The following is a 56035-nucleotide window of genomic DNA, read 5'->3' on the forward strand; positions in this document are numbered from 1 at the left end:
GAGGTAGTTGGTCGGGAATTCGAAATTGAATAGCGTGAACTCGGTCTTCTCGTATTGCGAGGAAGCCGGCAGCACGTAATGCGCCAGCCGCGCTGTCTCGGTCATCGCGACGTCGACCACGACGCAGAGATCGAGCGCGGACAAGGCCCTCTCCACTTCTGCTGTGTTGGCTACGGTGTTGGCTGGGTTGGAGCTGTCGACCCAGAGGCAGCGCAGCCGTTCCGGGTGATCGCTCAGGATTGCCTGCGGCAGCAGGTTCGGCGGCAACAGCCCGGCAATGATCTCGGTGTCGGCCGGCGCATAGCGTTGGTTGGGCGAATTGCTCCAGAGCGGCTGCAGCCACGAATGCAACTGGTTGGTGCCCTTCCGGCCGAAACTGCCGGTCAGCATGATCAGAAGCTTCTCCAGATAGGAGTTGAGCGTCGAGTTGACGCCTTGCTGGATGCCGAGCTCGACGCGAACGGTCATCGCCTTCGCCGCCACGATCATGTCGACGCAGCGCTCGATCTGCTCGAGCGGAATCTCGGCGGCTGCGGCCCATTCGGCGATCGGAATGCGTGCCAGCGCGGCCTTCACCTCGGTAAAGCCTGTCGTGTGATGCTGCAGGAAGTCGTGGTCGAGCGCATCGCGGCGGACGAGCGTGCCCAGGATCGCGCCGAGCAGGAACGCGTCCGCACCTGGGCGCAGTGCGAGATGCAGATCGGCCATCTCGGCGGTCTCGGTGCGGCGCGGATCGATCACGATCAGCTTGCGATTCGGGTCCTTGCGGATCTGGTTCAGATGGTCGCGCGCGTTGGGGAAGCCGTGGGCGACCCACGGATTGGCGCCGATCACGAACAGAAGATCGCAATGATGCACGTCCTCCGCGGTGTGGCAGATCTGGCTGCCGAACATGTGGCCGTTGACCCAGAAGTCCCCGGTCTTCTCCTGTGACAGCGCGTTGAACACCGAGCGCGATCCCAGCGTCCGCAGCACCGCGTTGGCGTAGGCGCCGCCGGCGTGGTTGCCCTGGCCACCGCCGCCATAGAGCGCGATGCTCTTGCCGCCGTGCCGGTCCACGATTTCGCGCAGGCGCGCCGCGATCTCGGTGATTGCCGTGTCCCAGTCGATCGCGTCGAACCCGCCGTCCGCACGCCGCCGGAGCGGGGAAGTCAGCCGGTCCTTGTGATGCGCATAATAGGGAATGCGCGCCGCCTTGTTACAGATGTATCCCTGCGATTTCGGGTTCTCGCGATCGCCACGCACCTTGGCGATGCGGCCGTCCTCGACCAGCATTTCGACGCCGCAATTGACGTAGCAGATATTGCAGGCGGATTTTTGCCATTGGGGCTTGGACATCGCGCTCCTCCACCGCTGTTTTCCATGCGGACGCGGATCATTTTACATGATGATTGTCATATCAACAAGCCGCCTCCGACGGCCATCGAGCATTTGATCGGGGATTTGCGGGAGGCCGAGGTTCTGTGATCGCGTTTCTCCGGCCACTGCCCGTCGTGCCAATCTGCCGCACGCGCGTCCGCTTGTGTCGTCGGGCAAATCAAGTTCACATTCTCCCGCGTCCCGCCTCACAAGAGGGGCGTACGCGTCGTCACGAACGTCGAGTGCGGGATGCGATGGACGTGGCATCGTCGGGCGCTATGAAGCGCAAGACGACTGGCGGTGCGGCGGACGGTCAAGTCGTATGGTCCTGGCATCCCGACGCTGATGCCCCGCGCAACGCGTCTTACGCGTTGTCGCGGACGCGACGAAGCTTCGCTTCGCGCGGAAATGGTGGCCAAAAAGCCCGGCGCACCAGGGAGAGTACGAAGCAGCCGTTAAAACCATTGCGCAGGGAAGGCCGGGATGTCCTCAGCCGAACCTGTGGTGACTGCCGCCTGCATTTCTTTCTGCAGGCGGGCCATGGGGGCGGCGAGCTCCCGGCCTTCCCTGTGCCCTCTGCTTATGAAGAGGGTGACCTGATCAGTAAAGCTCGGACGCGATGCGCCGCGAGAATGCGAGTGCATGTTCGTCGGAAAGTACAATGAAGCCGACCTGTGCTCTTTCGTCATGCCCCGCGAAGGCAACGCATCCAGTGACGCCGAGCTTCTCGGTCGATAACTGCGCTCTTTCGAATACTGAATCTCCCGGTCAAGCCGGACGACGACGGCTCGGCGAAGACCGCGAGCTAATTCAACACTCGCTTGCCGTAGGGACTGTCGAGGGAGAAAGCCGGCACTTCGATCTCGAAGCGCTCGCCGCTTTCGCTCTCCATCTCGTAGTGACCTGCCATGAAGCCCGAAGCCGTGGTGAGCGGTACGCCGGAGGTGTACTCGAAATGCTCGCCGGGCGCGAGCACGGGCTGCTCGCCGACCACGCCCTCGCCACGAACCTCCTGCCGCCGCCCGGAGCCATCGGTGATGATCCAGTGCCGGCCGCGCAGCTGGACCGTCTCCTCGCCGGTATTGGTGATCACGACGGTATAGGACCAGAAATAGCGGCCATCATCGGCCGACGACTTTTCCGGCAAGAAGTTCGGTTCGACGGTCACTTCGATCTGGCGAGTCACAGCGCGGTACATGCAAATCAGTTTAGCGGAAAGTTGGGCGGGAACCAAACACCGTGCGAACGCGCGTTGACCACAGTTCCGGATCATGAGACCTATGGTGTAGAAACCGTAGCAGCCTTAGGGCGAGCCCGGGCCGCCACGGTGGCACCAGGGCGCCACACGCGGCGAGGGCTGACGGCGACGGTATCCCCCTGGTGTTGCGTGACGGGATCGCAACAATCCCGTGGCGACTGCACCGCAGCCGGGTGCGTCGCCGCCCAATAAGCCCTTCATCGCTTGCGCAAAAATTGCGCAAGCCTACATTCCCGCTGCCGGAGCACGAGTTGACGCGGTGCCTGATGACGTCGATTGCTGATCGCCTTGCCGGACCTACGGTTCCCGAAGCGGCTGCAGCGCCCGCGCTGGCGCCGGCGATGCCGGCCGCCTCGTCGGCGCCCGCGATCACCTTTCCCCCGGCCGGCGAGCGCGAGCTCAGGTTGGATCTGTTTCGTGGACTCGCACTGTGGTTGATCTTCATCGATCACCTGCCGCCCAATCTTCTGACTTGGTTCACGATCCGGAACTACGGCTTTTCCGACGCCACCGAGATCTTCATCTTCATCTCCGGATATACCGCCGCTTTCGTCTACGGGCGGGCGATGCAGGAGTCCGGCGTCGTGGTCGCGACTGCACGCATCCTGCGCCGCGTCTGGCAGATCTACGTCGCGCATGTCTTCCTGTTCACGATCTTTCTGGCCGAAATCTCCTACGTCGCGACCAGCTTCGAGAACCCGCTCTACACCGAAGAGATGGGGATCATGGATTTCTTGAAGCAGCCCGATGTGACGATCGTGCAGGCGCTGATCTTGCGCTTTCGTCCCGTCAACATGGACGTGCTGCCGCTCTATATCGTGCTGATGCTGTTCCTGCCGCTGATCCTGTCGCTGATGCGCTGGAAGCCGGACCTGACGCTAGGTCTATCGGCCGTGCTCTATGCCGTGACCTGGGAATTCGACCTGTATCTGTCGGCCTATCCGAACGGCTTCTGGGCGTTCAACCCGTTGGCTTGGCAGTTGCTGTTCGTGTTCGGGGCCTGGTGCGCGCTCGGCGGCGCCAGACGCATGACCCGCATTCTGAATTCGCCCATTACACTTTGGATCTGCGCTGCCTATCTATTGGCGGCGTTCTTCGTGACGCTCACTTGGTACATCCCGCAGTTCGGCCATCTATTGCCGCGCCGGCTCGAGCAGTGGATGTATCCGATCGACAAGACAGACCTCGACGTGCTGCGCTTTGCGCATTTCCTGGCGCTCGCCGCACTCACCGTGCACTACTTGCCGAGGGACTGGCCTGGCCTGAAGTCGCGGTGGTTGAAGCCTCTGATCGTGTGCGGCCAGCATTCGCTGGAGATCTTCTGCCTCGGCGTGTTCCTTGCATTCGCAGGGCACTTCATTCTTGCCGAAGTGTCCGGGGGCCCGCTCATGCACGCGCTGATTAGTCTCAGCGGGATCCTCATCATGTGGGGGGTTGCCTCGCTGATTTCATGGTACAAAAACGTTGCGGACAAGAGCGCACCGCGAAAGGCTGCGCTTGCGAATGCCGATATGGCGGGAGGGGGCTGATGCAGTCCGTCTCGTGGTTAAGGCGACCAATGGACGGGCTCGCGAGGCTCGTGCTCCTGATGCTGGCGATGATGCTGGCGACGGCGGCGCGCGCCGAGGAAAACGCCGCCCCGAACTGCGAGGTACCGCCCTATCTGCTCGCCACCGAAAGCCGGCTGACGAAGGTTGCCGATGCGGTGAAGAACGGCCAGCCGCTCGATATCCTGGTGCTCGGCAGCCGCTCCTCGGCGATCGTGAGCACATCGGACAACAACGCCTATCCCTTTCGGCTGCAGGCTGCCCTGAAGGAAAAACTTCCTTTGGTCACCGTTAATCTTGCCGTCGAATTGCAGCCGAAGAGGACGGCCGAGGAGATGGCCGGCAGCTTCGTTAAGGTGCTGGAAGGAAAAAAGCCTAATCTGGTGATCTGGCAGACGGGGACGGTCGATGCCATGCGAGCCATCGATCCGGATGACTTTCGCGCGGCGGTCAACAAGGGCGTGACGGAGCTGCAGAACGCGGGGGCGGACGTGGTCTTGATGAATTTGCAATATAGTCCGCGCACCGAAACCATGATTTCCGTGCCGCCTTACATCGACAACATGCGCGTCGTCGCGCAGGAGCGCGACGTGCCGCTGTTCGATCGGTTCGCGATCATGCGGCAGTGGAACGAGCAGGGCAATTTCGACCTGTTCAATCCGACGCACGGGATCGAGCTTGCCAAACAGGTTCACGATTGCATCGGCCGGGCGCTCTCGAAATTCATCATCGATGCGGCCCAACTGGGACCGGCGCAGCAGAATTAGGATCTCTGGGGTTTATGACGTTAATGAGTTGTCAACGCGTAGTTCGAGGGTTGACCTCGTCGACTCTCATGGCGATCGCTCTCGCCATTTCGACACCATCGCTCCATGCGCAGACTGTGAACCAGGCTGCGGCCCAGACCGCGCCAGCGCCGTCTGGTGAGGCGCAAGTGTCGCCGACGCCGGAGCTGAAGCCGACCATTGGGCACCTCGCAACGGGCGCGGCTCAGAAGCCGTCTCCGGCGCAGGTTGCGGTCATGCATCAGGGGCCGGCCGTCCAAGCTCCGAACCCGCAGCCGGCGACCTCGCCTGGCACGTCCGGCTTGGTCCCTCAGTCATCCTCAGCTGCCAATCCGGCCGCGCCGAAGAGCTTCACCGAAAGGGCCATCGACAGGGTCAAGCAGGTTGCCAAATCCGCCAGCGATATCCTGAACCGCGTGCCCTGCCTGCCGCCGAAGGGCGGGCCGAAGTCGTTTGGCTCGCTGCCCCATGTGGCAAACAAGCTCGCCTCCGGCCTGCCGGTCGTCATCGTCGCCTTCGGCTCCTCGTCCACGCAGGGTTACGGATCGAGCGGGCCGGAATACACCTATCCGAACCGCTTGGCCGCGCAGTTGCGCCGGCAATACCCGATGGCAGACATCAGCGTCATCAATGCCGGCATCGGTGGCGAGGATGCCCCTGAGATGATGAAGCGGCTGCAGGACTCGGTTATCGACCGGCATCCGGATCTCGTGATCTGGCAGGTCGGCACCAACGCGGTGCTGCGCGATCTCGATCCCGCCGATACGGCCAAGCTCGTCGACGACGGTGTGGCGAAGATCCAGGCCGCGAGCGCCGACATCGTGCTGGTCGACCTGCAATATTCGCCGCGCGTGATCGAACGTCCCGAGCGGGCCAACAAGATGATCAAGCTGCTCAGCCATGTCGCCGAGCTGCATCACGTCGGCATCTTTCCCCGTTTCGAGGTGATGCGCGATTGGCACGAGCAGCAATCGATCCCGATCAACGATTTCGTCATCGCCGACGGCCTGCATATGAACGATTGGGGCTATGCCTGTTTCGCGCAGTTGCTCGGCGACGACATCATCAAGTCGGTCGGACAGGTCAAGCTCGGCGTTAACCTGCCGGCGGACGTCCTGACCTATCGGCCGATGTGACGCCGTCAGGCGTCATCCCGGGGCGCACGTCCGCGCGCGGGCCCGGGATCTCGATCGACAGGGCAAGCAGCGAATAGGGGTTTCTTACTACTCCCTACTCGCCCTTCGCGATCACGCTTTCGCCAGCGCCGCATCCAGATCGGCGATCAGGTCGTCGACATGTTCGAGCCCGGTGGAGAAGCGGATGAAGCCTTCGCTGATGCCGAGCTCGGCGCGGGCCTCCGGCGTCAGCCGCTGATGGGTGGTGGTGGCGGGATGGGTGACCAGCGTCTTGGCATCGCCGAGATTGTTGGAGATCTTGGCGAGCTTGAGCGCGTTGAGCACGCGGAAGGCCGCGGCCTTGCCGCCCTTGACCTCGAAGCCCACCAGCGTGGAGCCGGCGCGCATCTGCTTCTTCACGGTGGCGGCCTGCGGATGATCGTCGCGGCCGGGATAGACCAGCCGCGAGATCTTCGGGTGGCTCGCAAGGACATCGGCGATCTTCGCCGCAGTCTCGGTCTGGGCGCGGACGCGCACCGCGAGCGTCTCCAGGCCCTTCAGCAGCACCCAGGCGTTGAACGGCGATATCGACGGGCCGGTCTGGCGCATGAAATTGTGGATGTGCTCGGCGATGAAGGCCTCCGACGACAGGATGACGCCGCCGAGACAGCGGCCCTGGCCGTCGATGTGCTTGGTTGCGGAATAGACCACGACGTCGGCGCCGAGCGCCAGCGGGCTCTGCCAGATCGGCGTGGCGAATACGTTGTCGACGATCAGCCGCGCGCCATGAGCATGCGCGATCTCGGCGATTGCACCGATGTCGAGCACGTCGAGCGTCGGGTTGGTCGGGCTTTCCAGGAAGAAGCTCTTGGTATTCGGCCTGACCGCGCGCTGCCACTGGTCGAGATCGAGGCCGTCGACCAGGGTGGATTCGATGCCGTAGCGCGGCAGCAGGTCCTCGACCACGTAACGGCAGGAGCCGAACATCGCCTTCGAGGCGACGACATGGTCGCCGGCGCGCAACGGCGCCAGGATCGCGGTGGTCACCGCCGCCATGCCCGTGGCCGCGGAGCGGGCGGTCTCGGCGCCCTCGAGTTCGGCCATGCGGCGCTCGAACATTGCCGTGGTCGGGTTGGAGAAGCGCGAATAGATGAAGCCGGGATCCTCGCCCTTGAACCGGGCCTCGCATTCCTCCGCGCTGGCGTAAACGAAGCCCTGGGTGAGGAACAGCGCCTCGGCAGTCTCGCCGAATTCCGACCGCAGCGTGCCGGAATGCACCAGTCGGGTCTCGGGGCGGTATTGGGTCAACGAGGGGGTGGCGGCAGATTTGGACATATGACCTCCATCATGACCATCAGGAAAATGGTCACAAAAAACCGGCCTGGGAGAGCTCTCCTCACGGCCGGGATCACATGGGTCCCCGGCCTGTTTAGCGACTTGTTTAACGTGGCTGCAAGCCGGCCGGCTCAAATCACCACGGGATAAGTCGTGCTCTTAGTCGCCTCCAGCCTTTTCGTCAAGCCGGCCATCGGATAACGCGTAAGAACCCCTATGTTTTAGGGGCAGGGCTGATATTCCAGCCAGTCACGAGGGACCAGGTTTTGCCGCTTTCGCTCGCCGCCGATGCCAATGGCATCCTGCCCGATCGCTTGATCGCGCAGATGGCGGACGCCGGCCTGATCATCCCCGAATATGATTTCGTCGAGAGCCAGATCCAGCCGGCCAGCCTCGATTTGAGGTTGGGCGACATCGCTTACCGCGTCCGCGCGAGCTTCCTGCCCGGGCCCGGCGCGACCGTGGCAGAACGGATCGACGAACTGAAGCTGCACGAATTCTCGCTTGCCGATGGCGCGGTGCTCGAGACCAATTGCGTCTACATCGTGCCGCTGTTGGAAAGCCTCGCGCTGCCCAAGGACATCGTCGCCGCGGCCAATCCGAAGAGTTCTACCGGCCGTCTCGATGTGTTCACGCGCGTGATCGCCGACGGCACCCGCCGCTTCGACATGATCGGCGCCGGCTATCACGGACCGCTTTATGCGGAGATCAGTCCGAAGACATTTCCGGTTCTGTTGCGCGAAGGTTCGCGGCTGTCGCAGGTCCGCTTCCGCTATCGTGACGCGGTGCTGTCAGCCGATGAGCTGAATGCGCTGCATCAGGCCGAGCGGCTGGTCGATCGCGATGATGCCGATCTGGCCGGCGGCGTGGCGCTGTCGGTCGATCTGTCCGGCGAGAACGCGGGCGGTTTTGTCGGCTATCGTGCCAAGCGCCACACGGGCGTCGTCGATGTCGATCGCCGCGGCGGTTATGCGGTGGAGGAATTCTGGGAGCCGATCAAGGCGCGCCCCGACGGCAGCCTCATTCTCGATCCCGGCGAATTCTACATTCTCGCTTCGAAAGAAGCTGTCCAGGTCCCGCCGGACTATGCCGCGGAGATGGTGCCGTTCGATCCGCTGGTCGGCGAATTCCGTGTCCACTATGCCGGTTTCTTCGATCCGGGCTTCGGCTATGCCGGTGCTGGCGGGCAGGGCTCCCGCGCGGTGCTGGAAGTGCGTTCGCGCGAGGTGCCGTTCATCCTCGAGCATGGCCAGATCGTCGGGCGCCTGGTCTATGAAAGGATGCTGGCGCGGCCCGATGCGCTGTATGGCCAGCGCATCGGCTCCAACTACCAGGCACAGGGCCTGAAGCTGTCGAAGCATTTCCGGCCGTAGGCGACGTCGGGCGCGCGCTCACGTTCGGCTGCGGCGGATGGCCCTGAACTCGGTGACGAGACGCCAGTTCGTTCCCCCGTCAGTGGAGCTGTCGCCACGCCAGAGAAACGAATGATCCGTGATGTCGCGAAAGCTCCAGCGGATCATCCGGCCGTTCTCGTCGGTGCCGAGCTGCACGATATCGTCGCCTTCGGCACGGCCGATCATCTGCAGAAAGATCTGGCCGACCGGCTCGGACCATTGGATGCGCCAGGCGTCAAGCCTGGTGTCGTAGATCCGCAGCGTCGTGCCGTAAGGGCCCGGCCCATCGCCGCGGTCCCGCTGCCCGCGCTGTGGCACGATCCAGACATCCTGAACGGCACGGCCTTCGAGCACCCAGCCGAAATGCCACTCGCCATTGCGCCGCCGCATCGGTGCATTCTCGGGGAAATGCACGACGTCGAGATCCCATGAGCCGATGAAGCGGCCATAAAGGCCCATTTTGTCGGCACGATCGGCAGACGGACCGTCAGCGCCGAGCGCGTCGAGAAATGCCGATGTGGTCATGAGCTGCCTCCCAGCGCCTTCTGCATGGCTGCCGCACCGAGCTCCATCTGCCCATCGATATAGGGGGCGATCTCATGCGGCAGCACGTCGGTGATCCAGATCATCCGGCAGCGGGTTTCGCCATCGGGGACGATCTGGACCGAGGCGCTGTGTTGGGTGATGCGCTCGTGGGCCACGGAGTAGACGAGGCGTCGTCGCGCGTCGTCGCAGTCGACCAGCCTCTCGCGTGCCACGCTCCCATTGGCGAATGTCAGGATACGCACATCATCGTCGAGTTTGGCGTCGAGCACGAAACCTGGAGCAAGCCGTATATGCACCGCCGCGAAATCGCGCACCGCGTCCCATGCCGCAGCAGCCGGCGCGTCAATCGGAATATCCTTGTGAATGGATGCCATAATGCGTCCTCCCGCTCAAACGCAGACCGCTTCGATGTTGTTGCCGTCGAGATCGATCAGGAAGGCGGCGTAATAGGTCGGGCTGTAATCGGGACGCGGTCCGGCCGTGCCATTGTCGGCTCCGCCGGCCTTGAGCCCTTCGCTGTGGAATTTACTCACCGCTGCATGATCAGGCGCGCGGAAGGCGACATGTGCGCCGCCATGCCGTTCGGCTCTGGTGAGGTGCAACCACAGCGCCGGAGCGCCTTTCGGGCCGAAGCCCGCCGAAGTCTCATCCTTTGAGCACAGCACATGGCCAAGCGGCGCCAACACGGACGTGTAGAACCGCACGCTTGCCTCAAGGTCGTTCACCCGCAAACCGACATGATCGTACATCAATGATCTCCATGTTGCGCGCAACGGTCGCGCGCCATGGCGATCACCTAGTCAATGGCGGCTCAGGCGTTCTTGGAAAATCTTGCGCATGCCCCTTGATGCTTGGCGGAACTTCAATGGCGAAACGCCGGCTGCGCGGGTGAATGTGCGGGTGAAGTTAGAGAGATCGGCAAAGCCGACATCGTAGGCGATGTCGGTCACGGGCGCCTCGTCCTCGCTGAGCCTCTGCGCGGCATGGCGCAGCCGAGAGCGCAACAGGTATTGATGCGGGGTGACGCCGAGTGCGGCCGCAAACAGCCTGAGGAAATGGAATGGGCTGACCCCAGCCTGGTACGCGGCGCTTTCGAGGTCGACGGCACGATGCGAATTGGCATCGATCCACAGCGCGGTCTCAACCGCACGGCGGCGGTCACGCGCGGTCGCCGCCGCTGGTTTCGCCGGCTTGCCGGAGATGCTTGCAACGAACCGGCTGGCGAACACGTGGCCGATCTCGTCGAGGCCGAGGTCGCTGTTCCCCGCGGCCGCGGCCTGGGCGAGTTCGCCGATCACCATCAGCTCGGGCAGCGGAGGTGCGGCGCCGGCCTGCCAGACGTCCTTGCTGCCGCCGATCTCCTGCACCAGCTCGGGTGCGAGAAAGAACGACAGGCATTCGTCGCCACAGACGTGGTCATGCGTACACATGAACTCGTCGCCGGGATGTCCGATGAGGACCGAGCCTGCGACCAGCTCAAAGAACCGGCCGCGGTGGTGGCAACCGAAGCTGCCTTTGCGCACGTAGGAGACGGAATGGCTTTCGAACTGCTCGACATAGGGCCGCTCGCCCGGAGCCGCGGTGCAGCGGAACGCGGAAACCGTAACCGAACGGCCAGTGAGCAGGATGGAAGTTGCCATCCCCCGAACCTAGTGAGCGGCGCGCGAGTGATCAACCTTGAGCAGGGCGTCGAACAAAGTGAGGCCGGTCTGCGGCGCTGCGCCTTCAAGCGACAGCAGCCGACGCTGGGAGATCGCGCCCCAGTTGGGCGAGATCCTGTCGATCCCTCCTCCGGCGAGCACGCGATGGCAAGGCACGATCAGCGGAAATGGATTCCTCGTCAGCGCCTGTGCGACCGAATACAGCGCGCCCGTGACATGCAGGCTGGCTGCGATCTCGTCCGGCTTGCGCGTTTCGCCGCGCGGGATGCGGCGGAGATAATCGTAGACGCGCTGGTTGAACGGCGTGATGCCGGTCATGTCGAGGCTGACATCGGCGAACTCGGCCTGCTGGCCGCGCAGCATGAGGACGATGCCCTCGATGGCAAGTTCGGCATTTTCGGGCGGACGAAGCTCGCGCGCTTCGGGAAATTGCTTGAATAGCCGCCGGCGTGTCTCGATCTCGCGTGCCTCCGGCAATTGCACTCCGACGACACCGGCATCACTCCAGGCAATGCCGCAGCGGCCGATCGCCGTATCGAAGATCGTATACCCACGCCCCATGACGCCACCCCACCCTGGAACGGATCATATCTTCGTCACGATTGGCCGCATCGGGTTTGTACGAGTTGTAAACATGATGCGCCGCGACAGGGCGCGGCTCAATCGGGGGCGACCGCTAAACCGCACCGGCGTGGTGTCAATCTGGATGTGATGTCCCGGCCTCAGCGGCGCGAGCCGCCCGCGCGTCCTCCGCAAAGTCCGGGTCGTGGGCCAGCCAGAGCTCCAGGAGAGTCAGGAAGGTCACGATCAGGCCGATCGAGATGCTGACATGCATCGCGGAGCTATGGACGAAGCCGAGCAGCCAAGGCGCGGCGATGAGCCAGAGACCGAGCGCCAGCTTCAGCCACTCCTCCCAATCTGCGAAGGCGAGGACGCCGGCGGCGGATAGCGCGATCAGGGCGTAGCCACCGATTTCGGCATCCAGCCGCCCGGACGCCCGGGTGAAGCCGAACAGCCACGGGGAGGCCGCCAGGAAGATGCCGCAGAGCAAAGTGTAGAGGTCGAGCGCCGATGGGCTCCACAGCGTGGCCCGGGTCTTGCGGGCGATGAGGGGGCTGATCATGGATATGGCTCCGTGCCCGGCCGATCGCGGCAATGACACAGAGCCGCTTACGACCTCACGCTACACAAGCGCCGCGTCCCACTTTGGTTCCAGCGCCTCGTAATGTGGCGGATCAAGATCAGGCGATCGGCGGGGCGTCTGTCCCGCCGCCGGGTGTTCGAAAGGGCAGAAGTTCGCGCCGCCAACAAGCCGCTTGGCGGAGAGCGCGGTCTCGGCTAATCATGGGCCTGCGCGGGCGTAGTTCAATGGTAGAACGGCAGCTTCCCAAGCTGCATACGAGGGTTCGATTCCCTTCGCCCGCTCCAATTTGCCCCGGATGGCCCTGACCGGCCTAGCCTTTGGGCCCGGACAGTGGCTTGTCCGCTCCCGGCCGTTTGGCGTACATGGCGTCGATCTCCTTGGCGAAGTGGCGCTCCAGCGCCGGGCGCTTGTTCTTGAGCGTCGGGGTGATCAGTCCGGCATGGATGGTCCAGGGCTCGAGTGTCCACCACACCGCTTTCGGCGTCGCATAGGCCGGATAGCTTTTCACGGTGCGGGCGATGTGCCGAAGCAGCGACGCCGCCTCGACCTCCGGGCCTCGCAGGCCATGCACGGCGAGCTTCTTCTGCTGCTCGGCCCAGCCCTTTGGGTTAAGCACGACGAGAGCGGCCAGGAATGGGCGATTTTCCCCGATGACGAGCGCCTGATCGAACAGTGGGTCGGTCAGAATCGCGGTTTCGAGATCTGCAGGGGCGATCTTCTCTCCGGTCGAGGTGACCAGGATGTCCTTGATCCGGCCAGTGATGGTGATGCGCCCGCTCTCGATGCGGGCCTGATCGCCGGTATGCAGCCAGCCGTCGGCCTCTTTGACCCGGGTGGTTTCCTCCGGCTTGCGCCAATAGCCGAGCATCACGCTGGGGCCGCGGACCAGGAGCTCGTCATTTTGGCCGAGCTTGACCTCGATGCCCGGCAGTGCGCGTCCCACCGTGCGTGGATCATTGTCGTCCGGCGTGTTGACGGCGACAACGGGCGATGTCTCGGTCATCCCATAGCCCTGCAGCACGTCCAGCCCAAGCGCGAGGAAAAGCCGCACCACGGGTTCGGCGATCGGTGCGCCGCCGCTGACGGCCACGCGCAGGCGTCCGCCGAATTGCTTGAGCACGGTGGTGGCGACGAGCCGGTTCAGGAGCGGCCACGCCAAACGGTCCAACAATGACGCGGCCTTGCCCCCGGACTGGCGCGCATCGAAGCGCCGGCCGCCGATCGAGAGCGTCAGATCGAGCAAGGCGCGCTCGACCGGCCCGGCGCTCGCGCGATGATGCAGCACCAGCGAATAGATGCGCTCATAGATTCGCGGCACCGAGATCAGAAGCGTCGGCCGCACCGCGATCAGGTCTTCGGGAAGCTGCTTCACAGAACGCGCATAGGCGACGCAGGCGCCGAGCGCGATCGGATAATAATAGCCGCAGGTGCGCTCGAAAGTATGCGACAGCGGCAGGAACGAGAGGAAGACATCGTCCTGCTCGGCTGAGAGCAGCTGGTGGATGGCCTTGAGATTCGCCACGACGTTATGGTGCGAGAGCGTGACGCCCTTCGGCCGCCCGGTCGTGCCCGAGGTGTAGACGATGGCGGCAAGATCGCTGGGCTGCGCCGCAACCTCTTGAGGCTGCAAGGCGGTCGGCGCTGCGGCGGCAAGCCAAGCGTCCAAGCTGATGACGCGCGGGTCGGTCTTCGCAAGCTCCGGCGTGGACTCGAGAGTCGCGCACACGACTCGCCTGAGAGTCGGAAGCGCATCGCCGACCGCTACGATCTCGTTCCAGCGCGCGCCGGAATCCACGAACAGTAATTGTGCGCCCGAGTCTGCGAGGATGTAGGCGATGCTGTCCGGGTTATCGATCGCGTGCATCGGCACTGGGACCAGGCCGCGCGACAGCGCCGCTTGATCCATCGCGACATGTGCGATCCCGTTCGGCATCAGGATCGCAAGGCGTTCACCTTTGCCGAGGCCTTCGGCGGCGAGCGCGCGCCTGAAGCGATCGAACTCGCGGTCGATCTCGCGCCAGGAGAAGCTCATCCACCGGCCCTGGTCCGGATCGAACTGCCGATAGGCTTCCTTGTCCGGCGTCAGGCGCACGCGCCAGTGCAGCAATTCGGGCAGCGTCCTGACACCGGAAAATCCGTCGATATCGTCAGCCGGTTCGGATGAATGGGCGATCGGTTTTGTCTCGACTTGCACGCTTGCCTCGAAATGATGCGGCGCTCGGCTTGAAGCTCAAGTTCTTGCAGGGCCGTGGCCTTGATGTTGACCTAGCGCAAGCGGGAGCGGTCCGGCCATTCATCTCCGACATGGGAGCCAAGCACTTGCATAAGAGGAGCGGTATTGGAGGCACCGTGCTGTCACGCTCTGCGCAAAGCCTTGCGGCCGCCCCCGGGGTCCAGGTAGCGGCCGCAGTCCATCACGATCGGTCCAATAATGGGTGGACCTCAGACGCCGTCGGGCACCTGATCGAGGAAGCCGGTGATACGGCGGATACGACCGTCCTTGAGTTCGGCGAAATCGGTGCCTTTGATCGGACAATCGGCGCCATCCGGGCCCAAGCCCCAGCAGAAGCGCAGGTTGTCGCCAAAGCCGTTGGCTTGACCGATCAGACGGAATCGGAAATCAGGAAAGCGCGTCTGGATGCCTGCGATCAGTGCATCGACGCCGTCGTGGCCGTCGCCGCGCATCAAGGGGTCGACATAGACGGCATCCTCGGTCCAGTTGGAGGTAAGCAGGTCGCGCCGCCTCTGTGGCGCGCGCTCGTTCCAGAGCGTGATGTAGGCGTTTGCGATCGCAGCGGTATCGGTCATCGGTGCTCTCCATCTTGTGAAGCGAGAATGGTGTGATCATCGCGCTTCCCGCACACATATGCGATTACGTCGCAGGTCATCGCGGCCGCGATAACGAAACTGTAAGTTGCCGCTCCATAATACGGAGACTATTTGATGCGCGCGCATGTAAATCGTGCCGTGATGCTTGGCCGCAAAGGACGACGACTGATGAGACCCGACACATGGAGATGGATCGCTGTCGGACTTTGTCTTGCGCTGTTTGCGGCCGACACCGTGTTGAAGTCGCCGGAAAAGCCCAATCATATGGTGTTTTTCGAACTGCGTCGGGGCGATAGCCCGACCATGATCGGCATGATGCGCGATGATCTTTTCAGACTGCCGGGCTTCCGTGCCAGCCGCCTTCAGCAGGCGCTGGCGCAAGGACAGCCGTTAACGGTTTGGCAATACGCGTTAAGAAAGAGTGACGACGGCAGCTATCAGGCGCTGCCGGACAAGCAGATTCAGCTGACCTCGGACGACGCGTCGCGAATCACGTTTGGTGCGAGCATCCGGCTGCCGGATAACTAGCCTTGCTCGATCGAGCGCCCGCATCTGGGCGCGGATCGTTTCGCTGCGATCTTCGGACCAAGCGTCGGTCCGATGAGGCGGACGAGCGCACCAACGTGCTTCGTGACGAAGAGCGTGTGGAGCCCGACAGCAGGATCATCATCCACGAGCGCGATTGCGACTAAAGGGTCGCGCCGGCCACGGCGGCAAGGGCGCGGAACGGATTGTCGACCAAAGCAAGCCCCGGGAGAACCCGGGGCTTTTTTGCGACCGCGACATGGCTATCTGCCGTCGAAGTAGGCCAGCCTTCTTGGGACGCTCAGACCCTGCGATCGCCGACACTGGGGAACCCGACCGCGAGCCCGTCAGGCCACGACAAGCTCAAGGTGCAGCGAGGCTGCAACACTTGAGCTGAATTTACTGTGAGCCACAGAGCTGTCCTGGACAAAACCATGATCTCGAAACACGCTGCACGTGCGATCGGGATTTGGCTTCGTGCACCGCTCTGGGGAGCGGCAAGCGAATTTAAGTCCGTTGCGGTCCACGCAGCACAAGAAGCGCATCACAGTCGGTCAGATCGGTTTCGACGGGATTGAACTGGGGCTCGACATGAAATTTTTGACGGGGTTGCTTGCGGTTGTCCTCTTGCTGGCGGGGATGAGCGCCAGTCAAGCCGTGGTCCGCATTGCCGATGACCGTGGCGGCCGGATTGGAACCTACGTCGACAAATACCAGGGCCTGCGGTCTTCGGGGGAATACGTCATCATTGATGGGCTCTGCGCGTCGGCCTGCACGATCGTTCTCGGTGCGATCCCCCATGACAGGATTTGCGTCACCTCCCATGCCAGCCTCGGCTTCCATGCTGCCTGGGATTTCGGTTCCAATGGCCGGGCCGTCACCAACCCGGAAGCCACCCAGATGCTCTATTCCATGTATCCGTCACCGATCCGGCGCTGGATCTCCCAGCGCGGCGGCCTCACCCCACGGATGATCTTCCTGCGGGGGAGGGAGCTGCAGACGATGTATCGGCCCTGCTACATGGACGCCCAGGCCTCATCGCGCGCGCCCCAGGGCACCGCGCCCAACGTGCCGGCGCTCTCGCCGGCGGCGGCCAAGGCGTCGGCATCCCACTAATCGGGCTCGTTCAGCACGACGTGATCCGTGACGCTTGCCCCGGGAGCTTGGCGGGCCTATCTCGGGGGCAGCGGCCGATGATCTCAGGCATCGGTCTTGCGAGCACGCCATGATCCAGCCCGTTTCATCGCCACAACAGATGCCGTCGACACTCCCTGGCGCGCGGCGCGGAGCGCAAGCGGCCGGGCTTGCCGCCGGCATCGTAGCCGTCGGTCTGGTCGCGGGCGCAGTGGTGCTGTGGGCCCGGTATGGAACCGCTGTGTTCTTCGAGACGATCGTCTCCGGCCTTGAGGCCTGTTTCTGAGTCGGAGGTGAAGCCGTCATGAGCATCGAGCGTAACGCGGCCCGTCCGCTGGTGATCGTCGGCGCCTTCGCTGCCAGCCTGCTGGTCGGGTTCGCGTTGCTGTTTCTGGTCATGGGCGGAGGTCGGAACATCGCCGCACCGGCCGCGATCGGCGGTCCGTTCCAGCTGACCGACCAGAACGGGCAGACGGTCACTGAAAAGAGCCTGCAGGGGCGCCCGACGCTGATCTTTTTCGGCTTTACGCACTGCCCGGACGTCTGTCCGACCTCGCTGTTCGAGATATCCGAAGTGCTGCGGGCGATGGGCCAGGATGCCGACCGGGTGAATGCCTATTTCATCTCGGTCGATCCCGAGCGCGACACGCCGTCGGCAATGAAGGATTATCTCTCGAGCTTCGATCCACACCTGAGGGGCCTGACCGGAGACCCCGAAGTGATGGCCAAGGTCATCTCGGAATACCGGGTCTACGCCAAGAAGGTGCCGCTGAAGGACGGCGATTACACGATGGATCATACCGCCCTGGTCTATCTGATGGACCACGACGGCCGGTTCGTCGCCCCCTTCAACCTGAAGCGGACCCCGGACGAAGCCGCATCCGAGCTCAAGAAATACCTTTAGGTCCGGTTAACGCCGCACGAGCCCGATTCCGGCCGCGCAATCAGCCCTCGAAAATGCGACAAGATGGTCTATAAGGCCGGTGATCCCCGATATCGCCGATGCTGACGACCTTGTTCCAACGCGCATACCATTCTCTGTCGAGCTGCGCCCTTATGGCGGTCGTGGTCGTCTGCGTCGTGCTGGCGTCCGGCAGCCGGCAGGCCTGCGCCCAGACCTTGCCCAAGCCACCGGTGGAGGCCGCGCCGCAGGCGGTGCCCGGCTTCTGGGACCCCAGGCGACGGCCAGAACGGCCGGATCTGTCGCGCCTGACTGTGATCCGCTTCCTGACCGAAACCGACTATCCGCCGTTCAACTTTACCGGCCCTGACGGTAACCCGGCCGGCTTCAACGTCGATCTGGCGCGGGCGATCTGCGACGAGATCAAGGTGACCTGCACCATTCAGATGCGCCGGTTCGACACCCTGCTCGATGCGCTCGCCTCCAACAAGGGCGACGCGATCATCGCCTCCATCGCGGTGACGCCCCAGATGCGCGCCAGGGTGGATTTTTCCGATCCGTATTACCGCGCGCCGGCGCGGTTCGTGTCGCGTAAGGACGCGGTGATGACGGATATCAGGCCGGAATATCTCGAAGGCAAGAAGGTCGGTGCCGTCGCCGGTTCGGCGCATGAGGCCTATCTGAAGGCGATGTTCACCGACGCCGAGATCAAGTCCTATCCGAATGACGAAGCCCTGCGCCAGGCGCTACGCCGCGGCGAGGTCGATCTCATCTTCGGCGATGGCATATCGCTGGCGTTCTGGATCAACGGCACCGATTCGGCCGATTGCTGCGCCTTCTCGGGTGGTCCCTTTGTCGAAAGCCGCTATTTCGGCGAGGGCGTCGGGATCGCGGTCCGCAAGGGCAACGATCTGTTGCGGCAGGCGCTGAACTGGGCCTTGTTCCGGGTCTGGGAAAAGGGCCGCTATACTGATCTGTGGCTGCGCTATTTCTCGATCAGTCCGTTCTGATCACGGACGTCATTCGGGGGCACGCGAAGCTCGCGCCGCCCAGGAATGACGGCCAAGAATGTCGCTGCGCTCCCCCGTCATTGCGAGGAGCGGAGCGACGAAGCCATCCAGATGCCCTTCGAGGCTGGATGGCTTCGCTTCGCTCGCGATGACGCTTGTGTTAATTTTCTGCTCTTTTGGAAGCCGGTACTTCAGATGTCCACGATCGACCTCGTCACCATGAGCCCGAGCGACCTGCGTGCGCTCGCAGAACAATCCAACGCCTGGCCGTTCGAGCAGGCGAAAGCGATCGTGGCGCGGCTGAAGAAGCACCCGAAAGACGAGGTCCTGTTCGAGACCGGCTACGGTCCCTCGGGCTTGCCGCATATCGGCACCTTCGGCGAGGTCGCGCGCACGACCATGGTGCGCCATGCCTTCCGCGTGCTGACCGAAGACAAGATCAAGACCCGCCTGCTCGCCTTCTCCGACGACATGGATGGCCTGCGCAAGGTGCCGGACAATGTGCCGAACCAGGAGCTGCTCGCGCAGCATCTCGGCAAGCCCTTGACCAAGGTGCCCGATCCGTTCGGCACGCATGACAGCTTCGGCGCGCACAACAACGCGCGGCTGCGCGCCTTCCTCGACCGGTTCGGCTTCGATTACGAGTTCGCCTCATCGACCGAGTACTACATGTCGGGCCGTTTCGACGCCGCGCTTTTGCGCATGCTGGAACGGTTGGAGAAAGTGATGGCGATCATGCTGCCGTCCCTGCGCGAGGAGCGGGCAGCGAGCTATTCGCCGTTCCTCCCCGTCTGCCCGCGCACCGGGCTCGTGCTCTACGTGCCGATCGTCGAGCATGACGTGAAGGCGGGCACGATCTCCTACGACGACCCGGAGACAAAGGAGCGTGTCACGTTGCCGGTGACGGGCGGACACTGCAAGCTGCAGTGGAAGCCGGATTGGGCAATGCGCTGGCATGCGCTCGGCGTCGACTATGAGATGGCCGGCAAGGACCTGATCGACTCGGTGAAGCTGTCGGGCAAGATCTGCGCGGCGCTCGGCGGCACGCCGCCGGAGGGCTTCAACTACGAACTGTTCCTCGACGAGAAGGGGCAGAAGATCTCGAAGTCCAAGGGCAACGGGCTCACCATCGACGAATGGCTGCGCTACGCCTCGCCGGAATCGCTGTCGCTGTTCATGTATCGCGAGCCGAAGGCGGCGAAGCGGCTCTATTTCGACGTGATTCCGCGCAATGTCGACGAGTATCAGCAGTTCCTGGAGGGCTTTCCGCGCCAGGATGCCAAGCAGCGGCTCGGCAATCCGGTCTGGCACATCCATTCCGGCCATCCGCCGAAGGCTGATATGCCCGTCACCTTCCAGCTGCTGTTGACGCTGGTGTCGTCGTCGAATGCGGAGAATGCCGAGACCTTGTGGGGCTTCATCGGCCGCTACCGCCCCGGCGTGACGCCTCAGACGCATCCGAAGCTGGATGCGATGGTCGGCTATGCCATCAACTACTACCGCGATTTCGTCGCGCCGACGAAGGTGTTCCGCGAGCCGACCGAGAGCGAGCGCGCCGCGCTGCAGGACCTGCGCGATGCGCTGTCGAACCTGCCGGCTGATGCGCCTGCCGAGGAGATCCAGAACGTGGTCTATGAGATCGGCCGCCGCGAGCCGTTCCTCGATCACGCCAAGAAGGGCAAGGACGGCCGTCCCGGCGTCTCGCTCGACTGGTTCAACATGCTCTATCAGGTGCTGCTCGGCCAGGAGAAGGGGCCGCGCTTCGGCTCCTTCGTTGCCGTGTACGGCATCGCCAATGCCGTTGCCATGATCGACGGCGCGCTCGCGCGCTCGGCGTAGTCGCAGGGACCGTACCGGCGCTTGATGTCAGGTCCCGGGCGCTGTCAGCGTCATCCGCGCCGGTGCGTCGCTCACGGCGCGGCCGAGCGTCAGCAGCACGCGGTTGATCGGTGTCGGAATCCGGTGCCGCTCGCCGGCCGCGACCACGGCGCCTGTTAGAGCCTCGATCTCGAGCGGCCGGCCGGCGATCCGGTCGAAATACATCGAAGTGCCGGCCTCAGGCGGATAGGTGAGGAGCGTTACCAATAATTGTTCCGGCTCATCGTCCGGAAAGCGCGCGCCAGCGGCACGCGCCACGGCTGCGGCTTCCTTCAGAATATCGAGACACAGCGCCTTCACGTCACCGCGCCGGAGCACCGCCTGTCGCTGCAAGGTCAGCGCCGTGACGGGATTGGCCATCGCGTTGAGCAGCAGCTTGCGCCAGACCAGCGTCTTGAAATCCGAGGTCACGAGAATTCGCATGCCGGTGCCGTCGAGCAGTGCGGCGAAAGCGCGGCCGTCTTCGTCATCGCTGACCGCAAATTCATGGTTGCCGGCGCGGCGGAGGCGCACGCGATCAGGCGCGAGGCGTTCGCCGTTGTAATAGACGATGGTCGGTACCACGGCCGCATCTCCGACGAATGGCGCCAGCCGGTCCGCATGTCCGATGCCGTTCTGCAGGGTCGCGATGCGGGTGCCGGGACCGCAGAGGCGCTGCAGCCAGGCTGCGGCGGTTTCGGTGTCCTGCGTCTTCGTGCACAGCAGAACCCAATCGACCGGCTTGCCTTGGTCAGGATCGGTCAGTGAGCGGATCGGGACCTCAATCGCTCCTTCCGAGTGCTCGACGACGAGGCGGTCGATCGGCCGCCTGACACAGGCGATGACGTCGTGGCGATCGAGCGCCGCCAGCTGTCCCGCGATCACGCCACCGATGCTGCCGAGACCGATCACGGCCACCACCGTCCGTTCAGAATCTCCAGTGCTTGCCATGTCGCGCGGCCCTCCCATTGCATTCCGGAGGGGTATCGTCGCGAATCCCGACGGGAATTCGAGGGCAATTTCAGCCAACCGCACTCACAGCTGGGTGACTACGCAGGCGGCCAGTGGAGCGATTGACGAGCGCAGCGCTGGCCGCCTGGGCGAAGCCGCTTGGCTCAGATCATCTGCAGCACGAATCGACGGTCGAGTTGCTGCACGGGGCGCGCGTTCATCGGATAGAGCTTTGCGAATTTCGCCACATCCGCCTCCGCGACCTCGATCGGATCGGTCAGCAGCAGCCACTCGACGACTTCCGAACAAGGCGGCGTCGTCAGCGAGCCGGCGTAGCGATAATATGAGCGCCGCATCGGCAACAGCGCATTCGGGTTGATGCGGGCATCCGCCTTGATCGCGGGCCCTTCCTGCTGCGGCATCGTCGCGACGATCTGCGCAAAGGCAGGATTGGGACGTCCCGTGGTCATCAGCACACCGACAACGGCGAGGCCGCCCGACGCAGCCCGGTGCACGAAATGGGCTTCCATCGGAAAATTCTTGCCGCCGATCTGATGTTCGCTCGGCCGGTGGAAATGCACCTGCAGCAGCTTGTAGGTGGTGTCATCGAGCTTCAGCGTGCTGCTGCCGTCGGCGAAATTGAGCTGGATCGTATGGCCGTTGTTGACGATGGTCTCCGCGGTTTTGCCCCAGGAGAGTTTCAGGTTCGGCAGGCGGGCCTTGGTCGGGTTTTCGATATCGACCGGGGATTGCTGGGTCCCGACCGCGCAGACCTTGCTGGCCGCGTCGAGGTCGCCCCATTTCGCAGGGCCGGTATTGCCCTCATAGCTCCAATGTTCGCCTTCCGCTGCGAAGCCGGGCGTGGCGCAGACGGGGCAGAGCGCGAGGCCGGCAAGGGCCTTCAATGCGTGACGACGGTTCATGGGCAATCTCCGGACGAAGTGTGATGAAAAAAATAAAGGGGGCGACATCAGCGGGGCCCGCCATTGGGCGAATCGCCGGTCCCAGGAACGCATGAAACGCGTTAATCTTTGCTGATCGGGCCATCCTCGTCCTCCCGCCATGGTGAGGACAGGGGACAATCTCTGCGAGCGTTTTTAGGCAGCCACCCGGGCAAACGGTTCTTGAGTTCGGTCGCACCTGCCGATACGGTCCCGGCTCGACAAAAACGTCAACGAACTCAACACCCCGGCAGGACCGCTGCGAGATGCCCAAAATCTACAAGATCTGTCCCGCGCCTGCTTGGCGCGAGGCCGAGCGGCAGGGCGTCTATCGCGGCAGCGCGGATGATCTGCGCGATGGCTTCATCCATTTTTCCACCGCGGCGCAGGTGCCGGAGACGGCGCGCAAGCATTTCTTCGGGCAGACGGCGCTGTTCCTGGTTGAGGTCGAGGCGGATACCCTCGGCGATCGCCTGCGCTGGGAGCCTTCGCGTAATGACGAGCTGTTTCCGCATCTCTATGGCGAGCTCGATCTCGTCGCGGTTACCGCGGTGCACCAGATGCATGCGCGTCCGGACGGCACCCACGACATTTCCGGGCTCGTGCCGTGATTCGCGCCTTCGATACCGTGTCATTACCGCTGCTGCGCTGGCTCGATGCCGAGGATGCGCATCGGCTGGCGATCCAGGGCCTGAAGCTGCTGCCGGCGATCCGGCCGCGTGCTGACGATCCCAAGCTGGCGGTGCGCGCTTTTGGGCTGAACTTTCCCAACCCGGTCGGCATGGCCGCGGGCTTCGACAAGAACGCCGAGGTGCCGGACGCGCTGCTGCGGCTCGGCTTTGGCTTCGTCGAGATCGGCTCGGTGACACCGAAGCCGCAGAGCGGCAATCCACGGCCGCGGCTATTCCGGCTGGAGCGGGACGAAGCGGTGATCAACCGGATGGGCTTCAACAATGACGGCGCTGAGCTCGTGCTGCGGCGGCTTGCCGGCCGCGCTCATCAGGGCGGCATCGTCGGGGTCAATGTCGGGGCCAACAAGGATTCCACGGACCGTGTGGCCGATTATGTGCGGCTGATCGAGACCTTCGCGCCGGTCGCGAGCTACTTCACGGTCAACATCTCCTCACCCAACACCCCGGGCCTGCGCAACCTGCAGCAGGCAGCGCAACTCGACGATCTCTTGGCCAAAGTGCTGGAGGCGCGCGATCGCGTGAAGGCGAAGGCGGGCGATACGCCGGTGCTGCTGAAGATCGCGCCCGATCTCAGCCTCGCCGAGCTCGACGACGTGGTCCATGTTGCGCGTTCGCGGAAGGTCGACGGCATGATCGTCTCCAACACGACGCTGTCGCGGCCCAAGAGCCTGCGTGAGCAGGTGCGGGCCAAGGAGCAGGGCGGGCTGTCCGGACGGCCGCTGTTCCGGTTGTCGACGCGGATGGTCGCAGAGACGTTCGTGCGCGCGGAGGGCGCGTTTCCGCTGATCGGGGTCGGTGGCATCGATTCCGGCGGCGCGGCGCTGACCAAGATTCGTGCCGGGGCCAGCCTGATCCAGCTCTATTCGTCGCTGGTCTATAAAGGGCTGGGTTTGATCGAGAGCATCAAGGCCGACCTCGCCTCGACCTTATTGCGCACCGGACGAGAGTCGCTGTCGGAGATCGTCGGTGCCGACGCGGCGACCATTACTGCGGAAGATTGGCCAGTTTAGCCTCCGTCCTATTCCGCTGCCATTCCCCGACAAGCGCTGGAGATGGCGAGAGTTCAGGCCTTCCCAAACGATGCCTTCATCAGCGCCGGATAGCGCAGGCCCTGCAAACCGCCGCGCGCGGCGTAGTGAGCGAGGAAGGCGAACCATAGCCCGGTGTTGCCGGTGCTGCGCAGTGCGAACCAGGTAAGCAGGAAGATGCCGAGCGACGCGATCATGAGGTTGCGCATGTCGCGCACCCAGGTCGCGCCGATATAGATTCCGTCAAACGCGAAGGCGAACACCGCGAGCAGCGGCGATACGATCACGAAGACGAGGAAGTCGCGGGCGGCGAAGCGCACAGCAGGACTCGCCGTCATCAGCTCGATCAGCGCCGGGCCGAACAAGGCCAGGGTCGTGCTGACCATGAGCGAGAAGCCAAAACCCCAGGCGAGGATCAGCCGGGTCGCGCCGCTGAAGGCGCGCCGGTCGCGGGCGCCGATGGCGTAGCCGCAGAGCTGCTCGGCGGCGTTGGCGAGACCATCGAGAAAGAAGGCGCTGACGAGGAGGAAATTGTTCAGCACCGCGTTGGCAGCCAATGTGATATCGCCGGCGCGCGCGCCTTGGGCATTGAAGAACAAGAACACCGTGATCAGCGCTGCGGTGCGGATCATGATGTCGCGGTTCACCGCGAGCATCCGCCTCACGCCGTCGCCGTCGAGCAGCGCCTTCCGCGATAGCGCGATGCCGTCCGGCAACAGCCGTCGCGCCAATGCGACGCCCAGGATGAGGCCGACCGCTTCCGCGACCACGGCGGCGATCGCGGCCCCGGCGATCCCGGCGTCCAGCACCAGGACGAGGAGCAAGGTCACCGCGACATTGGTCAGGTTAATGGCGATCTGTACCGCGAGCGCCAGCCGCGCGCGGGCCTGGCCGATCAGCCAGCCGAGCACGACGTAATTGGCGAGGGCGAGCGGCGATGACCAGATGCGGATGGTGAAGTAGGTCCTGCCGGCGCGGGTCACCGCCTCGCTTCCGCCCATCGCGCTGAAAAGCACGCCGAAGAGCGGCAATTGCAGCACGATCAGGATGCTGCCGATCCCCGTAGCGAGTGCGAGACCGCGCACCAGCACCACCTGCAATGCGTCGCGTTCGCCAGCTCCGAGCGCTTGCGCGGTGAAGGCGAGCGTGCTCATCCGCAGGAAGCCGAACAGCCAGAACAGGCAATCGAAGATCACGGAAGCCATGGCGACGCCGCCGAGCAGGCTGGCTTCGCCGAGACGTCCGATCGCGGATGTCGCGACGATGCCGATCAGCGGCGTGGTCAGGTTTGCGACCATGGCCGGGCCCGCGATCGCGAATACCTGCGCGCTGGTCACGTTGGACTTTGTGAGTCCCGGGGAATGCAATGGACGCTCGCTTGTTCGTTCGCCGGACTCTTGCGGCGTGAGCGCTCGTTTATCGGCGATTCCCTACCGCCGCTAGAGCGCGATGCTCATGCCGTCATGCGCGGCTGTGTAGGGCAGCGCGTCCAGGCGAGACAGCATGTCGTCGCTCATATGGGTGAGGACGAGGCGCTTGGGACGGATCTCGTCGAGATGCGCTTCCAAGGTGGCAAGGCTGAGATGATTCTTGACGGCCTTGTCGTAAGTATAGGCTTCGGCAATGAACAGGTCGGCCTGCCGCCCAAGCGGAACCAGCGTATCCGTCCACTCGGTGTCGGCGCTGTAGGCGACGATGCGGCCTTCAGCCTCGATCCGGTAGCCCAGGAACGGACCGCCGGATTCGCCATGGACGACGGGGTAAGGCGTCACGGCGACCTCGCCGAAGCGGACTGTCTGCTCGGGTTCGAGGCTCACGACCGAGAGTTCGAATTTCTGCCGAGTCTTGGACGAATTCTCGAACAGCGCCTCCATGACCTGCGTCAGACGCGTTGCGATGCTCGTCGGGCCGGCAATGACGAGCGGCTTCGTTCGGCGCGAAAATTGCGCATCCAGCAGGAAGAAGGGCAGGCCGGCGAAATGATCGCCATGGAAATGCGTGATCAGGATCAGCTCGACATCGTTGCGGACGATGTCGAGCCGCTTCAGCGCCGCCAATGACGACGTGCCGCAATCGATCAGCAGGTTGGTGCTTTCGCCGGTGAGATGGAAGCAGGTGTTGAAGCGGCCGCCGGAGCCGAAGGCATCGCCGCAGCCGACAAAGCGGAGCTGCATCGGCAACGATCCCTCATCTGCCGCGCGGCGTGAAGATCCGCGACAGGAGCCAGATCGGGATCACGATGACGGCGCCGAGCAGGAAATAGCGCCAAAGCCAGTTGATCGCGTCGAAGCCGAGCTCATAGAGCCGCCGGACCAGGAGGCGAATGCTGTTGAGAATGTTGAGCGGATCGAAGCCGATCGCCGACAGCACGACGCCGACCAGGATCGACAGGAGAATGAGCCGGAAAGCGACCGACAGCGGCGAGCCGCCGAGAAAGCGGTAGAGGCCATCCTGGCTGCTGCGAGCCGGATAATCCCTGACGTCGTTCGACATGCCATCGTCTCCCCGGGGGCAAATGCGTGAAGCCCATTATAGGCAACGCGGAGCAGGTGGGGAACCCGCCGCGTCGCCGCAAGCGGCTTACCGGCTTTTAATGCGAGATCATGGTGCGGCCACGCTTTCTGCCTTCAGCATCCGCTCCAGCGTCTCTAGCCGGTCAGCTTCGCGCGGCGGCTTGTCCCAGCGCAGCCGGTTGATGCGCGGAAAGCGCATGGCGATACCGGATTTGTGCCGCGCCGAACGCTGCAGTCCCTCGAAGGCGACCTCGAGGACCAGCCCCTGGTCGGGCTCGTGCACGACCTCGCGCACCGGGCCGAACTTCTCGACCGTGTTGCGCCGGACGAAGCGGTCGATCTGCAATAGCTCCTCGTCGGTGAAGCCGAAATAGGCCTTGCCGACCGGCACCAACTGGTCGCCGTCATCGCCTGCGGTCCAAACGCCGAACGTGTAGTCGGAGTAGTAGGATGAGCGCTTGCCGTGGCCGCGCTGCGCATACATCAGCACGGCGTCGATGATATCGGGATCGTGCTTCCACTTCCACCATTGTCCCTTCGGCCGGCCCGGCAGATAGACCGCGTCACGCCGCTTCAGCATGACGCCTTCGACCGCGTCGGCGTCCTCCCCTGCGCCGGCCGCGGCGGGATTGGCGCGTGCCGCCTTCAGCTCGCCCCAGCTTGCAAACGCAATGGTCGGCGACAGATCGAGCCTGATATCGTCGAGCCGCTTGACGAAGGCTTCAAGGTGCTCGCGGCGTTCGGCGAAGGTCAGTTCGCGCAGGTCGTTCTCCTCGTCGGCCAGCAGGTCGTAAGCACGCAGATGGATGGGATACTCCTTCAGCAGCTTCGGCGAGACCGTTTTCCGGTTCAGCCGCTGCTGTAGCACGTTGAAGCTCTGCACACGGCCGTCGCGAAGCACCAGCAATTCGCCGTCGATAGCGGCCGGCAGATGCAGCGAGGGCAAGAGGTCCGGGAAGCTGCCGGTGATGTCCTCGCCGCTGCGCGAATAGAGCCGCGTGACCATGTGGCCTTGTGGGTCACGTCCGCTGACGGCCTGGACGCGGATGCCGTCCCACTTCCATTCCGCGATGTAGTCAGTGGGATCCATATTGGTGAAGTCCTCGTCCTCCAGCGCATGGGCCAGCATCACCGGGCGGAACGGTGCGGGATCACGGTTCTCCGGCTTCTCGCCGCGGCCTTCGAGCCAGGCGAACAGGTCCAGATAAGGCGGCGACAGGCCGGGCCAGATCAGCTCGATCTCGTGCGGGTCCTTGTCGCCGAGCGCGGCGGCCGCGGTCTTGGCGAGCCGCGCGGAGATGCCGATCCGCAGAGCGCCGGTGACGAGCTTCAGCAGCGCCCAGCGTCCGGTCTCATCGAGTTCGTCGAGCCACCGCGCCAGCTGCCGCGGCAGGTCGGTCTTGCCGAGCGTGCGCAGCGTGGTGACGACGTCGGTGAGAGTCGGTGGCGGAGGGCTGTTGTGGAAGTAGGGTGGCCGCGGTTCTTCACTCGCATCGGACTCGCGGTACCCCCCTTCCTGACCCTCCCCCACAAGGGGGGAGGGAACGGTGAGAGCAGTGATCGAGGCGGAATGCGTGTTGGTCGAGCCCGTGCTCGAAATTGTCCGAGATGGAAACTCCGTACGCAACGCGGCTCCCTCCCCCCTTGCGGGGGAGGGGTGGGGAGGAGGGCTCAGGAAAGATTGCCCATGATCGCCCTTCGGCCACATCAGCGCCACCGTCTCGGAGAGGTCGCCGACATAATCATAGGACAGCGCAAACAGCATCGGGTCGGTGCGGGCGGCAATGAGGTCGCGGATCAGTGCGGGCTTGGCGTGCTTGAACGACAGCGCGCCGGTCAGCGCCGCCAGCGCATAGCCGCGATCGGGATCCTCGACCTCGCGGAAATAGGACGTGATGAGGCGCAGCTTGTTGTTGCGCCCGGGCTCGTAGGCGAGACGGTCGAGCAGTTCGGCAAAGCGGTTCATGCCTCTGCTTCCTCTGCCGCTGTCAGCACCTCGGTCTCTTCCTCATCGCCATAGCCGACGAGATCGAGCGGCCGTGCGGCGAGCCCCTGCGATCGGCACCAATGCACCAGCGCGTCTTCCTGCCCATGCGTGACCCAGACCTCGCGGGCGCCGGTCGCCGCAATGGTCGCAGTCAGCCCGTCCCAATCGGCATGGTCCGAAATCACCAGCGGCAGCTCCACGCCGCGTTGCCGGGCGCGGGCGCGCACCCGCATCCATCCAGACGCAAAGGCCGTGACCGGATCGGGAAAGCGCCGGGTCCACAGATCGGAGGTCGCGCTCGGCGGCGCCAGCGTGATCGTGCCGGCAAGCTCGGCCTTCTTCCTGCCCTTCACGGGACGCAACTCGCCGAGCGGGACGCCCTGTGCCTCATAGTAGCGGGTAATCTTCTCCATCGCGCCGTGCAGATAGATCGGCGCATCGTAGCCGGCCTCGCGGATCAGCGCGATCACACGTTGGGCTTTCCCAAGCGAGTATGCGCCGACGAGATGGGCGCGCTCCGGAAACAGTGCGACGGATGCCAGCAGCTTTTTCACCTCCGCCGCGGCATCGCCATGCCGGAACACCGGCAGGCCGAACGTTGCTTCGGTAATGAAGACATCGCATTGCACGAGCTCGAAGGGTGCGCAGGTCGGGTCGCGCGCATCCTTGTAGTCACCGGAGGCGATGATGCAGGTATCCTTGCACGATACCTTGATCTGGGCCGAGCCCAGCACATGCCCGGCCGGGTGGAAGCTGACCGTGACATCGCCGAGCTTGATCGTCTCCCCATAGCGTATCGCCTGCGTCGAGCCGGCAAAATGATCGCCGTAACGCAGCCGCATGATGTCGAGGGTTTCCTGCGTGGCCAGCACCGCACCGTGGCCGGCGCGGGCATGGTCGGAATGGCCGTGGGTGATCAGGGCACGTTCGACCGGTCGCGTCGGATCGATATGGAAGCCGCCGGCCTTGCAGCACAGGCCGGCGGGGACGGGCATCAGGATGTCTTGCGGGCGCATGTCGATCATATATAGGAACCTCGATGCATCAATCGAGACCGCCTCAACTCAGTTCCGTCATGCCCGGCCGCTTGTTCCTGTCCTCCGGCGATCTGATCGCCGATCGCCGCTATGAATTCGCGCGTGACCTGCAGCTGAAGGGGGATCTCGCCGCCGCGGCCGAGGTGCTGGAGCAGGCGCTCGAGGTGGCGCCGAATTTCGCGTCCGCCTGGTTTGCATTGGGGGAAATCCGGGACGACATGGGCGAAGCCGATGCGGCGATCGCCGCCTTTCAGAAGGCCTGCGTCGCCGATCCGGATGATCATCACGGCGCCGGCGTGCGCTTGATGCGTCTTGGCGCCAAGCCGCTTTCGGACATGCCCAAGGCCTATGTGCAATCGCTGTTCGATCAATATGCCCCGCGCTTCGAACAGGAGTTGATCGAGCGGCTGCACTACTGCGCGCCTGAGATCCTGTTCAAGGCGGTGCTTTCGGTGCGCGCGGCGCAGAAGAAGACCGCCTTTTTCAAACGCGCCGTGGATCTCGGCTGTGGCACCGGCCTCGGCGCTGCGGCTTTCGCCAAGAATGTCGATACGTTCATCGGCGTCGATCTGTCTCCGGGCATGATCGAGCAGGCCCGAGCCACCGGCCTCTATGCCGAGCTCGACGTCGATGACATGACCGCGGCCTTGCTAAGGCAGCGGGATGCAAGCGCCGATCTCGTGCTCGCAGCCGACGCGATGGTCTATGTCGGCGAGCTCGCGCCGGTTCTGCAGCAGGTGCAGCGCGTGCTCATGCCCGGCGGTCTGCTTGCCTTTACCGTCGAGTCTCACGACGGGGATGGCGTGATCATGGGCGGTGGGCTGCGTTATGCCCACGCTGCGGAATATATCCGCAATGCGACCGCGTCAGCGGGATTGACGCTTTCACATCTCGTGCCGGCGAGCCCGCGCACGGAAGATCAAGTGCCGGTGCGCGGCCTCGTTGTGGTCGCGACGAAAGCTTGAGTTGTTGCGCGACATCATGAGTTGATCGCACTGCACTCTGCGACGTGCGGCAACTTCATGCTTGCCGCGTGCTTCCCGATGTCGAAGGATGAGCGCCTAGGGAGGACACAACAAATGAAAAATCGTCAGACACGGCGCCAATTCTGCGCGACCGCACTTACTGCCGTTGGTGTTGCGACCATTGCCGCCCCTTGCGTCTGGGCTGCCGAGAAGAAATACGACGCTGGCGCCAGCGACACCGAGATCCGGCTCGGGCAGACCGTGCCGCATTCCGGACCCGGCTCGCTGTACGGCGTGCTTGGGCGCGTCGGCGAAGCCTATTTTCAGATGCTGAACGAACAGGGCGGGATCAACGGTCGCAAGATCAAGTTCCTCACCATGGACGATGCCTATAGTGCCCCGAAATGTGTCGAGGCGACGCGGCGGCTGGTGGAGCAGGAGGAGGTGCTGGCGCTGTACGGCTCGCTCGGCACCGCACCGCAGACCGCCGTGCACAAATATCTCAACGCCAAGGGCGTGCCGCAGCTTCTGCTCAACACCGGCGCCTCGAAATGGAACGATCCGAAGAACTACAAATGGACCATGGCCGGGCTGCCGCTCTATCCGACCGAAGCGCGCATCCTCGCCAGGCACGTGATCAGCGTGAAGCCCGAAGCCAAGATCGGCATCCTCTATCAGAACGATGATTTCGGCCGCGATTTCCTGGGGCCATTCAAGAAGGTGCTGGCTGATGCCGGCGGCAAGGCGGAGGTGATCATGGAGCAGACCTATGATCTCACCGATCCGACCATCGATTCGCAGCTGATCAACCTGTCGAAATCGGGCGCGGACGTCTTCTACAACATCACCACCGGCAAGGCGACGTCGCAATCGATCCGCAAGGTGGCTGAGCTCGGCTGGAAGCCGCTGCAACTGCTGTCGGCCGGTTCGACGGGACGCTCCATCCTGAGCGCGGCCGGCTTCGAGAACGCGGCGGGTATCGTCGCCATCCGCTACTCCAAGGATGCCGGCGTGCCGCGCTGGAAGGACGATCCGGAGGTAAAAGGCTTCGAGGCGCTGCGGGCCAAATATCTGCCCAATATCGATCCCGACAACACCATCGCCTATGCCGGCTACGGGCAGGCGGCCACGATGGCCGAGATCCTGCGCCGCTGCGGCGACACCCTGACGCGCGAGAACGTGCTGAAACAGGCCTCGACCCTGGCAGGATTCCACTCGCCATTCTTCATCGACGGCATCAATTACGACTACACGCCGGACGACTACACACCGATGAAGACGCTCTATATCTCCATCTTCGACGGCAAGGACTGGCAGATCTCGGACAAGCCGGTGACGGAATGATGAGTGATCCTCATGGCGAGGAGCGCGTCAGCGTCTCCGGACGATGCTGCGCATCGCCTCGCGAACCCTGAGGCTCGATGCGGCCACACGCTTCGAGACGCCCGCCAAACTCGCGAACTCCTCAGGGTGAGGGGAAAGCGCGAAACGCGACCCGGAAGACCGTGACCAGTCTGCCCTCGACGAAACCATGGGGACGGCTTACCTGTTGCAGGTGCCGCTCCGCGTCAAACCAGTGCTGACCGATGACGCCGCCGCGCCGTTGCCGGACCATTTCCTGAAATGGTTTGCGACGCGCGGATGGGCGCCGCGCGCGCATCAGCTGGCCTTGCTGGAGAAGGCGCGCGCAAACCGCTCGGCGCTCCTGATCGCGCCGACGGGGGCCGGCAAGACACTGGCGGGATTTCTGCCGACATTGGTGGAGCTGGACCCGCGAGCGGATCGCCGAGCCGCAGCCTCGCCCGCCGCACAGCCTGCTCTTTCCGCTGCGTCACCCCTTGTGGGCTCCGAGGCGAGCGAAGCTCGCTCTCGCTCTCAAGAGCGGGGAGGCGTCACGAGCACCGGCCGCGGTGTCATCCGTAGCAGCGGCCTGCATACGCTCTATATCTCGCCTTTGAAGGCGCTTGCGGTCGACATCGCCCGTAATCTGCAGACTCCGATCGCCGAGATGGGCCTGCCGATCAAGGTCGAGACCCGCACCGGCGATACCCCGGCCTCGCGCAAGCAGCGCCAGCGCTGCTATCCGCCGGACATCCTGCTGACGACGCCGGAGCAGCTGGCGCTGCTGCTATCGTCGGCGGACGCGCCCTATCTGTTTTCCTCGCTCAGGCGAGTCGTGCTCGACGAACTGCACGCGCTCGTCACGTCCAAGCGGGGCGACCTGCTGTCGCTCGGTCTCGCCCGCTTATGGCGGATTGCCCCTGAGTTGCGCATGATCGGCCTGTCGGCGACGGTGGCCGAACCGGAGCAGCTGGCGCGCTTCCTTATGCCGCAGCCGGCCGGAAGGTCCGAGGCCGCCGATGTCGTGCTCGCCGGCGGCGCCGCGCCGCCGGTCGTACAGATGCTCGATACGCGCGAGCGGCTGCCGTGGGCCGGCCACAGCGCGCGCCACGCACTGGCTGAGATGTACGAGCTGATCAAGGCCAACAAGACCACGCTGATCTTCGTCAACACCCGCAGCCAGGCCGAGATGCTGTTCCAGGAATTCTGGCGCATGAATGACGATAATCTTGCGATCGCGCTGCATCATGGTTCGCTCGATGTCGCGCAGCGCCGCAAGGTCGAGGAGGCGATGGCGGCCGGCAGGTTGCGCGGCGTGGTCTGTACCTCCTCGCTCGATCTCGGCGTCGACTGGGGCGACGTCGATCTCGTCATCAATGTCGGCGCACCGAAGGGCTGCTCGCGGCTGATGCAACGAATCGGCCGCGCCAATCATCGGCTCGACGAGGCCTCCCGCGCTGTTCTGGTGCCCGCCAACCGCTTCGAGGTGCTGGAATGCAGCGTCGCGATCGATGCGATCGCCGACAATGCCCAAGATACGCCGCCGTTGCGCACCGGCGCCCTCGACGTGCTGGCGCAGCATGTACTGGGGTGCGCCTGCGCTGAGCCGTTTCTCGCCGACGAGCTTTATTCGGAGGTGATCACGGCTGTGCCCTATGCGGCGCTGTCGCGCAGTGATTTCGACGACGTGCTCGATTTCGTCTCCACCGGCGGCTACGCGCTCAAGACCTATGAGCGCTTCGCGCGCATCAAGCAGGACAGCCAGGGTCGTTGGCGCGTCGCCAATCCCAAGGTGCGGCAGAGCTATCGTCTGAACGTCGGCACCATCGTCGAAGAAGCGATGCTGAAGGTACGGCTGGTGCGATCGCGCGGAGGCGCTGCCGGCTCGGCGAGCGCGATTGCGCGCGGCGGGCGACTGCTTGGCGAGATCGAGGAGGCGTTCATCGAAGGCCTCACCTTCGGCGACACCTTTGTGTTCAGCGGCGAGATCGTGCGTTACGAGGCGCTGGTCGAGGATCAGGTCTATGTCAGCCGGGCCAATGACAGCGATCCCAAGGTGCCGTCCTATATGGGCGGCAAGTTTCCACTCTCGACCTATCTCGCCGATCGCGTGCGCCGGCTGCTCGATGATAGCAGCTCGTGGAGAGCGTTGCCGGAGCAGGTGCGCGACTGGCTCTCGCTGCAGAAGGATGTCTCGCGCGTGCCGGCGCGACGCGAGCTCCTGGTCGAGACCTTTCCACGCGGCAACAAGCACTACCTGGTCTGCTATCCCTTCGAAGGCCGGCTCGCGCATCAGACGCTCGGCATGTTGCTGACGCGTCGGCTGGAGCGGGCGCGGGTGCGTCCGCTCGGCTTCGTCGCCAACGAATATGCGCTTGCGGTCTGGGGGCTCGGTGACATGTCGCTGATGGTTCGCGACGGCCGACTCGATCTCGCCGCTTTGTTCGATCCGGACATGCTGGGCGACGATCTCGAGGCCTGGCTTGCCGAATCGGCGCTCATGAAGCGCACGTTTCGATCGTGTGCGATCATTTCCGGCCTGATCGCGCGCCGCTCCACCACGGAGGAGAAGACGCGACGCCAGGTGCTGTTCTCGACCGATCTCGTCTATGACGTGCTGCGCAAGCATCAGCCGGATCACGTGCTGCTGCGGGCTGCGCGCGCCGATGCCGCGACGGGCTTGCTCGACCTGCGCCGGCTTGGTGATATGCTCAAACGCATCGAGGGGCGAATCACCCATCGGGAACTCGATCACGTTTCGCCGCTCGCAGTGCCGGTGATGCTGGAAATCGGCCGGGAGTCGGTCTATGGCGAGGCGGCCGACGAGCTCCTGGCCGAAGCCGCCGACGAACTGGTCAGGGAAGCGATGGGGTAAGCGCATTGCTCCAAGCGTCGCTTCGCGGCACGAAAGAGCCGTTGGAGAAGCACGGCAGGGAACAATGAAGTTGCGGGGCGATAATTCATCCACATCGTCATGCCCGGCCTTGTGCCGGGCATCCACGTCTTTCTTTGCCGAGCAAAGACGTGGATGGCCGGGCCAAGCCCGGCCATGACGAACTCTGTGGTTCGACCGGTTGTTTCCTCCGGCAGAGTGGATGTCGCTGGCGTCTCGCTGCTCGCCGATCTCTCCGGCGCCTTGTGGTGGGACGACGAGCGGCTGCTCGTCGTTTCCGATTTGCATCTGGAGAAAGGCTCAAGCTACGCCGCGCGCGGCACTTTGCTTCCGCCCTTCGACACCGCAGCCACTCTCGCGCGGCTCGCTGGCGCGATTGCGCGCTACAATCCGAAGCTCGTGATCGCACTCGGCGACAGCTTTCATGATCGCGATGCGCACATGCGGCTATCGGGTGATGACCGCGCCTCGATCGCCGATCTGCAGGTCGGGCGCGACTGGCTCTGGATTGCGGGTAATCACGATCCTTCGCCGCGCGATGTCGGCGGCAGTGTGGCGGATGAAATCGCGATCGGCGCAGTGACCTTCCGCCACGAGCCGACCGGCGCGCGAGGCGAGATCGCGGGGCACCTGCATCCCAAGGCACGCGTGGCGACACGGGCGCGCAGCGTGGAGCGGCGTTGCTTCGTCTCCGACGGCGAGCGCGCGGTGATGCCGGCCTTCGGCGCCTATGCCGGCGGCCTGAGCGTGCGAGACGCGGCATTTGCAAAGATTTTTCCGAAGCGATCCTTCATCGCCCATGTGCTCGGCGACACCAGGCTGCACAGCATCGCCGCGGCGCGGTGCTATTAGAATTAGGGTTTATCGTAAGCGCCCGCGAATCCGGTGCGCCCTCTCCCCCGCTTGCGGGGGAGAGTCGGAGTGGGGGCGCCACTAGCACCGCTCGTGTGACGGCCCCCTCCCTAACCCTCCCCCGCAAGCGGGAGAGGGAACTTACTGTCCGTGGGGCGCGACGCTCGCGATCGTCGGCAACGGCCTACGCCGCCTTGGCCTGGGCCTTGTCGCAGAACTCCGCCAGCCGCTCAGCCAAACGCAAGGTCGCCGAGCTCGCATCGGGCGAGGCGACCAGCGCGAGTTCGGTGTGCTCGATCGGCGCGAAGCCTTCCTTGGTGGTGAGCACGCGATGGTCGGCTTGCACCGACATGTCGCTGAGAATGCCCAAGCCGAGACCGGCGGCGACCGCGGCCTGGATGCCGGCCAAGCTCGACGACGTATAGGCCATGTGCCAGGCGCGGCCGGCGGTTTCGAGCGCGTGGATGGCGCGCCTGCGATAAAGGCAGCCGGGCGGGAACCCAATCAGCGGCAGCGACGGGCTGTCGAGGTCGACCGGGTGGCCCTTGCTCGTCACCCAGTAGACCTCTTCCGGCCAGGCCGCGATCGCCGCCCTTTCGTCGTCGGCGCTGCGCTTGAGCAGCGCGAGATCGAGATCGCCGCGCTCGAGATCGCGTTTCAGATAGAGGCTCTGGTCGGCCCGTACGTCGAGCCGCAGGTGAGGATGCGCGCGGGAAAACGAGGCCAGCAGCCTCGCCAACCGGTAGGCGGCGAAATCCTCGGGGATGCCGAGCTTCACCGCGCCATCGGCCCCCGGCCGCCCGACCACGTCGCGGGCCTCTTCGGCCAGCGCCAGCAGCCGCCGCGCGTAGGACAGCAGCCGTTCGCCGGCTTCGGTCGGGGTGACGTCCTTGCCGTTGCGGTTGAGCAGGATCTGGCCGAGATCCTCCTCTAGGCGTTTGATCTGCTGGCTGACGGTCGATTGGGTGCGGTGGACGCGCTCGCTCGCCCGGGTGAAGCCGCCGGCTTCCACCACCGAGACGAAGCTGCGAAGCAGGTCGAGATCGAGCATATCTGCCCCATTCAAAAAACCACTGGAGTTAAGTTTATCATTTAATTTCCAAATGGGAAGCGGCGGCCGTACATGGGTGGGTAAAGGAGAATGCCGGTGTCGCTTGCCCCCTCGGTTCCCATCTCGCGCTCTGGGTTGAATTACCTGCCGGTCGAGATCGGCCTGTTCTGCCTGCTCTGGAGCTTTGCCTTCGTCGCCGGCAAGATCGGCGTGACCTATTGCCCGCCGCTGCTGCTGCTGGCCGCGCGGTTCTCTCTGGCCGGCATCTTGATTCTGGCGGTTTCGGCCATCCGCCGCGACGCCTGGGCGATGTCCTGGCGCGATGCGATCGTGTTCGCCGTGATCGGCATCGCCAACAACGCGCTCTATCTCGGTCTCGGCTATACCGGCCTGAAGACGGTCTCGGCCGGGCTCGGCGGCCTCATCGTATCGGCCAATCCAGTGTTCACCGCTGTATTCGCCGCACTGTTGCTCGGCGAGGCACTCACCTGGCGCAAGGTCGCAGGCCTCACGCTCGGCATCGTCGGCGTCGCCATGATCGTCTGGCACCGGATGTCGGTCGGCACCGACCAGCTTGACGGCATCCTCTACACTTTGGCTGCGCTGGCCTCGATCGTATCCGGCACCATCCTGTTCAAGCAGCTCGCGCCGAAGGGAAGCCTGTGGATCGGCAACGGCATTCAGAACCTTTCGGCCGGCATCGTGCTGTGGCCGTTTGCGTATGCCTTTTCCAGCGCGGATGCGGTCACGCTGAACCCGCAGCTGATCGGCGCTTTCGCCTTCCTCGTCTTCGGCGGATCAATCCTCGCCTATGTGCTGTGGTTCCATCTCCTGAAAGTGTGTGGCGCGATCGCCGCCAGCGCCTATCACTTCCTGATGCCGCCCCTGGCGATGATCTTCGCCTTCCTCGTGCTCGGGGAGCACGTCGCGTTGCAGGATCTGTTCGGCGTCGTTCCCGTCGCGCTCGGCATCTATCTGGTGACGCGCGCGCCGGCTCGGGCGGTCCAAGCTGTGGGAGTCAAAGCATGAACCTTTCCATCACGCTGATCGGCGGCCCGACCGCCTTGATCGAGATCGACGGCTTTCGCCTTCTCACCGATCCGACCTTCGACCAGCCGGGCAGTTATCAACTGCCTCACGTGAAGCTGGAGAAGCTGATCGGTCCGGCGCTCGGGCCTGATACGGTCGGTGAGATCGATGCGGTGCTGTTGAGCCATGACCAGCATTCGGACAATCTCGATCATGGTGGCCGCGATTTTCTCAGGCGAGCAGCCCGGGTGCTGACCACGGAGATCGGCGCCAAGCGGCTGGAAGGTCATGCGGAGGGGCTTGCGCCCTGGGCAACGACGCAACTCACCAAGGAGGGCAAGACGCTGACGGTCACCGCGACGCCAGCGCGTCACGGTCCGGCCGGTATCGAGCCGTTCGCCGGCGACGTCATCGGCTTCGTGCTGCAGCCGCAGCAAAGCGCACCGATCTATGTCAGCGGCGACACGGTGTTCTATGACGGAGTTGCCGAAGTCGCGCGTCGCTTCAAGGCGGGTGTGGTGCTGCCGTTCGCGGGCGCGGCGCAGACCCGCGGGCCGTTTCATCTGACGATGGATACCAACGACACGATCGAGACGGCACGCGTCTTTCCCGACGCGCTGATCGTGCCCGTTCACACCGACGGCTGGGCGCATTTCCGGCAGAGCGCGCAGGACCTGCGAGCCACCTTCGATGCACTCGGCTTCGGCCCGCGGTTGAAGCTGCTGGAGCCGGGGGTGCGGACCGCGATCGAGGTGTAGTGGTCGATTCCGTCATGTCGAGGAGCGTCAGCGACGAAGCCTCGCTGGCAACGATGGACAGGATCAATCGCGCCTGAATACGATCGACGCCATCCATCCGGTCATCAGCGCCATGGCTGTCGTGACGAGGCCATAAATCAAGCCATTTTGCCGCGCCGTGGTCGCCACGAACTGTTCGAAGCCGATCTTGACGATTTCGAACGCGGTTTCGGTCTTGCTGATGAAAGTGCCGTTGGCGAACAGCTTGATCTCCACCTCATAGGTGCCGATCGGCACGGCGGCCGGCAGCGGAATGCCGGTTCGGAACAAGGTCGGCGTCAGGAAGGTAACGGCCGAAGTATCCTCGCGATAGAGGCCATGCTGCGACTGCAGCCGCACGAAAGCGCTGCGGAAGGCATCGTTCGGTACCACGTCGGCATAATCCGGACCCACCCGCTGGGTCAGCAGCACATTGTTGAGTCCAAGCTGCTGCCGGCGCTGCACCTCGGGCGGCGCGATCGCCTCGAAAGACCGGTTGGCGAACAGCGCGAGATAGCCGGGGACTTTCAGAAACTGCCGCGAGTCGGTGTTGATCCAGATGCCGAATTTGCGTTCCTTGCGCCGCGTCACCATGTCGGCGCGCGGTCCGAGCACGGTCACGACCAGATCGTAGCTCGCCCGCATCGACGGCGTCTGCGCATCCTTTTCGACCGAGCCGAACAGCACCAGCTCCTCGCCGGCGTAGTTCGGCGTCACGGTGACCCGGTGATTCGACACCGAGACGATCAGTCGCTCGGCTCGTGCAGGAGCAGTGGCACTGAGCGCAAGGGCCAGTGCCATGCCTGCAATGAGCCGGCGCGCGCTCATTCGCTCACTCCCGTCTCGCGGATCGTGAACAGGTCTTCGGGCCGGATCACGAGTTCGACGGCAAAGCGGATACCGACCGCGAGAATCAACAGCCCGAGCAGCAGACGCAGTTGCTCGCTGCGGATCATCTGGCCGGCGCGGGCTCCGAATTGCGCGCCGGTGACGCCGCCGACCATCAGGATCAGGGCCAGCACGGCATCGACCAGATGATTGCTGATTGCGTGCAGCATGGTTGCGATGAGCATGGTCGCGAGCGTGAGCACCATCGAGGTGCCGATCACGGTCGAGGTCGGCACCCGCAGCAGATAGATCAGGAGCGGCACCAGGATGAAGCCGCCGCCGATGCCCATTACCGCGCCGAGAAAGCCGATGATGACGCCGATGACGATGACGGGAATGACCGAGACATAGATCTTGGAGCGCTTGAACCGCATCTTCAGGGGCAGCCCGTGGATCCAGACATGGCTGCCCGGCCGTCGTACCGCGACGAACTCGCCGCGGCGCGTGCGCAGCAAGGCACGCACGCCCTCCCAGACCATCACCCCGCCGACCGATGTGAGCAGAGCGACATAGGAAAGCGCGATCATCAGGTCGAGTTGGCCGAGGGCGCGCAACAGCGTGAAGGTGGAGACCCCGAGCGCTGTGCCGATCGCGCCGCCGACCAGGAGCACCGAGGCCAGTGACGGATCGATCGCCCGCCGCCGCCAATAGGAGAGCGCGCCGGAAAAGGATGATGCGGCGATGTGGCTGGACACCGAGGCGACGGCAACGCCCGGTGTGATGCCGACGAAGATCAAGAGCGGGGTCATCAGGAAGCCGCCGCCGATGCCGAACATGCCGGAGACGAAGCCGACCGCCGCGCCCATGGCGAGCAGCAGGAAGATGTTGACCGGGATATCGGCGATCGGGAGATAGATCTGCACGCGCGTCAGCTCGTGGTCGGGACTCGTGGCTCTTTTCGCGCGAGCAGCCCGCCGCTCACGCGCGTGACTCTTGTGCTCCTTGAATAGCCGAAATGCGCAGGCGGCGGGACATGAAATCCCCCCCTTGCGGCTTTTTTGCCGCGAGGTCGGGGATTCCTCTTCCGGCCTAATCAAAGATGGAGAGACGTACGGCGGCGGCCATCACATTTGTGACGCCGGCCGCAGCGCGAGGTTCATCCAGCGCTCGCGCTTCGCGCATGTGCAAGGGCAGGCGCGGATGGTCTCACGTACGAACAAGCCCCAGCCCGGATTGTCTCCGGGCGAGGACAATGGATGACATCGCCGGCTTTGTGCTCACGCCGGAAATCAACGCGAAGCGGCTGCCGTCGTCGTCACATGCTTGGCGGGGGCTGCCTTGGCCGCAGGCTTGGTGGTCGTCTGCGCAGGCGGGGCATCCCAGCCGCCGGCAGGTGCAGGCACATTGACTGCATCATCCGGCTGCGGCTCGGCGGTGAAGGTCTGGATGGCCAGCTTTGCGGCAGCCAGCGACTGCGGGTCGAGGCGCTTTGCGACATCGTCGCGTTTGCGGCCGGCATCGGCATCGCCCTGTGCGGCCGCCAGGCTGAACCATTTGTAGGATTCGGCGAGGTTCTGCTCCACGCCGATGCCGCGGGCATAGAGGATACCGAGATTGAACTGGCTGTCGGCGACGCCACGCTCGGCGGCTTTCCGGAACCATTGCGAGGCACTCTTGTAGTTTGCGCCCTTGCCGCCGCCATCGGCGTCCAGCACCGCAAGATTGTGCATCGCCTTGGCGTTGCCGCGCTCGGCAGCAACCACGTAATAGCGGCGCGCGATGTCGACATCCTTCTTCACGCCAAGGCCCTTCTCGTAGAGGGTGCCGAGCCGGAAGACCGCCGGGATCAGTCCGGCCTGCGCTGCGCGGTCATACCACTTCGCGGACTCGTCGAAATTCGACGGCACGCCCTTGCCTTCGGCAAACCGCACGGCGACCTCGTAGGCCGCGGCCGGATCGCCCTTCAGGGCGGCGTTGCGCAGCACGGGACCGCCGATCGTGTCCGGCAGCCGCTCGGTCGGCGGCACCTGGATCGTGCCGAGGCCCTGGCCATTGCCGGCCGTCGGGATCGTGCCGGTGATGTCGCTTGCCGCGGGCGGCGGGGCCGCGGATTTGTCCTGATCCTGCGGGATCGCCAGCATCGCGATCGTCTCTGCCTCGCTCGGCATTGCGCGATTATAGGACTGCCGGTCGATGGGAGTGGGTGACGTCAGCGACGGGGTCGTTTGGTCCGGCGCGGCAGGCCTCGCCAGCGCGGCTGGCGGCATCCGCGGCGGCTGTGCCTCGTTCTGGCTCTGGGTTTGGCTTTCGATCGGGGGAGCCGGCGGCGGTGTGCTGCCGCTGTCGAGCAGCGACATGGCGAGCTTGAAGGTGCCGAGCACGATCACGACGACGCTGGCCCCGACGAGGAGCGAGCGGATCTTGGCGCCGAGCGTGGAGGCTTCCTCCTCGACCTCCGGGCCGACGATGACGGCCGCCTGCTCCTTCGCCTTCGGCGCCGGCTTGGCGGCCTCCTTGACCTTGTCCTTTTTCTTCTTCTCGGCGGGCTTTTTGCTCTCGGCCGGCTGAGCGGCAGCGGCTTGCGCTGCGCGGCGCGCCGCAGCGATGAAGCTCGAGGTCGAGACCGGTTCGCGCTTGCCGACCGGAAGATCGCCGAGCGCGCTTTCCGAGGCCGCAATGCGTTCGGCTGGTGATGTCCGACCGGGAGGCCGCGTGCCCGGCTCCAGGGGATGATCCGGCGGCAGTTCGGGCAGCATGGCCGCAGGACGCGGCGCCTGCGCCGTATGCGGCTCCAGGATATCGGCGATCGCCTTGGGCGGAATCGGCGGCGTGAGGGCGGAGGCGGGCGCAGCGGCCGCGTGGAAATCGCGCGGCGCCGCGGCAAAGATCGCTTGGTTTGCACCCTGCCGCGCAGTCTCGTTCGCATCCAGCGCACCGGTCTGCGCCGCCGGGTTTGGCAGTTCCGGCCGGTAGGACTCCGGTTTGCCGCGTTCGAAGGACGCCGGCTTGTACCCATCCGCCTGCGGCTCGGGCGCCGCCATTTGCGGCACCAGCGGCGGCGATGCTGGTTGCGCGGGAGCCGCACGCACGTTGCGCAGATCGCCTTCGATCGTCGCCAGCCGATCCACCACATGACCGAGCGTGTTGTGAACCGCTTCCAACGAACCCTGGGTGTGGCGGTCGGTCTCGGTCTGGCTGAAGCGGAGATCGGACAGCTCGCGCTTGACCAGGTCGATCAGTCCATTGTCCGATGCAGCCTCGCTGCGCTGCGACCTTGCTTCGGAAAGGGCCGCAAACGTCGCCTGCTGGCGCTCGAGATAGCGCAGGATGTCCTGGAGCCCGTTCTCGACGCGGGACATGTTGCCGCTGCGCGGATCGTTCGCGGCCTCCAGGCGCTCCAAGAGATACGAGATGCGCTGTTCGAGATGCGTAAGGGCCGATGCGCTGTCGCTGCCGACCTGCAGGCGGTCGATCCGGTCGGACAGCCCGCGCAACGCTTCTTCGATCTGTGCCGTGTTCTCCGCGGGAGCCGCTGTCCGCTCGCGGCTTTCGAGGGTCGCGGTAAGGGCTGCGATGCGTTGTTCAAGCGCGGCAAAGGAATCGCGGTTGTCGCGCGCCTCGGTCACCTGATCGACCTTGGAGGACAACAGCCTCAGATCTTCCGACAGACGCTCCAGTGCATCATTGGAGGCGATATTGGCGACGATGGCGCGCAGAGCGGCGATCGCGCTCTCCAGCTGCTGCACGGTCGCGGGATCGTCATTGGTGCGCAGGATCAGATCGAGCTTGGCGCCGAGATTGTGGATCGCCTCGGCATAGCCGGTCAGCTGCTCGGCCGGCGTGAGCGAGCCGACCACCTCGCGGATGTCCTTGAGCGTCCGTTCGATGCCCGCAAGCGCCTGGCCGTCGACGCCGCTCTGCCGGTTCTCATCGATGCGGCGCGACAGCGAGCGGATCTCGTTCTCGATGGTCTCGATCGCCTGCCGCGGCATCGCCTCGGTGATGGCATGGCGGATCTCGGAAAGTTCGTTGCGAAACGCTGCGATCGATTGCTCGAGGCCATCGTCGGGGCGCTGCAGTGCCTCGATCTGGCTGGTGATCTTCAGAAGCTGGCGTTCGAGCGAGGAATAGTCCGGGGCCGGCGAGGGGGCCACAGCTGGCGTCATCACCGGGGCCGCAGCGGGAGCCATCACCGGCGCGGTGGGGGGCGCATGATGCGGTGGGAGCGAGCGCGGCGAAGCCGACGCATTATCGAGCTCGCTCTGCCGGGCGCTGATCTCGGCCACCGCCATATCGAGCGAGGCCGGGCTCAGCGGCATCGGATGGCGATAGAGCTGCGCAGCCGCGCGCTCGACGCCGTCAGGGCCCTGATAATGTTCCTCCGTCGCCGGCTTGCGCAGCGGCGTCGAAATCTGCGACAGCCGCGCATCGAGCCGCGAGATCGCGTCGTTGAGCTGTCGTGCGACCCCTTGCTCGTCGCGCAGATTGTCCTTGCGGGCGGCAGGACGTGACATCTGCTCGATCTGCCGCGCGATCGAGTCGAGCCGCTGGTGGATGTCGGCGACCTCGCGGGTCTCACGCTCGCGGGTTTCGCGTGCCGTTGCGATCGCGCGAGGGTCCTGCGGGCGGCGGAAATCCGGCGGTGCGGATGCACCAAGTGTCGAGTTGATCCAGTCGTTGAGCGACAGGCCGGCGCGTTGCGCCGCGGCTTCGGCCCTTTCACGAACGGACGGGTCGATGCCCTCACTACTCCACGATACGCGCGAATTCATGCTCTCGTCCGGTTCCGCTACCGGCGCTCCACCCAGCGCCTCCAGCCTCCCCACGCGTCCCGGCGTCAAGATGATCGGAATCCACGAAGGTCGTCTGCTCCAGTTCCAGACATTTGACTTTTACGGTAAATAACGCGTTAAGTCCGGCGGCCCTGCCTCGCTAAAAGTTCGCAGCCGCACGCGGAAATAGCTTAACCCGTGGTTTTGCGCGCATCCGGATCGAGCGGCACCACGGCGCTCGCAATCGCAGACAGGGCAGTGATCGCCTCTTCGCACCACTCGGCGACCATGCGCTCATGGCGCAGCCCGAGCCGAAGGTTCAGAAGCTTGCCGAGATCGGACGGCGCAGCCGTGCCGTCGGGAAAGCGCTTCTTCAGGATGCGGTCGTAGCGATCGGCGCGATCGCGATGGTGCTCCAGGCGCGCCATCAGATCAGCGCGCAACGGCTCGACATCGGCGGCGCCGAGTGCATAGAGCCGGATCAAGAGATCATCCTTGATCGAGGCCGGCGTGCTCGGCCGCGCCGCCCAGTGCCGGAACGCGGTGCGGCCCTCGGGGGTAAGCGTATAGACCAGCTTGTTCGGCTTTCCCGTCTGCACCACCTCGCGGCCCTGGATGTAACCACGGTCGCGCAAGCGCGAGAGCTCGCGATAGATCTGCTGGTGGTCGGTCTTCCAGAAAAATCCGATCGAGGAATCGAACGTCTTGGCGAGCTCATAGCCCGTCATCGGATGTTCGGTCAGGCATGCGAGGATGGCGTCGCCAAGAGCCATGGCCGGAAACTGCTCCCTTTTTTCTGATCGCGTCCCACCCGGCTGCACGCTTGACATTATGCACAACGGCGCATATGCGTCAATGTGCATATGGGGTGGCAGCGCTTTTGGCGCGCGCCGTCTCGAGGAGACGCCACATGACAACGACCGGCCTTGCGAAATGGTACGGCTACATGAAGTCTCACGACGCGAGCGCGCTGTGGGAATTGCTGCATCCGGACGCGGTGTTCGAGAGTCCGGTCGTCCATACGCCCCAGCGCGGACGCGACATCACGTTCAAATATCTGACGAGTGCTGAGAAAGTCTTAGGCGGCCCCGGCTTCACCTATGTCGGCGAATGGCGCAGCGCGACCGGAGCGGTGCTCGAATTCGAGAATGAGATCGAGGGCGTCAAACTCAACGGCGTCGACATCATCACCTTCGACGCCGATGATCGCATCACCCATTTCAAGGTGATGGTCCGCCCCTTGAAGGCGATCAACTTGTTGCACCGCCTGATGGGAGAGCAATTGCAGAACGCGCAAAAGGCGTGACTGCGCCAAAGCACCACAAAGCAACGGCTGCCGCTGTCAGCCTGAAATCGCTACAGTCTGCTGCCGGCCATCCATAATCGCAGCATCCGAAACCAACTGAAGCCCGCCATAGCCCGCCTGTCGGAGACCCAGAGATGCCGATCTACAAAGCCCCCGTGGACGATGTGAGCTTCCTGCTCAACGACGTTTTCCAGATCGACCGTTATGACAATCTACCCGGCTTCTCGGACGCTTCGGCAGACGTCCGCGATGCGATCATCGGCGAGGCCGCCAAGCTCGCGGAAGAAGTGCTGCAGCCGCTCAATCGCAGCGGCGACACCGAGGGCTGCAAGCGCCATGACGACGGCAGCGTCACCACGCCGAAGGGCTTCAAGGACGCCTACAAGCAGGTCGCCGAAGGCGGCTGGCTCGGGCTTTCCGCCCCGACGGAGTATGGCGGCCAGGGCCTGCCGGTGACCTTGAGCCAGGCCGTCAACGAATTCCAGTGCTCCGCCAACATGGCCTTCTCGATGTATGGCGGCCTCACCATGGGCGCGACCGCAGCGCTGATCGTGCATGGCAACGAGGAGCAGAAGAAGACCTATGTGCCGAAGATGGTGGCGGGCGAATGGACCGGCACCATGAACCTGACGGAGCCGCATTGCGGCACCGATCTCGGTCTGCTCCGCACCAAGGCGGTGCGCCAGGCCGACGGCAGCTTCAAGATCACGGGCACCAAGATCTTCATCTCCGCCGGTGAGCATGACTTGGCGGACAACATCATCCATCTGGTGCTCGCCCGCATCGAAGGCGCGCCCGCCGGCATCAAGGGCGTCTCGCTGTTCGTCGTGCCGAAATTCCTGGTCAATCCCGATGGATCGGTGGGCGCGCGTAACGGCGTCGCCTGCGGCTCGATCGAGCACAAGATGGGCATCCACGGCAATTCGACCTGTGTGATGAACTACGACAACGCCACCGGCTGGCTGATCGGTGAAGAGAACAAGGGCATGCAGGGCATGTTCGTGATGATGAACGAGGCTCGGCTCGGCGTCGCCGTCCAGGGTCTTGCGCAGTCGGAGGTCGCCTATCAGAACGCTGCGGCCTATGCGCGCGAACGCATCCAGGGCCGCTCGCTCACCGGCGCGAAAGCTGCCGACAAGCCGGCGGATCCGATCATCGTGCATCCGGACGTGCGCCGCACGCTGCTGACCATCCGCGCCTTCAACGAGGCGGCACGTGCGATGGTGATCTGGACGTCGCTGAAGAGCGACGTCGCGCATCGCTCGCAGGATCCGAAGGACCGCCAGGCCGCCGACGACCACATGGGCCTGATGACCCCGGTCATGAAGGGCTACATGACCGACATGGGCTTTGCCAATGCGGTGCAGGCGCAGCAGATGTTCGGCGGTCATGGTTACATCGCCGAGCACGGCATGGAGCAGTTCGTCCGTGATGCGCGCATCGCGATGATCTACGAGGGCGCCAACGGCATTCAGGCGCTCGATCTTGTCGGCCGCAAGTTGCCGCGCGACGGCGGCCGCGCGGTGATGGCGTTCTTCGCCGAGGTCGGCTCCTTCGCCAGGGAGCATGGCGCCGACGAGGCGATGCAGCCGTTCGTCGCGCCGCTCTCGACCGCGCTCGGGCATCTGCAGCAGGCGACGACCTGGCTGATGCAGAACGCGATGACCAAGCCGGACAATGCAGGCGCGGCGGCCACCGATTATCTTCATCTCTTCGGCCTCGTCACCTTCGCCTATATGTGGGCGAAGATGGCCAAGGTCGCGCAAGACAAGATTGCGGCCTCGGGCACGACCGCATATCTGTCCACCAAGCTCACCACCGGCCGCTTCTTCATGGAGCGCGTGCTGCCGGAAACGGCAGCGCATCTGGCGCGGATTCAGTCCGGCTGCGCGACCATCATGGAGCTTCCGGCGGAGGCGTTCTGACGGACTGAGGGCCGGTTTGGCTGGCCTGCCATGCCGGTCTGCCGGAGCCAGTCCGCCGTAAAGTCTGCTATAAATGACGATCATCATAATATCAGGAGGGCGTGATGCCTGAGGCCTATATCTACGACCACGTTCGCACCCCGCGCGGCCGTGGCAAGCCGGACGGCGCGTTGCATGAGGTCACGGCGCTGGGGCTCGCCAGCGTGCCGCTGAAGGCATTGAAGGAGCGCAACAACCTGCCGGAGGATTGTGTCGATGACGTCGTGCTCGGCGTCGTGGACCCGGTGGGCGAGGCCGGCTCCGACATCGCTCGTTTCGCCGCGCTCAACGCAGGGCTCGGCGACGCAGTGCCGGGCGTGCAGATCAGCCGCTTCTGTGCCTCCGGCCTCGATGCCGTGAACTTCGCCGCCGCGCAGATCATGAGTGGCCAGCATGATCTCGTGATCGGCGGCGGCGCCGAATCCATGAGCCGCGTCGGCATCGGCGCCTCCGGCGGCGCCTGGCCAATGGACCCCTCCATCGCGGTGCCCGCCTATTTCATGCCGCAGGGCGTCTCGGCCGACCTGATCGCCACCAAATACGGCTTCTCGCGCGACGACGTGGATGCCTATGCGGTGCAGAGCCAGCAGCGCGCGGCCAAGGCCTGGGATGAGGGCCGGTTCGACAAGTCAGTGGTGCCGGTGAAGGATATCAACGGGCTCACGATCCTCGCCAAGGACGAGCACATGCGCCCCTCGACCACGATGCAGACCTTGGCGCAGCTGCAGCCGTCATTCGTGCAGATGGCGCAGATGGGCGGCTTCGACGCGGTCGCGATCCAGTCCCATCCGGAGATCGAGCGCGTCAACTACGTGCATCATGCCGGCAACTCATCGGGCATCGTCGACGGCGCCGGCGCCGTGCTGCTCGGCAGCAAGGAGGCGGGGGCGAAATATGGCCTGAAGGCGCGCGCCAAGATCCGTGCCTTCGCCAATATCGGCTCGGAGCCGGCGATGATGCTGACCGGCCCGGTCGACGTCACCAACAAGCTGTTCGAGCGGTCCGGCATGAAGACGTCGGACATCGACCTGTTCGAGCTCAACGAGGCCTTTGCTTCAGTGGTGCTGCGCTACATCCAGGCGTTCGAGATCGACAATTCGAAGATCAACGTCAACGGCGGCGCCATCGCGCTCGGCCATCCGCTCGGCGCGACCGGCGCGATGATCCTCGGTACCGTACTCGACGAATTGGAGCGCACCAACAAGGCAACCGCGCTGGTCACGCTGTGCATCGGCGGCGGCATGGGCACCGCGACCATCATCGAGCGGGTGTGACGGTGGGCTCCCTCCCCCTTGCGGGGGAGGGTCGGGGAGGGGGGTGCCAAGCGCTCCTCTGCCCGTGAGGACCCCCACCCCCAACCCCTCCCCGCAAGGGGGAGGGGAGAGGAATTCCCCCCCGGGGCTGATGCTGTACCAGCGCGCCCTTCTCATATCTGGGAGCACCAAATGGCCTTCAAGAATTTCAAAGTCGAGACCGACGCCGACGGCATTGCGCTCGTCACCTGGGATATTCCCGGACGTTCGATGAACGTGCTGGACGAGACCTCGGCGATCGAGCTCGAGACCATCGTCAAGGACACCACCGCGGACGCGGCGATCAAGGGCGTCGTCATCACCTCGGCCAAGGAGGCGTTCTGCGCCGGCGCCGATCTGTCGATGCTGGAAGGCATGAACCGCGCCTATGTCGATCTGCTGAAGAGCAAGGGCGAGGAAGCGGCCAACCAGATGCTGTTCGATAACAGCCGCCGCTTTTCGCTGATCTATCGCGCCATGGAAACTTCGGGTAAGCCGTGGGTCGCCGCGATCAACGGGCTTGCGCTTGGCGGCGGCTTCGAGCTGACCCTGTCATGCCATTATCGCGTTGCGGCTGAGAACCCGAAGACCCGGCTCGGCCTGCCCGAGATCAAGGTCGGCCTGTTTCCGGGCGCTGGCGGCACCCAGCGCGTGCCGCGCATCGTGCAGCCGCAGGACGCGATGAACCTGCTTCTGAAAGGCGAGGCGCTCACGCTCGACAAGGCCAAGGCCCTGAAGCTGGTCGACGCGGTCGTGCCGGCCGCCGATCTCATCAAGGCGGCGAAGGATTGGATCAAGGGTGGCGGCAAGGCTGTTCAGCCCTGGGACGAAAAGGGCTTTAAGCTGCCCGGCGGTCCCGTGTTCTCCAAGGCGGGCATGATGATGTTCCCGGCCGGCAACGCGATCTATCGCCGCGAGACCTACGACAACTATCCGGCCGCGCGCGCGATCATGAGCTGCGTGTATGAAGGCCTGCAGCTGCCCATCGACGCCGCACTGCGCGTCGAGTCGCGTTACTTCGCCCACATCCTGCGTTCGAAGGAAGCGGCGGCAATGATCCGCAGCCTGTTCCTGTCGATGCAGGAATTGAACAAGGGCGCGCGCCGGCCGGCAGGCGTGGCGCCGACCAAGATCAAGAAGCTCGCCGTGATCGGCGCCGGATTCATGGGCGCCTCCGTCGGCTATGTCTCGGCCCGCGCCGGGCTTGAGGTCGTGCTGATCGATCGCGACCAGGAGAGCGCCGACAAGGGCAAGGCGCATGCGAAGAGCGTTATCGATGATCTCGTCAAGAAGGGCCGCGCCAAGCCGGGCGAGGCCGAGGCCATCCTGGGCCGGATCACAGCGACGGCCGATTACGCGGTGCTGAAGGATTGCGATCTCGTGATCGAGGCCGTGTTCGAGGACCGCAAGGTCAAGGCCGAGACCTACGCCAAGGCGCAGCCGCTGCTGAAAGAAGGCGCGATCTTCGCTTCCAACACCTCGACCCTGCCGATCAACTCGCTGGCCGAGGAGTTCAAGGACCAGGGCCGCTTCATCGGCATTCACTTCTTCTCGCCGGTCGAGAAGATGATGCTGGTCGAGATCATCGTAGGCAAGAATACCGGCGACGTCGCGCTGGCGACCGCGCTGGATTATGTCCGCGTCATCGGCAAGACGCCGATCGTGGTCAACGACTCCCGCGGCTTCTTCGCCAACCGCTGCGTGATGCGCTACATCGCCGAAGGCAACGAGATGTTCCTGGAGGGCGTGCCGCCGGCCATGATCGAGAACGCCGCCAAGATGGCGGGCATGCCGGTTGGTCCGCTGTCACTGTCGGACGAGGTCGCGCTCGATCTCGGCCTGAAGATCATGAAGGCGACCGAGGCTGATCTCGGCGCGAACGCGATCAACCAGGACCACAAGAAGCTGATGGTCGAGCTGGTCGAGAAGCTGGGCCGCTTCGGCCGCAAGAACGGCAAGGGCTTTTACGACTATCCCGAGAAGGGCAAGGGCCAGAAGAGCCTGTGGCCGGAGCTGCCGAAGCTGCAGCCCAAGCACCTCGATCCCGATACGCTCGATGTCGAGGAACTGAAGCAGCGCTTCCTGGTGGTGCAGGCGGTCGAAGCTGCGCGCACGGTCGAGGACCATGTCATCACCGATATGCGCGAAGCGGATGTCGGCTCGATCTTAGGGTTCGGCTTCGCGCCGTTCACCGGCGGCACGCTGTCGTATATCGACTTCATGGGAACCAAGACCTTCGTCGCGCTGTGCCACAAATTCGCAGCCAAATACGGCCCGCGCTTCACGCCCCCGAAGTTGCTGGAGGAGATGGCAGAGAAGGGCGAGACCTTCTATGGCCGCTTCCCGCCGAAGAAGGCGGCGGCTTGACGCGGCGCGCGTGAGGCGAGCTCGATAGCACCGCATAACCGCGAACTCCCCTCCCCGTTGCGGGGAGGGCTATCGCCTATGGCGTCAAGCAGGGGCATGGCCTCGAGACGCGCGGCTTCGCCGCGCCCTCACCATGAGGGTCTGCTATTTTGTGACAAAATAAGGCGTCGTCCCCGAGGAGCTCGCCGGAGGCGAGAGTCTCGAAGGACGGCCGCGGGAGGGATCGTCGGTCGCGCTTTTCCCGATCGCCCGCAAGGCGGGAGGGGAACCCACCGCCGTCGGCTTGCAAGCGGGAGTCCGCAGAACTCACGCGGCCTTCAGCAGTCCTTCCTTGGCCAGCGCCTCCTGTACCTTCGGCCGCGCGGCGACGCGGGCTTTGTAGGCGGTAAGATTGGGCAAGCCGGCCAGGTCGAGATTCATCCGCTCCGCCCAGGCCAGCATCGTGAACAGGTAACCGTCGGCGACGGTGAAGTCCTTGCCCATGAGGTAGTCGTGGCCGGCAAGCTGGCTGTCGACATATTTGAACTTGCCCATCAGCCGGTCCCTGAAGAACGCCTTGACCTCGTCGGAAAAGGCCGGCTGGAATAGCGGGCTGAAATTCTTGTGCAGCTCGGAGGTGATGAAGTTCAGCCATTCCAAGAGCTTGTAACGTTCGGCGCTGCCCGGGGCGGGCGCAAGCGCCCTGTCCTTGGCGCGGTCCGCGATCGTCTGCACGATCACCGGCCCTTCGGTGACCAGCTCGCCGCTATCGAGCGCGAGCGCCGGGACCTGGCCCTTCGGATTGACCTTCCAGTAATCGTCGCCATTTTCCAGTTTCTTGGCGCGAAGATCGACCTTGACCAGTTCGTAAGGAAGGCCTGCTTCAAGCAGTGCGATATGGGGGGACAGCGAGCAGGCGCCCGGGGAGTAGTAGAGTTTCATCGGCGATTCCTCCGTGAGAACCGTGTTCACGATTTTGGTTGATAAGCGAGGCGCCGGAATTAAATGCAAGTGCATGGAATAGTCAAGATTGATGCAGCTGCATTCAGTGCGGTAAGGTGTGGGGATAGGATGCGAGCCCGACCATGAAACGCAAACCATCGACCGAGGCGACCGGCGCCTGGATCCGCCTGATGCGGGTCCAGAGCCGGGTGCTGGCCGCGGTCGAGCAGGACCTGAAAAAGGCGGGCTTTCCGCCGCTCGCCTGGTATGACGCGCTGTTGGAATTGTCGCGGGCACCGTCCGGCGAGCTGCGCCCGGTGGAGCTGGAGCGGCAGATGCTGATCCCGCAATATTCGACCTCGCGGCTGATTGACCGGCTGGTCGATGAGGGGCTAGCGGTGCGGCGCGAATGCAAGATCGACAAGCGTGGCCAGTTCATCGAGATTACCGAGGCCGGGCGCGAGCTGCAGAAGCGGATGTGGGCAGCGTATTCGGCGGCGATCGAGAAGCATGTCGGCTCGAAGTTGTCGGATGCGGACGCCGTCAAGCTCTGTGCGCTGCTCGACCGCCTCGGCTGCTCCTGCGGCCAGGCTCCACAATTGTCTGCCGGAGAAAGCGCGTCGGCCCGATGAGCTCTCCATTGTTCTCCACGTCCGTGGTCCCCGCGGGGGCCGCGGATTTTCCTGTCACCGCGCGCGATCATCGATGCGCTTTTCTGAACCGGGACCCGCATGGCGCGTGACCAGATCGATATGACCCCGCTGCAATCCCGCGACGAGCTCGTCGCGTGGCTGGAAGCCGGCGTGAAACCTCCATCCGCATTCCGGATCGGGACTGAGCACGAGAAGACGCCGTTCACGCTCGACGGCCATCGCCCGGTGCCTTACGAGGGCGCGCGCGGCATCAGCGCGCTGCTCGAAGGCATGAAGCTCCTGCTCGGCTGGGAGCCGATCATGGAACGCGGCAATATCATCGGCCTCTATGACGTGACCGGCGGCGGCGCGATCTCGCTCGAACCTGGCGGCCAGTTCGAGCTCTCCGGCGCACCGGTCGAGAACGTGCACCAGACGCAAGCGGAGCTGATGGCGCATCTCGCACAAGTGCGGGAGGTCGCAACGCCGCTCGGCATCGGCTTTCTCGGTCTCGGCATGACGCCGTCCTGGTCGCGCGCCGAGATCCCGGTGATGCCCAAGGGCCGCTACAAGATCATGACCGGCTACATGCCGAAGGTCGGCCGCTACGGCATCGACATGATGTACCGGACCTGCACGGTGCAGACCAATCTCGACTTTTCCTCGGAAGCCGACATGGTCAAGAAGCTGCGGGTCTCGGTCGCCCTGCAGCCGATTGCGACCGCGCTGTTCGCCAACTCGCCGTTCACCGAAGGCAAGCCGAACGGCTTTCTGTCGTTCCGCTCCGAGATCTGGCGCGACACCGACAACGCCCGCGCCGGCATGATCCCCTGGGCGTTCGAGGACGGCATGGGCTTCGAGCGCTGGGTCGATTATGCACTCGACGTGCCGATGTATTTCGTCAAACGCGAGGAAGATTACATCGACGTTTCCGGCACCTCGTTCCGCGACTTCTTCGCGGGCAAGAACCCGGCCATGCCGGGCGAGCGCCCGACCTTGTCGGATTGGGCCAATCATCTCTCGACGATCTTTCCCGAGGTGCGGCTCAAGCGGTACCTCGAGATGCGCGGGGCGGATGGCGTGCCGTGGGGACGGCTGCCGGCGCTGCCGGCCTTCTGGGTCGGGCTGCTCTATGATGATGTGAGCCTCGATGCGGCCTGGGACATCGTCAAGGATTGGAGCGCGTTCGAGCGCCAGCACCTTCGCGATGACGTCCCACGGCTCGGCTTCAAGGCGCGCATCCGCGACCGCTACGTGTTCGAGATCGCGAGGGAATGCCTGACCCTGGCGCATCTCGGCCTGCGCCGGCGCGGCCGCATCGACCATCTCGGCCGCGACGAAAGCCGCTATCTTGAGCCGCTCGACCAGATCATCGATTGCGGCCGTTCGCCCGCCGAAGAGATGCTCGAGAAGTTCAACGGCTCCTGGCAGGGTTCGGTCGAGCCCGCCTATGCCGAGTACGCATTCTGACGCTGAGGACAATGCTGGGCTGTACGACGGCTGCGGCTCCCTTCTTCTGAAAGGGGAAGGGCTGGGGGCCATCTTCAGCAAGATCGATCATTGATCGCCCTGCCGGCGCTCGTGCCGGCCCGCCCATTCCAGGGGGAGATAAACATCCTGACCGGCAGTCTGGCTTGCCGTGCTGATCGCCGCACGTGTCTAAACGTGTCAGCCCCGTTCATCCGCCATACAGGTTCGTGGCGATCAAATGGCTGCTCGAGAAACTCAAGCGTAAGCAATGGGCCGGACACATCAGCGGAGTGGCGCAGGGCGCTTCATCACGGCATGCCTGAAGCTCCTGGCGTGCCTGCTCTTTGTCGCGCCCACATCTTCGGCGTTGTCGCAAACCTATTCCGACCGGCCCGGCGGCGACTATATGAGCGCGCCGATTTCCTCCGGCGACCCCGCGGATTGCGCGTTGCTGTGCGAGCATGACCGGCGTTGCCGCGCCTGGAGCTTCACCTACCCGACGGTGATGGAAGCGGGGGCGGTGTGCTGGCTGAAGAACAGCGTGCCGCCGCGTGTACCGGACAATTGCTGCGTCTCGGGCGTGCGCGGCGCCGGCGTGGTTGAGATCAGGAACGATGCGGTCGAGACCTCGATCGACCGTCCCGGCGGCGACTATCGCAGCTTCGAGATCAAGACCACCGAGCCCAAAGGCGCCGAAAAGACCGCCGATAAAGACAAGGAAAAAGACAAGAAGGTCGAAAAGGCGGCTGACGCGGAGGACATCTGCAAGGCCGCCTGCACCGGCGACAACAAGTGCCGCGTCTGGACTTTCGCGCGTCCCGGCTATGCCGGCAAGGACGCCCATTGCTTCCTGAAGAAAGAAATCAAGCCACCACGCCGCAAGGCTGGCTTCACGTCCGGCGTGGTGCGGTAGGTGCGCGATTGGGACTCGACCGGCTCGCCGCATCCCATTCTCGCTGTCATCGCCCGGCTTGACCGGGGGATCCAGTGTTCAGCGACCGCAGCGTTTGCAAAAGCCGCAGCACAGTGGCTCGTCCGCCTTCGCGGACGATGACGCCTGGGAATTTGGCGCCAGTAGGGTGGGCAAAGGCGCGTTCGACGTTGCATCCGCCACCCGCAGGGCAGGGCGATCGCACATGGCGTCAAGCAGGGGCGGGCCTCATGGTTCGAGACGCGCGGCTTTGCCGCGCCCTCACCATGAGGGTCAACGATTCCACCACGAAAAAGGCCTCATCCTGAGGAGCCCGCGTTAGGCGGACGTTTCGAAGGATGGCCGCAGGGAAGACTGCCCGAAGCTATTTCCAGCCATATGCGATCGCCCTGACCCGCAGGGGGAGGGGAGGCCGTGCCCACCGACTTCATTCGGGTCGTGAATGGTAGCCACGCTACACTTTGCCCACCCTACCGCGCTACATCGCTGCAGGCTATTCCTCCGCCGCGATCACCGTGATCTCAGGCCACAGCGCTTTCCAGCGCGCCGCCTTGGCCGTGTAGTTGGCGGCGGAAAAATTCGCGGTGCGGTTCGGCCGCACGATCATCGCAGCGATGTCGTCGAAGCCTTTCGGCGCATAGATCTCGTGACCGTTGCCGCTTGGACGAATGCCGACTTGTGTGTTGACGGTGAGAAACCGGTCGATGCCCTCGCGCGAGCGCGTCAGCGGGGGATAGGGCTGGCCGTGCTTGTCGGGATACCACAGGTGCACGCGCGCCTGATTGCGGATCTCGATCCTGGAATCAAGCCCGCACAATCGCGCCTGCACCTTCCGGATCACGGCATCCTCGGTCTCCCACGAGGTGTCGGGATCGAAGTAGAAGATGTCGTAATCGCTGATGCCGTGACCGAGCGGCCGTCCGGTCAGCGTATTCCACACCGTCTGCGTCAGGCAGCCCGCGACGATCCAGGCGTCAGGCAAGGCGAGAGCGGAGAGCTCTTGTGCAATTCGGTCGTTGACCGGATTGCGCAGCGCGAGGGCGAGGAAGTCGTCGCTGTTCATGATTGCGCGACTCTCGGCTCCGCACTGCTCGTG

50 protein-coding genes, 1 tRNA gene and 1 riboswitch (1 of these 52 only partly in view) are annotated in these 56035 nt (G+C 64.3%); of the genes, 26 read left to right on the forward strand and 25 right to left on the reverse strand.

The window, feature by feature from the left end; genetic code table 11:
- On the reverse strand, positions 1 to 1338 hold the 5' portion of the coding sequence (locus QXZ85_RS23980; protein WP_315745200.1) for a molybdopterin-dependent oxidoreductase. Its footprint begins 990 nt before the window's first position; the window shows 1338 of its 2328 coding nt (coding positions 1-1338); its start codon is at positions 1336 to 1338; its stop codon lies beyond the left edge, outside the window.
- An 826-nt stretch (positions 1339 to 2164) separates the two neighbouring features.
- Entirely contained in the window at positions 2165 to 2557 is a 393-nt protein-coding gene (gene apaG, locus QXZ85_RS23985) for a Co2+/Mg2+ efflux protein ApaG (protein WP_315702762.1), read from the reverse strand.
- A 326-nt stretch (positions 2558 to 2883) separates the two neighbouring features.
- Between apaG and QXZ85_RS23990 the strand changes: the two genes are divergently transcribed.
- The 3 genes from QXZ85_RS23990 (at position 2884) to QXZ85_RS24000 (ending at position 6085) form a co-directional block, all read left to right on the forward strand.
- A complete protein-coding gene (locus tag QXZ85_RS23990) occupies positions 2884 to 4146 on the forward strand; it encodes an OpgC domain-containing protein (RefSeq protein WP_315702763.1) in 1263 nt (420 codons plus the stop codon).
- Complete coding sequence (locus QXZ85_RS23995; RefSeq protein WP_316175042.1) at positions 4146 to 4931, forward strand: SGNH/GDSL hydrolase family protein; 786 nt, start codon at positions 4146 to 4148, stop codon at positions 4929 to 4931. The genes QXZ85_RS23990 and QXZ85_RS23995 overlap by 1 nt, the downstream gene beginning before the upstream one ends.
- 68 nt (positions 4932 to 4999) lie before the next feature.
- Positions 5000 to 6085 (forward strand): SGNH/GDSL hydrolase family protein, encoded by a 1086-nt coding sequence (locus QXZ85_RS24000; RefSeq protein WP_315745198.1) that lies wholly within the window; start codon positions 5000 to 5002, stop codon positions 6083 to 6085.
- Positions 6086 to 6196: 111 nt separating this feature from the next.
- Here the strand turns inward: QXZ85_RS24000 and QXZ85_RS24005 are convergent, their stop codons facing one another.
- Positions 6197 to 7399, reverse strand: a complete 1203-nt coding sequence (locus QXZ85_RS24005; RefSeq protein ID WP_315702766.1) for an O-succinylhomoserine sulfhydrylase — start codon at positions 7397 to 7399, stop codon at positions 6197 to 6199.
- Between the two features lie 73 nt (positions 7400 to 7472).
- Positions 7473 to 7552: riboswitch (SAM riboswitch) on the reverse strand.
- Positions 7553 to 7665: 113 nt separating this feature from the next.
- Between QXZ85_RS24005 and QXZ85_RS24010 the strand changes: the two genes are divergently transcribed.
- Positions 7666 to 8772 carry a 2'-deoxycytidine 5'-triphosphate deaminase gene (locus QXZ85_RS24010; protein ID WP_315702767.1) on the forward strand — a complete coding sequence of 369 codons (1107 nt, stop codon included), beginning with the start codon at positions 7666 to 7668 and terminating at the stop codon, positions 8770 to 8772.
- An 18-nt stretch (positions 8773 to 8790) separates the two neighbouring features.
- Here QXZ85_RS24010 and QXZ85_RS24015 read toward each other — a convergent pair whose 3' ends face one another.
- The 6 genes from QXZ85_RS24015 to QXZ85_RS24040 form a co-directional block, all read right to left on the reverse strand.
- On the reverse strand, positions 8791 to 9318 hold the full coding sequence (locus tag QXZ85_RS24015) for a hypothetical protein (protein ID WP_315702768.1): 528 nt from the start codon (positions 9316 to 9318) through the stop codon (positions 8791 to 8793).
- Complete coding sequence (locus tag QXZ85_RS24020) at positions 9315 to 9713, reverse strand: SRPBCC family protein (RefSeq protein WP_315745196.1); 399 nt, start codon at positions 9711 to 9713, stop codon at positions 9315 to 9317. The genes QXZ85_RS24015 and QXZ85_RS24020 overlap by 4 nt, the downstream gene beginning before the upstream one ends.
- A 15-nt stretch (positions 9714 to 9728) precedes the next feature.
- Positions 9729 to 10088 carry a VOC family protein gene (locus tag QXZ85_RS24025; protein WP_315745195.1) on the reverse strand — a complete coding sequence of 120 codons (360 nt, stop codon included), beginning with the start codon at positions 10086 to 10088 and terminating at the stop codon, positions 9729 to 9731.
- Positions 10089 to 10139: 51 nt separating this feature from the next.
- The gene (locus QXZ85_RS24030; protein WP_315702771.1) at positions 10140 to 10979 is read right to left on the reverse strand and encodes a helix-turn-helix transcriptional regulator; all 840 of its coding nucleotides are present in this window, start codon (positions 10977 to 10979) and stop codon (positions 10140 to 10142) included.
- Between the two features lie 9 nt (positions 10980 to 10988).
- Positions 10989 to 11561, reverse strand: a complete 573-nt coding sequence (locus QXZ85_RS24035) for a methylated-DNA--[protein]-cysteine S-methyltransferase (RefSeq protein WP_315745193.1) — start codon at positions 11559 to 11561, stop codon at positions 10989 to 10991.
- Between the two features lie 136 nt (positions 11562 to 11697).
- The gene (locus QXZ85_RS24040; protein ID WP_315702773.1) at positions 11698 to 12123 is read right to left on the reverse strand and encodes an SPW repeat protein; all 426 of its coding nucleotides are present in this window, start codon (positions 12121 to 12123) and stop codon (positions 11698 to 11700) included.
- A 231-nt stretch (positions 12124 to 12354) separates the two neighbouring features.
- On the opposite strand from QXZ85_RS24040, the gene QXZ85_RS24045 reads away from it, so the two are divergent.
- A tRNA-Gly gene (locus QXZ85_RS24045) sits at positions 12355 to 12428 on the forward strand.
- Positions 12429 to 12454: 26 nt separating this feature from the next.
- Here QXZ85_RS24045 and QXZ85_RS24050 read toward each other — a convergent pair.
- Positions 12455 to 14317, reverse strand: coding sequence for an AMP-dependent synthetase/ligase (locus QXZ85_RS24050; protein ID WP_316175060.1), 1863 nt, complete (start codon positions 14315 to 14317; stop codon positions 12455 to 12457).
- A gap of 269 nt (positions 14318 to 14586) precedes the next feature.
- Complete coding sequence (locus QXZ85_RS24055; protein WP_315702774.1) at positions 14587 to 14952, reverse strand: nuclear transport factor 2 family protein; 366 nt, start codon at positions 14950 to 14952, stop codon at positions 14587 to 14589.
- Between the two features lie 135 nt (positions 14953 to 15087).
- Here QXZ85_RS24055 and QXZ85_RS24060 point away from each other — a divergent pair, with 135 nt between their 5' ends.
- The 6 genes from QXZ85_RS24060 to QXZ85_RS24085 all read left to right on the forward strand — a co-directional run bounded on the left by QXZ85_RS24060 (position 15088) and on the right by QXZ85_RS24085 (position 20382).
- Positions 15088 to 15501: a hypothetical protein gene (locus QXZ85_RS24060; protein WP_315702775.1), complete on the forward strand. Its 414-nt coding sequence runs from the start codon at positions 15088 to 15090 to the stop codon at positions 15499 to 15501.
- 588 nt (positions 15502 to 16089) lie between these two features.
- A complete protein-coding gene (locus QXZ85_RS24065) occupies positions 16090 to 16614 on the forward strand; it encodes a hypothetical protein (protein ID WP_315703178.1) in 525 nt (174 codons plus the stop codon).
- Positions 16615 to 16723: 109 nt separating this feature from the next.
- Positions 16724 to 16918, forward strand: coding sequence for a hypothetical protein (locus QXZ85_RS24070; protein WP_315702776.1), 195 nt, complete (start codon positions 16724 to 16726; stop codon positions 16916 to 16918).
- 18 nt (positions 16919 to 16936) lie between these two features.
- Complete coding sequence (locus QXZ85_RS24075; protein WP_315762531.1) at positions 16937 to 17536, forward strand: SCO family protein; 600 nt, start codon at positions 16937 to 16939, stop codon at positions 17534 to 17536.
- A 98-nt stretch (positions 17537 to 17634) separates the two neighbouring features.
- Positions 17635 to 18543, forward strand: a complete 909-nt coding sequence (locus QXZ85_RS24080) for a transporter substrate-binding domain-containing protein (protein WP_315702778.1) — start codon at positions 17635 to 17637, stop codon at positions 18541 to 18543.
- A gap of 195 nt (positions 18544 to 18738) precedes the next feature.
- A complete protein-coding gene (locus QXZ85_RS24085; protein ID WP_315702779.1) occupies positions 18739 to 20382 on the forward strand; it encodes a lysine--tRNA ligase in 1644 nt (547 codons plus the stop codon).
- 27 nt (positions 20383 to 20409) lie between these two features.
- On the opposite strand, the gene QXZ85_RS24090 is transcribed toward QXZ85_RS24085, so the two are convergent.
- Together QXZ85_RS24090 and QXZ85_RS24095 are read right to left on the reverse strand one after the other, a co-directional pair.
- A complete protein-coding gene (locus QXZ85_RS24090; RefSeq protein ID WP_316164965.1) occupies positions 20410 to 21351 on the reverse strand; it encodes a 2-dehydropantoate 2-reductase in 942 nt (313 codons plus the stop codon).
- Positions 21352 to 21515: 164 nt separating this feature from the next.
- Positions 21516 to 22274: a carbonic anhydrase family protein gene (locus tag QXZ85_RS24095; protein WP_315702781.1), complete on the reverse strand. Its 759-nt coding sequence runs from the start codon at positions 22272 to 22274 to the stop codon at positions 21516 to 21518.
- A 284-nt stretch (positions 22275 to 22558) separates the two neighbouring features.
- Between QXZ85_RS24095 and QXZ85_RS24100 the strand changes: the two genes are divergently transcribed.
- Positions 22559 to 22903 (forward strand): DUF952 domain-containing protein, encoded by a 345-nt coding sequence (locus QXZ85_RS24100; RefSeq protein ID WP_315702782.1) that lies wholly within the window; start codon positions 22559 to 22561, stop codon positions 22901 to 22903.
- Entirely contained in the window at positions 22900 to 23994 is a 1095-nt protein-coding gene (locus tag QXZ85_RS24105; RefSeq protein WP_315702783.1) for a quinone-dependent dihydroorotate dehydrogenase, read from the forward strand. Before QXZ85_RS24100 ends, QXZ85_RS24105 begins: the two co-directional genes overlap by 4 nt.
- 53 nt (positions 23995 to 24047) lie before the next feature.
- On the opposite strand, the gene QXZ85_RS24110 is transcribed toward QXZ85_RS24105, so the two are convergent.
- The 5 genes from QXZ85_RS24110 to QXZ85_RS24130 all read right to left on the reverse strand — a co-directional run bounded on the left by QXZ85_RS24110 (position 24048) and on the right by QXZ85_RS24130 (position 29528).
- Positions 24048 to 25310, reverse strand: coding sequence for an MATE family efflux transporter (locus QXZ85_RS24110; RefSeq protein WP_315703179.1), 1263 nt, complete (start codon positions 25308 to 25310; stop codon positions 24048 to 24050).
- Positions 25311 to 25451: 141 nt separating this feature from the next.
- The gene (locus tag QXZ85_RS24115) at positions 25452 to 26186 is read right to left on the reverse strand and encodes an MBL fold metallo-hydrolase (RefSeq protein WP_315702784.1); all 735 of its coding nucleotides are present in this window, start codon (positions 26184 to 26186) and stop codon (positions 25452 to 25454) included.
- Between the two features lie 13 nt (positions 26187 to 26199).
- Positions 26200 to 26505, reverse strand: coding sequence for a DUF6460 domain-containing protein (locus QXZ85_RS24120; RefSeq protein ID WP_315702785.1), 306 nt, complete (start codon positions 26503 to 26505; stop codon positions 26200 to 26202).
- 108 nt (positions 26506 to 26613) lie between these two features.
- Positions 26614 to 28491: a cisplatin damage response ATP-dependent DNA ligase gene (locus tag QXZ85_RS24125; RefSeq protein WP_315702786.1), complete on the reverse strand. Its 1878-nt coding sequence runs from the start codon at positions 28489 to 28491 to the stop codon at positions 26614 to 26616.
- Entirely contained in the window at positions 28488 to 29528 is a 1041-nt protein-coding gene (locus QXZ85_RS24130) for a ligase-associated DNA damage response exonuclease (protein ID WP_315703180.1), read from the reverse strand. The genes QXZ85_RS24125 and QXZ85_RS24130 overlap by 4 nt, the downstream gene beginning before the upstream one ends.
- A gap of 59 nt (positions 29529 to 29587) precedes the next feature.
- On the opposite strand from QXZ85_RS24130, the gene QXZ85_RS24135 reads away from it, so the two are divergent.
- The 4 genes from QXZ85_RS24135 (at position 29588) to pdeM (ending at position 35600) form a co-directional block, all read left to right on the forward strand.
- Positions 29588 to 30514, forward strand: coding sequence for a class I SAM-dependent DNA methyltransferase (locus QXZ85_RS24135; protein ID WP_315702787.1), 927 nt, complete (start codon positions 29588 to 29590; stop codon positions 30512 to 30514).
- A 114-nt stretch (positions 30515 to 30628) separates the two neighbouring features.
- Positions 30629 to 31858 carry an ABC transporter substrate-binding protein gene (locus QXZ85_RS24140; RefSeq protein ID WP_316175039.1) on the forward strand — a complete coding sequence of 410 codons (1230 nt, stop codon included), beginning with the start codon at positions 30629 to 30631 and terminating at the stop codon, positions 31856 to 31858.
- 187 nt (positions 31859 to 32045) lie between these two features.
- The gene (locus tag QXZ85_RS24145; RefSeq protein ID WP_316175037.1) at positions 32046 to 34730 is read left to right on the forward strand and encodes a ligase-associated DNA damage response DEXH box helicase; all 2685 of its coding nucleotides are present in this window, start codon (positions 32046 to 32048) and stop codon (positions 34728 to 34730) included.
- A gap of 174 nt (positions 34731 to 34904) precedes the next feature.
- Entirely contained in the window at positions 34905 to 35600 is a 696-nt protein-coding gene (gene pdeM / locus QXZ85_RS24150; RefSeq protein WP_315745187.1) for a ligase-associated DNA damage response endonuclease PdeM, read from the forward strand.
- Between the two features lie 184 nt (positions 35601 to 35784).
- Here the strand turns inward: pdeM and QXZ85_RS24155 are convergent, their stop codons facing one another.
- Positions 35785 to 36651, reverse strand: a complete 867-nt coding sequence (locus QXZ85_RS24155) for a LysR family transcriptional regulator (protein ID WP_315702791.1) — start codon at positions 36649 to 36651, stop codon at positions 35785 to 35787.
- Positions 36652 to 36747: 96 nt separating this feature from the next.
- Between QXZ85_RS24155 and QXZ85_RS24160 the strand changes: the two genes are divergently transcribed.
- Together QXZ85_RS24160 and QXZ85_RS24165 are read left to right on the forward strand one after the other, a co-directional pair.
- Positions 36748 to 37680 (forward strand): DMT family transporter, encoded by a 933-nt coding sequence (locus QXZ85_RS24160; protein ID WP_316175035.1) that lies wholly within the window; start codon positions 36748 to 36750, stop codon positions 37678 to 37680.
- A complete protein-coding gene (locus QXZ85_RS24165; protein ID WP_315702793.1) occupies positions 37677 to 38438 on the forward strand; it encodes an MBL fold metallo-hydrolase in 762 nt (253 codons plus the stop codon). Before QXZ85_RS24160 ends, QXZ85_RS24165 begins: the two co-directional genes overlap by 4 nt.
- 63 nt (positions 38439 to 38501) lie before the next feature.
- On the opposite strand, the gene QXZ85_RS24170 is transcribed toward QXZ85_RS24165, so the two are convergent.
- The 4 genes from QXZ85_RS24170 to QXZ85_RS24185 form a co-directional block, all read right to left on the reverse strand.
- A complete protein-coding gene (locus QXZ85_RS24170) occupies positions 38502 to 39284 on the reverse strand; it encodes a TIGR02186 family protein (protein WP_409977458.1) in 783 nt (260 codons plus the stop codon).
- The gene (locus tag QXZ85_RS24175; protein ID WP_315702794.1) at positions 39281 to 40207 is read right to left on the reverse strand and encodes a sulfite exporter TauE/SafE family protein; all 927 of its coding nucleotides are present in this window, start codon (positions 40205 to 40207) and stop codon (positions 39281 to 39283) included. Before QXZ85_RS24175 ends, QXZ85_RS24170 begins: the two co-directional genes overlap by 4 nt.
- Before the next feature lie 366 nt (positions 40208 to 40573).
- Positions 40574 to 44056, reverse strand: a complete 3483-nt coding sequence (locus tag QXZ85_RS24180; RefSeq protein WP_315702795.1) for a hypothetical protein — start codon at positions 44054 to 44056, stop codon at positions 40574 to 40576.
- 191 nt (positions 44057 to 44247) lie between these two features.
- Entirely contained in the window at positions 44248 to 44829 is a 582-nt protein-coding gene (locus QXZ85_RS24185) for a PadR family transcriptional regulator (protein WP_315702796.1), read from the reverse strand.
- Positions 44830 to 44966: 137 nt separating this feature from the next.
- On the opposite strand from QXZ85_RS24185, the gene QXZ85_RS24190 reads away from it, so the two are divergent.
- The 4 genes from QXZ85_RS24190 (at position 44967) to QXZ85_RS24205 (ending at position 50985) form a co-directional block, all read left to right on the forward strand.
- Complete coding sequence (locus QXZ85_RS24190; protein WP_315702797.1) at positions 44967 to 45362, forward strand: nuclear transport factor 2 family protein; 396 nt, start codon at positions 44967 to 44969, stop codon at positions 45360 to 45362.
- A 134-nt stretch (positions 45363 to 45496) separates the two neighbouring features.
- Positions 45497 to 47287, forward strand: coding sequence for an acyl-CoA dehydrogenase C-terminal domain-containing protein (locus QXZ85_RS24195; protein WP_315762550.1), 1791 nt, complete (start codon positions 45497 to 45499; stop codon positions 47285 to 47287).
- A gap of 104 nt (positions 47288 to 47391) precedes the next feature.
- Entirely contained in the window at positions 47392 to 48600 is a 1209-nt protein-coding gene (locus QXZ85_RS24200; protein ID WP_315702799.1) for an acetyl-CoA C-acetyltransferase, read from the forward strand.
- Between the two features lie 171 nt (positions 48601 to 48771).
- Positions 48772 to 50985: a 3-hydroxyacyl-CoA dehydrogenase NAD-binding domain-containing protein gene (locus tag QXZ85_RS24205; protein ID WP_315702800.1), complete on the forward strand. Its 2214-nt coding sequence runs from the start codon at positions 48772 to 48774 to the stop codon at positions 50983 to 50985.
- A 306-nt stretch (positions 50986 to 51291) separates the two neighbouring features.
- On the opposite strand, the gene gstA is transcribed toward QXZ85_RS24205, so the two are convergent.
- Complete coding sequence (gene gstA / locus QXZ85_RS24210; protein WP_315745181.1) at positions 51292 to 51906, reverse strand: glutathione transferase GstA; 615 nt, start codon at positions 51904 to 51906, stop codon at positions 51292 to 51294.
- Positions 51907 to 52049: 143 nt separating this feature from the next.
- Between gstA and QXZ85_RS24215 the strand changes: the two genes are divergently transcribed.
- From QXZ85_RS24215 to QXZ85_RS24225, 3 genes are all read left to right on the forward strand, one after another.
- Positions 52050 to 52538 carry a MarR family winged helix-turn-helix transcriptional regulator gene (locus QXZ85_RS24215; protein ID WP_315702801.1) on the forward strand — a complete coding sequence of 163 codons (489 nt, stop codon included), beginning with the start codon at positions 52050 to 52052 and terminating at the stop codon, positions 52536 to 52538.
- A 99-nt stretch (positions 52539 to 52637) separates the two neighbouring features.
- On the forward strand, positions 52638 to 54008 hold the full coding sequence (locus tag QXZ85_RS24220) for a glutamate--cysteine ligase (protein ID WP_315702802.1): 1371 nt from the start codon (positions 52638 to 52640) through the stop codon (positions 54006 to 54008).
- A 268-nt stretch (positions 54009 to 54276) separates the two neighbouring features.
- Positions 54277 to 54921 carry a PAN domain-containing protein gene (locus QXZ85_RS24225; RefSeq protein WP_315702803.1) on the forward strand — a complete coding sequence of 215 codons (645 nt, stop codon included), beginning with the start codon at positions 54277 to 54279 and terminating at the stop codon, positions 54919 to 54921.
- A 511-nt stretch (positions 54922 to 55432) separates the two neighbouring features.
- On the opposite strand, the gene QXZ85_RS24230 is transcribed toward QXZ85_RS24225, so the two are convergent.
- On the reverse strand, positions 55433 to 56002 hold the full coding sequence (locus QXZ85_RS24230; protein WP_315745178.1) for a nucleotidyltransferase family protein: 570 nt from the start codon (positions 56000 to 56002) through the stop codon (positions 55433 to 55435).
- Between the last annotated feature and the right edge of the window lie 33 nt (positions 56003 to 56035).

Origin of the sequence: Bradyrhizobium sp. SZCCHNGR1005 (genome assembly GCF_032489995.1) — a bacterium.
In the GTDB taxonomy this organism is placed as follows: Bacteria; Pseudomonadota; Alphaproteobacteria; order Rhizobiales; family Xanthobacteraceae; genus Bradyrhizobium.

Bases quoted from the DNA above. Each gene is read 5' to 3' on its own strand.
- QXZ85_RS24130 (WP_315703180.1), bottom strand. From the start codon at position 29,528: ATGCGCCCGCAAGACATCCTGATGCCCGTCCCCGCCGGCCTGTGCTGC.
- QXZ85_RS24225 (WP_315702803.1), top strand. From the start codon at position 54,277: ATGGGCCGGACACATCAGCGGAGTGGCGCAGGGCGCTTCATCACGGCA.
- QXZ85_RS24220 (WP_315702802.1), top strand. From the start codon at position 52,638: ATGGCGCGTGACCAGATCGATATGACCCCGCTGCAATCCCGCGACGAG.
- gstA (WP_315745181.1), bottom strand. From the start codon at position 51,906: ATGAAACTCTACTACTCCCCGGGCGCCTGCTCGCTGTCCCCCCATATC.
- QXZ85_RS24195 (WP_315762550.1), top strand. From the start codon at position 45,497: ATGCCGATCTACAAAGCCCCCGTGGACGATGTGAGCTTCCTGCTCAAC.
- pdeM (WP_315745187.1), top strand. From the start codon at position 34,905: ATGACGAACTCTGTGGTTCGACCGGTTGTTTCCTCCGGCAGAGTGGAT.
- QXZ85_RS24065 (WP_315703178.1), top strand. From the start codon at position 16,090: ATGAAATTTTTGACGGGGTTGCTTGCGGTTGTCCTCTTGCTGGCGGGG.
- QXZ85_RS23990 (WP_315702763.1), top strand. From the start codon at position 2,884: ATGACGTCGATTGCTGATCGCCTTGCCGGACCTACGGTTCCCGAAGCG.
- QXZ85_RS24115 (WP_315702784.1), bottom strand. From the start codon at position 26,186: ATGCAGCTCCGCTTTGTCGGCTGCGGCGATGCCTTCGGCTCCGGCGGC.
- QXZ85_RS24185 (WP_315702796.1), bottom strand. From the start codon at position 44,829: ATGGCTCTTGGCGACGCCATCCTCGCATGCCTGACCGAACATCCGATG.
- QXZ85_RS24145 (WP_316175037.1), top strand. From the start codon at position 32,046: ATGGGGACGGCTTACCTGTTGCAGGTGCCGCTCCGCGTCAAACCAGTG.
- QXZ85_RS24070 (WP_315702776.1), top strand. From the start codon at position 16,724: ATGATCCAGCCCGTTTCATCGCCACAACAGATGCCGTCGACACTCCCT.
- QXZ85_RS24035 (WP_315745193.1), bottom strand. From the start codon at position 11,561: ATGGGGCGTGGGTATACGATCTTCGATACGGCGATCGGCCGCTGCGGC.
- QXZ85_RS23995 (WP_316175042.1), top strand. From the start codon at position 4,146: ATGCAGTCCGTCTCGTGGTTAAGGCGACCAATGGACGGGCTCGCGAGG.
- QXZ85_RS24180 (WP_315702795.1), bottom strand. From the start codon at position 44,056: ATGAATTCGCGCGTATCGTGGAGTAGTGAGGGCATCGACCCGTCCGTT.
- QXZ85_RS24015 (WP_315702768.1), bottom strand. From the start codon at position 9,318: ATGACCACATCGGCATTTCTCGACGCGCTCGGCGCTGACGGTCCGTCT.
- QXZ85_RS24080 (WP_315702778.1), top strand. From the start codon at position 17,635: ATGCTGACGACCTTGTTCCAACGCGCATACCATTCTCTGTCGAGCTGC.
- QXZ85_RS24200 (WP_315702799.1), top strand. From the start codon at position 47,392: ATGCCTGAGGCCTATATCTACGACCACGTTCGCACCCCGCGCGGCCGT.
- QXZ85_RS24215 (WP_315702801.1), top strand. From the start codon at position 52,050: ATGAAACGCAAACCATCGACCGAGGCGACCGGCGCCTGGATCCGCCTG.
- QXZ85_RS24020 (WP_315745196.1), bottom strand. From the start codon at position 9,713: ATGGCATCCATTCACAAGGATATTCCGATTGACGCGCCGGCTGCTGCG.
- QXZ85_RS24110 (WP_315703179.1), bottom strand. From the start codon at position 25,310: ATGGTCGCAAACCTGACCACGCCGCTGATCGGCATCGTCGCGACATCC.
- QXZ85_RS24025 (WP_315745195.1), bottom strand. From the start codon at position 10,088: ATGTACGATCATGTCGGTTTGCGGGTGAACGACCTTGAGGCAAGCGTG.
- QXZ85_RS24170 (WP_409977458.1), bottom strand. From the start codon at position 39,284: ATGAGCGCGCGCCGGCTCATTGCAGGCATGGCACTGGCCCTTGCGCTC.
- QXZ85_RS24005 (WP_315702766.1), bottom strand. From the start codon at position 7,399: ATGTCCAAATCTGCCGCCACCCCCTCGTTGACCCAATACCGCCCCGAG.
- QXZ85_RS24000 (WP_315745198.1), top strand. From the start codon at position 5,000: ATGGCGATCGCTCTCGCCATTTCGACACCATCGCTCCATGCGCAGACT.
- QXZ85_RS24030 (WP_315702771.1), bottom strand. From the start codon at position 10,979: ATGGCAACTTCCATCCTGCTCACTGGCCGTTCGGTTACGGTTTCCGCG.
- QXZ85_RS24090 (WP_316164965.1), bottom strand. From the start codon at position 21,351: ATGGCAAGCACTGGAGATTCTGAACGGACGGTGGTGGCCGTGATCGGT.
- QXZ85_RS24120 (WP_315702785.1), bottom strand. From the start codon at position 26,505: ATGTCGAACGACGTCAGGGATTATCCGGCTCGCAGCAGCCAGGATGGC.
- QXZ85_RS24040 (WP_315702773.1), bottom strand. From the start codon at position 12,123: ATGATCAGCCCCCTCATCGCCCGCAAGACCCGGGCCACGCTGTGGAGC.
- apaG (WP_315702762.1), bottom strand. From the start codon at position 2,557: ATGTACCGCGCTGTGACTCGCCAGATCGAAGTGACCGTCGAACCGAAC.
- QXZ85_RS24075 (WP_315762531.1), top strand. From the start codon at position 16,937: ATGAGCATCGAGCGTAACGCGGCCCGTCCGCTGGTGATCGTCGGCGCC.
- QXZ85_RS24095 (WP_315702781.1), bottom strand. From the start codon at position 22,274: ATGAACCGTCGTCACGCATTGAAGGCCCTTGCCGGCCTCGCGCTCTGC.
- QXZ85_RS24140 (WP_316175039.1), top strand. From the start codon at position 30,629: ATGAAAAATCGTCAGACACGGCGCCAATTCTGCGCGACCGCACTTACT.
- QXZ85_RS24190 (WP_315702797.1), top strand. From the start codon at position 44,967: ATGACAACGACCGGCCTTGCGAAATGGTACGGCTACATGAAGTCTCAC.
- QXZ85_RS24205 (WP_315702800.1), top strand. From the start codon at position 48,772: ATGGCCTTCAAGAATTTCAAAGTCGAGACCGACGCCGACGGCATTGCG.
- QXZ85_RS24135 (WP_315702787.1), top strand. From the start codon at position 29,588: ATGCCCGGCCGCTTGTTCCTGTCCTCCGGCGATCTGATCGCCGATCGC.
- QXZ85_RS24060 (WP_315702775.1), top strand. From the start codon at position 15,088: ATGCGCGCGCATGTAAATCGTGCCGTGATGCTTGGCCGCAAAGGACGA.
- QXZ85_RS24155 (WP_315702791.1), bottom strand. From the start codon at position 36,651: ATGCTCGATCTCGACCTGCTTCGCAGCTTCGTCTCGGTGGTGGAAGCC.
- QXZ85_RS24125 (WP_315702786.1), bottom strand. From the start codon at position 28,491: ATGAACCGCTTTGCCGAACTGCTCGACCGTCTCGCCTACGAGCCCGGG.
- QXZ85_RS24085 (WP_315702779.1), top strand. From the start codon at position 18,739: ATGTCCACGATCGACCTCGTCACCATGAGCCCGAGCGACCTGCGTGCG.
- QXZ85_RS24100 (WP_315702782.1), top strand. From the start codon at position 22,559: ATGCCCAAAATCTACAAGATCTGTCCCGCGCCTGCTTGGCGCGAGGCC.
- QXZ85_RS24230 (WP_315745178.1), bottom strand. From the start codon at position 56,002: ATGAACAGCGACGACTTCCTCGCCCTCGCGCTGCGCAATCCGGTCAAC.
- QXZ85_RS24055 (WP_315702774.1), bottom strand. From the start codon at position 14,952: ATGACCGATACCGCTGCGATCGCAAACGCCTACATCACGCTCTGGAAC.
- QXZ85_RS24165 (WP_315702793.1), top strand. From the start codon at position 37,677: ATGAACCTTTCCATCACGCTGATCGGCGGCCCGACCGCCTTGATCGAG.